Annotated in this window: 63 protein-coding genes and 1 riboswitch (2 of these 64 running past the window's edge); of the genes, 15 read left to right on the top strand and 48 right to left on the bottom strand. The window is 41.8% G+C overall.

Annotation, left to right across the window (positions count from 1 at the left end):
• Positions 1-185: the 3' portion of a hypothetical protein gene (locus IGJ12_RS05460; protein ID WP_144330465.1), read on the top strand. 133 nt of this gene lie to the left of the window's left edge; only the last 185 of its 318 coding nucleotides appear in the window; its start codon lies off the left edge, out of view; its stop codon occupies positions 183-185.
• A 297-nt stretch (positions 186-482) separates the two neighbouring features.
• On the opposite strand, the gene IGJ12_RS05455 is transcribed toward IGJ12_RS05460, so the two are convergent.
• The 15 genes from IGJ12_RS05455 to IGJ12_RS05385 form a co-directional block, all read right to left on the bottom strand.
• Positions 483-674 (bottom strand): hypothetical protein, encoded by a 192-nt coding sequence (locus tag IGJ12_RS05455; RefSeq protein ID WP_101699408.1) that lies wholly within the window; start codon positions 672-674, stop codon positions 483-485.
• A gap of 141 nt (positions 675-815) precedes the next feature.
• A complete protein-coding gene (locus tag IGJ12_RS05450; RefSeq protein ID WP_201689754.1) occupies positions 816-1,010 on the bottom strand; it encodes a hypothetical protein in 195 nt (64 codons plus the stop codon).
• Positions 997-1,593, bottom strand: coding sequence for a hypothetical protein (locus IGJ12_RS05445; RefSeq protein ID WP_201689756.1), 597 nt, complete (start codon positions 1,591-1,593; stop codon positions 997-999). The genes IGJ12_RS05450 and IGJ12_RS05445 overlap by 14 nt, the downstream gene beginning before the upstream one ends.
• On the bottom strand, positions 1,586-1,861 hold the full coding sequence (locus IGJ12_RS05440) for a hypothetical protein (protein WP_428219252.1): 276 nt from the start codon (positions 1,859-1,861) through the stop codon (positions 1,586-1,588). The genes IGJ12_RS05445 and IGJ12_RS05440 overlap by 8 nt, the downstream gene beginning before the upstream one ends.
• Positions 1,862-1,884: 23 nt before the next feature.
• Positions 1,885-2,094, bottom strand: coding sequence for a hypothetical protein (locus tag IGJ12_RS05435; protein WP_430619441.1), 210 nt, complete (start codon positions 2,092-2,094; stop codon positions 1,885-1,887).
• Positions 2,091-2,552, bottom strand: a complete 462-nt coding sequence (locus IGJ12_RS05430; RefSeq protein WP_430619440.1) for a DUF1064 domain-containing protein — start codon at positions 2,550-2,552, stop codon at positions 2,091-2,093. The genes IGJ12_RS05435 and IGJ12_RS05430 overlap by 4 nt, the downstream gene beginning before the upstream one ends.
• Before the next feature lie 3 nt (positions 2,553-2,555).
• Positions 2,556-3,395, bottom strand: coding sequence for an ATP-binding protein (locus IGJ12_RS05425; protein ID WP_430619439.1), 840 nt, complete (start codon positions 3,393-3,395; stop codon positions 2,556-2,558).
• Between the two features lie 13 nt (positions 3,396-3,408).
• Positions 3,409-4,095, bottom strand: a complete 687-nt coding sequence (locus tag IGJ12_RS05420; RefSeq protein ID WP_430619438.1) for a hypothetical protein — start codon at positions 4,093-4,095, stop codon at positions 3,409-3,411.
• Between the two features lie 119 nt (positions 4,096-4,214).
• Positions 4,215-5,045 carry a PD-(D/E)XK nuclease-like domain-containing protein gene (locus IGJ12_RS05415; protein ID WP_430619584.1) on the bottom strand — a complete coding sequence of 277 codons (831 nt, stop codon included), beginning with the start codon at positions 5,043-5,045 and terminating at the stop codon, positions 4,215-4,217.
• Positions 5,008-6,024 (bottom strand): recombinase RecT, encoded by a 1,017-nt coding sequence (locus IGJ12_RS05410; protein WP_218212723.1) that lies wholly within the window; start codon positions 6,022-6,024, stop codon positions 5,008-5,010. The genes IGJ12_RS05415 and IGJ12_RS05410 overlap by 38 nt, the downstream gene beginning before the upstream one ends.
• A 2-nt stretch (positions 6,025-6,026) precedes the next feature.
• Positions 6,027-6,221 carry a hypothetical protein gene (locus tag IGJ12_RS05405; RefSeq protein WP_218212724.1) on the bottom strand — a complete coding sequence of 65 codons (195 nt, stop codon included), beginning with the start codon at positions 6,219-6,221 and terminating at the stop codon, positions 6,027-6,029.
• The gene (locus IGJ12_RS05400) at positions 6,214-6,570 is read right to left on the bottom strand and encodes a hypothetical protein (protein WP_010749249.1); all 357 of its coding nucleotides are present in this window, start codon (positions 6,568-6,570) and stop codon (positions 6,214-6,216) included. The genes IGJ12_RS05405 and IGJ12_RS05400 overlap by 8 nt, the downstream gene beginning before the upstream one ends.
• 11 nt (positions 6,571-6,581) lie before the next feature.
• Positions 6,582-6,806 carry a hypothetical protein gene (locus IGJ12_RS05395; protein ID WP_060792329.1) on the bottom strand — a complete coding sequence of 75 codons (225 nt, stop codon included), beginning with the start codon at positions 6,804-6,806 and terminating at the stop codon, positions 6,582-6,584.
• Between the two features lie 614 nt (positions 6,807-7,420).
• Entirely contained in the window at positions 7,421-7,723 is a 303-nt protein-coding gene (locus tag IGJ12_RS05390; RefSeq protein WP_218212726.1) for a hypothetical protein, read from the bottom strand.
• Between the two features lie 11 nt (positions 7,724-7,734).
• Positions 7,735-7,926 (bottom strand): hypothetical protein, encoded by a 192-nt coding sequence (locus IGJ12_RS05385; protein ID WP_218212727.1) that lies wholly within the window; start codon positions 7,924-7,926, stop codon positions 7,735-7,737.
• 292 nt (positions 7,927-8,218) lie between these two features.
• Between IGJ12_RS05385 and IGJ12_RS05380 the strand changes: the two genes are divergently transcribed.
• The 4 genes from IGJ12_RS05380 (at position 8,219) to IGJ12_RS05365 (ending at position 10,888) form a co-directional block, all read left to right on the top strand.
• Entirely contained in the window at positions 8,219-8,530 is a 312-nt protein-coding gene (locus IGJ12_RS05380) for a helix-turn-helix domain-containing protein (RefSeq protein WP_218212728.1), read from the top strand.
• Positions 8,531-8,568: 38 nt separating this feature from the next.
• Entirely contained in the window at positions 8,569-8,952 is a 384-nt protein-coding gene (locus IGJ12_RS05375) for an ImmA/IrrE family metallo-endopeptidase (RefSeq protein WP_255321219.1), read from the top strand.
• 92 nt (positions 8,953-9,044) lie between these two features.
• Positions 9,045-9,641 (top strand): DUF4352 domain-containing protein, encoded by a 597-nt coding sequence (locus tag IGJ12_RS05370; protein WP_194188125.1) that lies wholly within the window; start codon positions 9,045-9,047, stop codon positions 9,639-9,641.
• Positions 9,642-9,742: 101 nt separating this feature from the next.
• Positions 9,743-10,888 (top strand): tyrosine-type recombinase/integrase, encoded by a 1,146-nt coding sequence (locus IGJ12_RS05365; protein WP_010749238.1) that lies wholly within the window; start codon positions 9,743-9,745, stop codon positions 10,886-10,888.
• Between the two features lie 94 nt (positions 10,889-10,982).
• Here IGJ12_RS05365 and IGJ12_RS05360 read toward each other — a convergent pair whose 3' ends face one another.
• The 7 genes from IGJ12_RS05360 to IGJ12_RS05330 form a co-directional block, all read right to left on the bottom strand.
• A complete protein-coding gene (locus tag IGJ12_RS05360) occupies positions 10,983-11,258 on the bottom strand; it encodes an HU family DNA-binding protein (protein ID WP_003126821.1) in 276 nt (91 codons plus the stop codon).
• Between the two features lie 234 nt (positions 11,259-11,492).
• Positions 11,493-12,803, bottom strand: coding sequence for a ribosome biogenesis GTPase Der (der, locus tag IGJ12_RS05355; RefSeq protein ID WP_005237082.1), 1,311 nt, complete (start codon positions 12,801-12,803; stop codon positions 11,493-11,495).
• Between the two features lie 163 nt (positions 12,804-12,966).
• The gene (gene rpsA, locus IGJ12_RS05350; protein WP_005229333.1) at positions 12,967-14,181 is read right to left on the bottom strand and encodes a 30S ribosomal protein S1; all 1,215 of its coding nucleotides are present in this window, start codon (positions 14,179-14,181) and stop codon (positions 12,967-12,969) included.
• A gap of 212 nt (positions 14,182-14,393) precedes the next feature.
• Entirely contained in the window at positions 14,394-15,065 is a 672-nt protein-coding gene (gene cmk, locus IGJ12_RS05345) for a (d)CMP kinase (protein ID WP_005237085.1), read from the bottom strand.
• A gap of 105 nt (positions 15,066-15,170) precedes the next feature.
• Complete coding sequence (locus IGJ12_RS05340; protein WP_005237087.1) at positions 15,171-15,797, bottom strand: SAG1386/EF1546 family surface-associated protein; 627 nt, start codon at positions 15,795-15,797, stop codon at positions 15,171-15,173.
• A 72-nt stretch (positions 15,798-15,869) separates the two neighbouring features.
• Positions 15,870-17,252: a RecQ family ATP-dependent DNA helicase gene (locus tag IGJ12_RS05335; protein WP_430619437.1), complete on the bottom strand. Its 1,383-nt coding sequence runs from the start codon at positions 17,250-17,252 to the stop codon at positions 15,870-15,872.
• A complete protein-coding gene (locus IGJ12_RS05330; RefSeq protein ID WP_005237094.1) occupies positions 17,246-18,241 on the bottom strand; it encodes a helix-turn-helix domain-containing protein in 996 nt (331 codons plus the stop codon). Before IGJ12_RS05330 ends, IGJ12_RS05335 begins: the two co-directional genes overlap by 7 nt.
• 26 nt (positions 18,242-18,267) lie before the next feature.
• Here IGJ12_RS05330 and IGJ12_RS05325 point away from each other — a divergent pair, with 26 nt between their 5' ends.
• Positions 18,268-18,483 (top strand): ferredoxin, encoded by a 216-nt coding sequence (locus tag IGJ12_RS05325; RefSeq protein ID WP_005237096.1) that lies wholly within the window; start codon positions 18,268-18,270, stop codon positions 18,481-18,483.
• 57 nt (positions 18,484-18,540) lie between these two features.
• On the opposite strand, the gene IGJ12_RS05320 is transcribed toward IGJ12_RS05325, so the two are convergent.
• The 14 genes from IGJ12_RS05320 to tuf all read right to left on the bottom strand — a co-directional run bounded on the left by IGJ12_RS05320 (position 18,541) and on the right by tuf (position 32,618).
• Positions 18,541-19,134: an ECF transporter S component gene (locus IGJ12_RS05320; protein WP_008381035.1), complete on the bottom strand. Its 594-nt coding sequence runs from the start codon at positions 19,132-19,134 to the stop codon at positions 18,541-18,543.
• A 150-nt stretch (positions 19,135-19,284) separates the two neighbouring features.
• Positions 19,285-19,409, bottom strand: a riboswitch (FMN riboswitch).
• Between the two features lie 79 nt (positions 19,410-19,488).
• Positions 19,489-20,205: a pseudouridine synthase gene (locus IGJ12_RS05315; RefSeq protein WP_008381033.1), complete on the bottom strand. Its 717-nt coding sequence runs from the start codon at positions 20,203-20,205 to the stop codon at positions 19,489-19,491.
• A gap of 2 nt (positions 20,206-20,207) precedes the next feature.
• Positions 20,208-20,792 (bottom strand): SMC-Scp complex subunit ScpB, encoded by a 585-nt coding sequence (gene scpB / locus IGJ12_RS05310; RefSeq protein WP_005229316.1) that lies wholly within the window; start codon positions 20,790-20,792, stop codon positions 20,208-20,210.
• Positions 20,785-21,534: a segregation/condensation protein A gene (locus IGJ12_RS05305; RefSeq protein ID WP_008381030.1), complete on the bottom strand. Its 750-nt coding sequence runs from the start codon at positions 21,532-21,534 to the stop codon at positions 20,785-20,787. The genes scpB and IGJ12_RS05305 overlap by 8 nt, the downstream gene beginning before the upstream one ends.
• Positions 21,535-21,548: 14 nt before the next feature.
• On the bottom strand, positions 21,549-22,439 hold the full coding sequence (xerD, locus tag IGJ12_RS05300) for a site-specific tyrosine recombinase XerD (RefSeq protein ID WP_005237104.1): 891 nt from the start codon (positions 22,437-22,439) through the stop codon (positions 21,549-21,551).
• Between the two features lie 231 nt (positions 22,440-22,670).
• Complete coding sequence (locus IGJ12_RS05295) at positions 22,671-23,123, bottom strand: Fur family transcriptional regulator (protein WP_005237105.1); 453 nt, start codon at positions 23,121-23,123, stop codon at positions 22,671-22,673.
• 109 nt (positions 23,124-23,232) lie between these two features.
• A complete protein-coding gene (locus IGJ12_RS05290) occupies positions 23,233-24,096 on the bottom strand; it encodes a CvfB family protein (RefSeq protein WP_005237107.1) in 864 nt (287 codons plus the stop codon).
• Between the two features lie 34 nt (positions 24,097-24,130).
• Positions 24,131-24,448: an AzlD domain-containing protein gene (locus IGJ12_RS05285; RefSeq protein WP_086316985.1), complete on the bottom strand. Its 318-nt coding sequence runs from the start codon at positions 24,446-24,448 to the stop codon at positions 24,131-24,133.
• On the bottom strand, positions 24,441-25,148 hold the full coding sequence (locus tag IGJ12_RS05280; RefSeq protein WP_005237112.1) for an AzlC family ABC transporter permease: 708 nt from the start codon (positions 25,146-25,148) through the stop codon (positions 24,441-24,443). Before IGJ12_RS05280 ends, IGJ12_RS05285 begins: the two co-directional genes overlap by 8 nt.
• 118 nt (positions 25,149-25,266) lie before the next feature.
• The gene (locus tag IGJ12_RS05275; protein WP_430619436.1) at positions 25,267-27,156 is read right to left on the bottom strand and encodes a cell division site-positioning protein MapZ family protein; all 1,890 of its coding nucleotides are present in this window, start codon (positions 27,154-27,156) and stop codon (positions 25,267-25,269) included.
• A gap of 306 nt (positions 27,157-27,462) precedes the next feature.
• Positions 27,463-28,569: an RNA polymerase sigma factor RpoD gene (rpoD, locus tag IGJ12_RS05270; protein ID WP_005229298.1), complete on the bottom strand. Its 1,107-nt coding sequence runs from the start codon at positions 28,567-28,569 to the stop codon at positions 27,463-27,465.
• A gap of 23 nt (positions 28,570-28,592) precedes the next feature.
• Positions 28,593-30,428 (bottom strand): DNA primase, encoded by a 1,836-nt coding sequence (gene dnaG / locus IGJ12_RS05265; RefSeq protein ID WP_430619435.1) that lies wholly within the window; start codon positions 30,426-30,428, stop codon positions 28,593-28,595.
• A gap of 157 nt (positions 30,429-30,585) precedes the next feature.
• A complete protein-coding gene (locus IGJ12_RS05260) occupies positions 30,586-31,215 on the bottom strand; it encodes a lysozyme family protein (protein ID WP_016621009.1) in 630 nt (209 codons plus the stop codon).
• Positions 31,216-31,430: 215 nt separating this feature from the next.
• The gene (gene tuf, locus IGJ12_RS05255) at positions 31,431-32,618 is read right to left on the bottom strand and encodes an elongation factor Tu (RefSeq protein WP_005237121.1); all 1,188 of its coding nucleotides are present in this window, start codon (positions 32,616-32,618) and stop codon (positions 31,431-31,433) included.
• A 244-nt stretch (positions 32,619-32,862) separates the two neighbouring features.
• On the opposite strand from tuf, the gene IGJ12_RS05250 reads away from it, so the two are divergent.
• The gene (locus IGJ12_RS05250; protein WP_005237124.1) at positions 32,863-33,222 is read left to right on the top strand and encodes a YxeA family protein; all 360 of its coding nucleotides are present in this window, start codon (positions 32,863-32,865) and stop codon (positions 33,220-33,222) included.
• 128 nt (positions 33,223-33,350) lie between these two features.
• Here IGJ12_RS05250 and IGJ12_RS05245 read toward each other — a convergent pair whose 3' ends face one another.
• The gene (locus tag IGJ12_RS05245; protein ID WP_005237126.1) at positions 33,351-34,355 is read right to left on the bottom strand and encodes a nucleoid-associated protein; all 1,005 of its coding nucleotides are present in this window, start codon (positions 34,353-34,355) and stop codon (positions 33,351-33,353) included.
• 162 nt (positions 34,356-34,517) lie between these two features.
• Between IGJ12_RS05245 and IGJ12_RS05240 the strand changes: the two genes are divergently transcribed.
• The 3 genes from IGJ12_RS05240 (at position 34,518) to IGJ12_RS05230 (ending at position 36,489) form a co-directional block, all read left to right on the top strand.
• Entirely contained in the window at positions 34,518-35,363 is an 846-nt protein-coding gene (locus tag IGJ12_RS05240) for an aldo/keto reductase (protein ID WP_005237128.1), read from the top strand.
• 25 nt (positions 35,364-35,388) lie between these two features.
• Complete coding sequence (locus IGJ12_RS05235; RefSeq protein ID WP_005237130.1) at positions 35,389-35,670, top strand: hypothetical protein; 282 nt, start codon at positions 35,389-35,391, stop codon at positions 35,668-35,670.
• A 114-nt stretch (positions 35,671-35,784) separates the two neighbouring features.
• A complete protein-coding gene (locus IGJ12_RS05230) occupies positions 35,785-36,489 on the top strand; it encodes a hypothetical protein (protein WP_005237132.1) in 705 nt (234 codons plus the stop codon).
• A 38-nt stretch (positions 36,490-36,527) separates the two neighbouring features.
• On the opposite strand, the gene IGJ12_RS05225 is transcribed toward IGJ12_RS05230, so the two are convergent.
• Positions 36,528-39,002 carry a hydroxymethylglutaryl-CoA reductase, degradative gene (locus IGJ12_RS05225; RefSeq protein WP_430619434.1) on the bottom strand — a complete coding sequence of 825 codons (2,475 nt, stop codon included), beginning with the start codon at positions 39,000-39,002 and terminating at the stop codon, positions 36,528-36,530.
• A gap of 192 nt (positions 39,003-39,194) precedes the next feature.
• On the opposite strand from IGJ12_RS05225, the gene IGJ12_RS05220 reads away from it, so the two are divergent.
• From IGJ12_RS05220 to IGJ12_RS05205, 4 genes are all read left to right on the top strand, one after another.
• The gene (locus IGJ12_RS05220; RefSeq protein ID WP_061053902.1) at positions 39,195-40,355 is read left to right on the top strand and encodes a hydroxymethylglutaryl-CoA synthase; all 1,161 of its coding nucleotides are present in this window, start codon (positions 39,195-39,197) and stop codon (positions 40,353-40,355) included.
• 500 nt (positions 40,356-40,855) lie between these two features.
• On the top strand, positions 40,856-41,833 hold the full coding sequence (locus tag IGJ12_RS05215; protein WP_005237146.1) for an ABC transporter substrate-binding protein: 978 nt from the start codon (positions 40,856-40,858) through the stop codon (positions 41,831-41,833).
• Between the two features lie 29 nt (positions 41,834-41,862).
• Positions 41,863-42,783 (top strand): ABC transporter permease, encoded by a 921-nt coding sequence (locus tag IGJ12_RS05210; protein ID WP_005237148.1) that lies wholly within the window; start codon positions 41,863-41,865, stop codon positions 42,781-42,783.
• Complete coding sequence (locus tag IGJ12_RS05205) at positions 42,783-43,589, top strand: ABC transporter ATP-binding protein (protein WP_005237149.1); 807 nt, start codon at positions 42,783-42,785, stop codon at positions 43,587-43,589. Before IGJ12_RS05210 ends, IGJ12_RS05205 begins: the two co-directional genes overlap by 1 nt.
• A gap of 75 nt (positions 43,590-43,664) precedes the next feature.
• Here IGJ12_RS05205 and IGJ12_RS05200 read toward each other — a convergent pair whose 3' ends face one another.
• The 10 genes from IGJ12_RS05200 to arcA all read right to left on the bottom strand — a co-directional run bounded on the left by IGJ12_RS05200 (position 43,665) and on the right by arcA (position 53,796).
• Entirely contained in the window at positions 43,665-44,309 is a 645-nt protein-coding gene (locus IGJ12_RS05200; RefSeq protein WP_016613064.1) for a V-type ATP synthase subunit D, read from the bottom strand.
• On the bottom strand, positions 44,309-45,697 hold the full coding sequence (locus IGJ12_RS05195) for a V-type ATP synthase subunit B (RefSeq protein ID WP_005237151.1): 1,389 nt from the start codon (positions 45,695-45,697) through the stop codon (positions 44,309-44,311). The genes IGJ12_RS05200 and IGJ12_RS05195 overlap by 1 nt, the downstream gene beginning before the upstream one ends.
• Positions 45,697-47,472 (bottom strand): V-type ATP synthase subunit A, encoded by a 1,776-nt coding sequence (locus IGJ12_RS05190; protein WP_087664363.1) that lies wholly within the window; start codon positions 47,470-47,472, stop codon positions 45,697-45,699. Before IGJ12_RS05190 ends, IGJ12_RS05195 begins: the two co-directional genes overlap by 1 nt.
• Before the next feature lie 31 nt (positions 47,473-47,503).
• The gene (locus IGJ12_RS05185) at positions 47,504-47,818 is read right to left on the bottom strand and encodes a V-type ATP synthase subunit F (RefSeq protein WP_005237155.1); all 315 of its coding nucleotides are present in this window, start codon (positions 47,816-47,818) and stop codon (positions 47,504-47,506) included.
• Positions 47,811-48,812, bottom strand: coding sequence for a V-type ATP synthase subunit C (locus IGJ12_RS05180; RefSeq protein ID WP_005237156.1), 1,002 nt, complete (start codon positions 48,810-48,812; stop codon positions 47,811-47,813). Before IGJ12_RS05180 ends, IGJ12_RS05185 begins: the two co-directional genes overlap by 8 nt.
• Before the next feature lie 14 nt (positions 48,813-48,826).
• Complete coding sequence (locus IGJ12_RS05175) at positions 48,827-49,417, bottom strand: V-type ATP synthase subunit E (RefSeq protein ID WP_061053898.1); 591 nt, start codon at positions 49,415-49,417, stop codon at positions 48,827-48,829.
• 16 nt (positions 49,418-49,433) lie between these two features.
• Positions 49,434-49,907, bottom strand: a complete 474-nt coding sequence (locus tag IGJ12_RS05170; protein WP_005237160.1) for a V-type ATP synthase subunit K — start codon at positions 49,905-49,907, stop codon at positions 49,434-49,436.
• A complete protein-coding gene (locus tag IGJ12_RS05165; RefSeq protein WP_008380982.1) occupies positions 49,891-51,882 on the bottom strand; it encodes a V-type ATP synthase subunit I in 1,992 nt (663 codons plus the stop codon). The genes IGJ12_RS05170 and IGJ12_RS05165 overlap by 17 nt, the downstream gene beginning before the upstream one ends.
• Positions 51,883-52,194 (bottom strand): hypothetical protein, encoded by a 312-nt coding sequence (locus tag IGJ12_RS05160; protein ID WP_008380980.1) that lies wholly within the window; start codon positions 52,192-52,194, stop codon positions 51,883-51,885.
• A gap of 363 nt (positions 52,195-52,557) precedes the next feature.
• Positions 52,558-53,796, bottom strand: coding sequence for an arginine deiminase (gene arcA, locus IGJ12_RS05155; RefSeq protein WP_430619433.1), 1,239 nt, complete (start codon positions 53,794-53,796; stop codon positions 52,558-52,560).
• Between the two features lie 432 nt (positions 53,797-54,228).
• On the opposite strand from arcA, the gene IGJ12_RS05150 reads away from it, so the two are divergent.
• Positions 54,229-56,170, top strand: partial view of a beta-galactosidase gene (locus IGJ12_RS05150; protein WP_430619432.1) — the 5' portion only. 59 nt of this gene lie beyond the right edge of the window; only the first 1,942 of its 2,001 coding nucleotides appear in the window; it begins with the start codon at positions 54,229-54,231; its stop codon lies beyond the right edge, outside the window.

Below are 56,170 nucleotides of genomic sequence, written 5' to 3'. Positions count from 1 at the left end.
CATTTGACAAACATCCAATTGTAACCGTTTCTACAGACAAAGGTCCTGTCGCCTATACCATCCCACAAGAATTAACAGGTTGGGTGATTCAGTTAATCAACTTTGCCCAAAGTGATACTGCAGTTCTACCAGAAATAGTTGAATTTGGTCGGAATAATGGTAATGTATATGCAGAGATAAAATGATTTTTTATAAAGTTTATTTTTCAATTGTCCCCTACTTAAGCTGATCTATTTTTATCAGCTTAAGTTTTTTCTATTTCGTCGGATAACTGACTTGGTAAAATATGTTACAATACCTAAAAGGAGGTATTGCTTTGGGAACTTTTTTAGCTTTTATTTGGTATATTTTTATAGGATTTATGCTTTATGGAATCATCAGATTGGCAGTTAAACACGGAATTTCCGATTCCAAAAAAAATAATTTATGATTCTGTTGCTACTCTTTTAGGGTAGTTTTTTTATTTCCACAATTTTGGTGGATTACTGACTCTCAATCTTTTCAAAAAGTATCGAATAATCATCGATCTTTAAAGATTTTGCAATATCCTCAACAGTCCGCAATTGAATTCCGGCTCTTTTCTTTCTCGCTTCTTCGTGAGTTTTTCTCAAAGCTACTTTCTTAGCTTTTAAGTGCCAGTCAACGTTTGTCCAAAATACTTCGAGAATGTCCATTTCCCCACTCCTTCATTTCTTTGCGAACAGCACCACCATCTTTATTACAGACCGGACAGTTGATTGCTACTGCCCGGCCAAACATATCTTTTCCCCAAATAATCCTTTCGCCTTTACATCGATTGCATTTCATGGGATCACCTACTTAATCTGGTTACTTTCCAATAAGTGAAGGTACAATAATCCAACATCGATCAATTTCTCATTCATGATTTGAGCAACTTCGCTTGGCTTAAACCCTTTAACAAAGAGATCTTTTGCTTGGTTAATCACGCCGACGCTCCAATAGAATTTTGCATCTTCAAGAATAATTATTTTGCCGTCATTCTTCCCCATCCGAATCACCTGATAATTCTTTGAAGATCACTTCATCTTTTTTCTTGCTCCAAGTATCAGCGAATGGTGCGAAGTACTGACGAGAGATTTCAATCTGATCAATCAATGCATCTTCAGACATTTCATAAACAGCAGCTACTTCGGAAATTTTCTCGCCCTCCTCGATTTGAATTAATACATCACGAGGATTGATTGTGATGCTGTCCGGTAATGGCAATGAGGTAGCATTTTTAATGAATTCATCAATGGTTTCTTTGGAAACTTGAATCTCAACCATTTCAATTTCTTCAACGCCATCACCGACATCTAAAGAAGTTTGTTCTTCTTTCAAGACTTCAATTGTTCCATCGCTATTTACTGCATAATTGACGTTCGGACGTTTAGTCTGTTTATTGATAGGAAGCGTGTAGCCGACTGTTTCAGGTTGGATCGTAACTGATACCGTCTTGCCTAAAAAGTCGCTCAAGTCGTCATAGCGGCCTTTCAGTGATCCGTTGTTTACCACTAGTAGCACTTCTACATTTCCGTTAGATTTTGATGTAGCCTTTTTTACCTCTGGTCGAAAGTTTACTTGTTTAGTCATTTTTGTTTTCCTCCAATTTTAATTCGATTTGAAAAGCTTCTTGTACTTCTGTTAAAGCCGTCCGATAATCTTCAATAGTTTTAATTTCTGTTCCGCCACCGAGCGTGTAGTGTTTCTGAACACCTCTCATTGCCATTTCCAAAGTTGGGTAATGTCCAACTAATGTAGATACTTCATTACCATTTTTCTCGCTAATCCTAGCTTTACTTACCGAGACAGAGTTTTCATCGCTTGTTATTTGGTAATCTAAAACCCTCATGTTTAGCACATTTATTCCTCCAAACTACATTTTTACAAAAGATTTTTTCTTGATCGAATTGCAACTAGCTTTGATTGTTTCTTACTGCTGCGTTCGTTTGCCGGTCGTGTTCGCCACATCTGTTCTAGCTTCCGAGCAAGTGTTATTGCTTTCGATTCTGTACAGGTTTGGCTGATTTGATATTTCACATCGCCGTTTACGTCCAAAAATTGAACATTCCATTCTTTAGACCTCTCCATCATTTGGTTCCCTCCAATTTTCTCTTGCGGCGATCGCTTGCTCTTTTGCGCTGCTGACGAGCTGATTCAAAGCAACTCATTTCCTCGAATCTATTGGTTTTAGAATTGAACTTTGCGAATGTCACTGGGAACCCGTATCGGTTAGCAAACATCTTCATTTTCAACATCGAGATTGCATCTTGATACCCTTTGACATCAACTACTTTAACCAGCTTGCCTTCTTCATAAATGACGAAATCAGCTCGATAATGTATTGGAGCTACCTTCAAACCATCACTATAAAATCCCTCTTGCAAGATCATATTTTTTTGCATTTCGCAAAAATTATCAGATATTGGCAGAAAGCTCATCCCTTTTTGTTTCAAAATTTTGTAGTATCTGGCTTCGGCTTTTGAATCAAAGAGAATGCCGTCTACTTCATGTTTAGTATTTCCGTACTTACTTCTATTTTTTGTAACCAATAGCTACACCGCCCTTAATCGTTTATCTGCTGTAGTTACGAACTTAAATGCGAATCCTTTTGAATTTTTAAATAATCGAGATACTATTCTTTCTCCATATGCGTTCTTCATTTCTTTTCCAGTCAAATTTGTAGTTAAAATGATCGCCTGATTTTGACGAGCTTCTAAAATCGAGTTCAATGTGTCATTATTGAAATTCGTGCTACTGCTATAAGTAGTTCCTCCTAGCTCTGACCCCAAATCATCGATCACTACAAGATCAGCTGTCTTGATATCTTTCATTAGTGAACCTTGAATTTCCTTTCTCAATTGCTCGTCATTGAATGAATACTTGATTTGCTCCAACAATTCACGATAGCTAATAAACAGACATTTTTTGTCATAATCTGACTGTTTAATAATTTCCCAAGTGGCAGCCATGGCTAGATGACTTTTACCGCTACCTGACTTTCCATTCAAAGCAAGATGTTTGGGTTCACCACTCAGTACAGCTTCCACAAAACTTTTTGTGATATTAACAGCAGTCTCTGTTTCCACATCAATAATTTTGTAATTATCAAAAGAACAGTCAAACAAAGATTTGTCGGTAATCACTGACCCAAATTTAAAGAAATTGAGTGTTTTGTTTTTTAGGCTTTCGTTGTAGATGCGTTCCGTTTGAATATCTTCTTTGCGTTTAAGATCATAAAATCCGCATTTCATACACGTAGGCGCACACCGTTCCGAACCATCTTTATTTTTTGCACGATAGCCATACAAGTTACCGCCGCACTCTGGACATTCGCCCCTTACAATGAGTACTTTTTCTATCAGAATCTGCATACCTTTGGCTATGCTTTCCATTTTTCACCTCAATCTATATAGGCAGATCATCATACTCATCTGAACCTGTATTTTGTAGTTTGTTATTTCCGCTTGTTGTTCTAGGCTTGTCTTTTTGAGCATTCATCTTGTCAAAATGCTTTCGTAGACTTGAAGGTGACAAAACAACCGTGCTCCAAAATTCATGTTGAGAAGCCCACACAATCATTTCTTGAACTTCTTTACCTGATCGTTTATCTGATTCGATTGTTAGGCGAATTGTATTCGCCCAATCATCCAAGTTCGGTTCTTTGATGTCTTGATTCTTTTTGATTAGTTTGAAAAGAGTTTTTGCAAGAATTTTATTAGGGTCGTCGTCTGCGTAAACGCGCTTTTTGCGTTTCCCTGACGTAATACCTTTATTGTTATCATTGTTAATCATTGTTTTATCATTGTTGTTTGTGCTTTTCTGTGGCTTTTCAGTGTCACTTGAGTGGCTTTTTTTATTATCTTGATTCTGATAAATGTCATAATTAACAATGGTTATAACCGTCTTTTTACTGTCACTTTTTCTAACTAACATTCCATCTTTTTCCAACAAGGTTAAAAAGTCAGTAACTTTTGTTCTAGACCATCGCCATCTTTCAGATAGTTGACGTATTGAAGTGATTTTCTGGCCACGTTCAACTTCAACTAATTTGCCATCAAACACAAACTTGTTTTGTTTATGATTGGCATCCATGACTAGGTCTAACCACGCTTTAGTATTTAGAAAATACTCGTTTCTCTTGATAAAGCCAGTGATCTCTTATACTGCGGTGGATAGCAACCCAACCTTTGTCTGCCATTTAAATCACCACCTTACAAGTCGTTCATACTTGTAAATCCGGTTATTCGTTGATTTGCCCGGCAATACTCACAAGTTCCACAAGCTTCTGGTTTTTCTTCACCCATTTTTATCCGTTGAATACGATCGATGTTGTCTCTTAAGTTGATTAACTCGAATGACATTTTGTCCTCGTCCAGCGTGATTAACTTCGCTTCGCTAGGTGTCTGTTTAGAAACTGCAGCGATTATAGGAACAAAATCTTTTCCGTATTGCTGTTTGAGTAATTCGCAGTAAACAGCCATCTGTAAGACGTAACCAAAATTCTCAATGAAGGTGCATCGTTGACCGTAAATCTCATTCCATTTTCTTTCATGAATATCTTTACTTGTTTTGATATCTACGAAATAGTCATCTTCGAAATTTAAGCAATCAATTTTTCCCTTCCACTCGACACCAAATAGTTCCCCAGTTACGATCACTTCTTTTTCGCCTTGGTATAAATTCAGGAACGCATCTTCGACAATCAATCGGTCGATCATCTGTTCAGCGATCTTGAAATCTTTCAAAAGTCCATAAGGTTTTCTAGAAGAAAACATCCTGTTTTTATTTTCTTCCTTGAATTTTTCATGAACCGTTAGGTCCTCAAAATAAGAATGGACGTAGTTTCCAACTAATAAAGCAATTGGATCAGATAATGGCTGCCAGTCACCTTTTAGTTTGGCTAAAGCAGCCGCAGGACATTTGAGAAAGTTTTTGTATTGAGATACCGACATGTATTGCCAGTCCACTTCATTGCCGTAGTAATTATCATCAGTGAGTTTGATTTTAGAACGGGTAATCTTCTTCTGGGAGGAATCCTTCATCATTGGCACCTTCCTCTCTGTCAAAGTTAGGAATGATACCAAGATCTCCTTGAACAGGTTCTGCTTCTTCGGCTATTTTTTCTAATGATTTAAGATCAACTGGTTGTTCTTCCGACTCCTGATCAACAGCTTCTTTCGGTTTCATCAAGTCTTCGATTGGTGCTGATTCTTCAATCGGCTCTGCTTGCTTAATGCCCATTTTCTGTTGTAATTTATTTTCGATTGCTTGAACCTTAACTGGTTCTGCAGGTTTAATTTGGCGATCATCAAATTCATTTTCAAGTGTATCTTTTGCAGCCTGAACGAATAAATCATTGTCATTGCTCGTGTTGATTAAAGCTTTAGCTGCTCGGTTGATCACCGTACGCTTTGCCATTTCTTCCGGAAATTCTTTTTGAGGTCCAGATCCCTTCATTTTTGACTTAGCCCAACTCTGATCAATTTGTTTCTTGGTCATGACTGTTGTAGTCTCTTTGCCATTAGCAAGTTTGATCACTACATAAGCAGCAACAATTTCATTATCCAGATTTTCAAAACTGGTATCGTGTTTAGTGACTACCATGTTTGGTCCATCCATACCCACTTGAAAATCATCGCCTTTTCGTACGACTACAGGAGTGATGTCAGCACCGCCTGTCACTCGATCAAGAACTGCCATGGTGCCAAAATATGAACGCATAAGCTGTACTTTGTTTCCATACTTGATGAAGTAGCATTGTTTCTTCGCAGGTGATAATCCTTGAATAACCATATCCAACAGGGCATTAGAAATCGATGTCTTCGTTTCTTGGTTGTTAGCAGCCGCTTGAAGCAAGTTGCCGGCTGTATTATTTGTAAGTTCAAAGAAAGCACTCTTCAGCGCATTCTGGGGGCTGTAATTTGGGGGCATTTCTAACCCTTGATCTTTTAACCGATCTAAATTGCCAATTACTTGCTCGTCTAATGAACGCTGCGTTGTTTGAGTTAAATCATTTGCCATTTTTAAATTCCTCCAATATTTATTTTTCTGTAATTTTCGTTTGCGTAGTCGATAATCTGATCTTCATGAACTAATCCCAAGTCAGTTGTGTAGACGATATCGCCTTTAAAAAGTGGTTCGCCTTTCCAATCAACAGCGATCGGTTTTGGTTCAATTTCAGGTTGTTGCCTAGCGCCTAATGAATCAAAATCATTCATGGCGATCACCAGCGTAAAAGATCATTTTTCGCAATTCTGATTTCAAATCCTCAATTCGCTTTTCACAGGATTCCGTAATCAAATCCCTGATTTGACCTTGAATATCTTTGATTCCTAAATCTTGTTCAATATAAACTCGATGGCATCTATACTTGGCATCTTCTTTAAAATAGCCACTGCCCATGAAGTGAGTAGAAATGCCTATTTCGATGTCATTCATTAACTCATTACTGACAGGATGCAACGCAGGTGTTTTTAGACTTACTAGCAAATCTTCCGCCTCGTTGATTTGATCAATAATGTGTTCCATTTTTCTTATTTGTTTTCTCGCTCCTTCTACCACTCCCACTGCAATCCCTCCTAGAATTCCCAAAACAATTTGTAACGTCCGTCTTGTTCTACCAGATTGTCCACACCTTCATTCTGAAGTTGAGACAAGAATCCTGGCGTTAATCCTTTACTAGCGATCGTAATGCTTGTGCGCCCTTGACTAGCGGCAGTCATGATGCTATCGATTACTCGCTCTTGAGCGTTCCCAAGCATTGCTGTATAGATGTCATCGTTAAGTCCAGTAATAGTAATCATTTGAAAATTTCTCCTCTCGTGCTACAATGTAGCCAGATATGTTTCGTATGCGACTCTATGCTTGCCGGCGGAGTCGCTATTTTTTTGCATATAATTTCTTAATCTCCTTGAGACGTCTGCCGCATTTCGTGCAGTAGGGACCTTTCCACGGCTCACATTTTTTCAATTCTGTAGCGTTGATGAGTTTCATCCTATTGCAGCTCTTGCATTGGAACTGATGAAGCTTTTCTTCTATCAGCATTTTGTACTCCCCTCCTTAACCGTCTTCTATAAGCAATCTCGTCATACTTGATCAACCACCACATGATCGACACTGGTAATGATACAACCGCCCAATCTGGCAACTGACGGTGATTTCCGAACCAAACGCCTAAGAAAAATATAGTGATGATGAATGCTGATCTTCGTAAACCTTTCATAAAATCACCTCAATTCTATTTGCCGATTAAGCCGATTCTGATAAATCAACTCTTGATAACTCCTCAATTCCCGAATCGACAAATCTCGTTGTGTTTCAGTCAGTGGTACTTTCCGATCATTAAGTTGATCGTGTAAGGTTCTCATCTTTTCTTTGATGAGACCATGGATCATAAGTTCTTGTTTTAAGGTGTAGTTCATGCTGTAACACCGCCAAGCACCTCGTGTGGAGATAATTTATTGGTTAGATACTTGTTAGTATCTTTCCACTTTAAGAACCATAAAAATGTTTGGTAATGAATGAATGTGGTCGATGGCCCCGGGCGAAGCAAGCCTTCTGCGAATTCAGGTATTTCGTCCATCTCCTTGCAGTATTGCAACAAAGTCGATTTTGACATCCCATGAAATCTTTCTAGGATAAGTCCTTGCCGATACCAATCATCTGGATTTACTTCTTTTTCAGCAGATATAATCAATTCTTTTAATGTCGGCTTTTTCAATTTAATCGCTCCTATCTGATTCGATAATCGGCAATGATTCTGAGAATCAATTGGTTGCCTTTAACATTTTCTAGTTTTCCGGTCAAATAAGAATGCATATCTTGCCTTTTTACTCCATATGCGACAGCTAGATCGGACATAGAAATATTATTTTCTTCAATGTATTCCAACACTTTTTGCCTTCCCGTTGCTATACTCGGCATATAATTACCTCCCTTTCTTACACGTTTAGTAAGATAATCGGCAAGAAATTTACAATAACCTATTGACATTTCTATAGAAAACTATAAAATGAAAACATAGTTAAATAAGCTTACAAAAACCCTTTTATTTCGATTACGTCGCCAAACGTTGGAATTATTAGGTTAGATTTCTGTATCTTTTTTTCTTGCCATTTATCTTACGAGGTCTATATTATAGCAAACTATAAATAATGTCAACACTTTTCTATAGTTAACTATAATTTTATTCCTCAAACAAAGGAGACCCATTGATATGACTGTGTTTGATAGAATTAAATATCTTGCTGATAAAAGAGGTGTTAGTGTTTCTAAGGTCGCTACTGATCTTGGTTTTAGCGAAAATCTTTTTTACCAATGGAAAACTGCTAGCCCTAAATCAGATAGATTAGAAGCAGTAGCAGATTACTTCAATGTTAGCGTTGACTATCTTTTAGGACGCGAGGAGCAAACCTCTCTTGCTGAAAAATATGGAGTCTTCGCATTCGACGGAGAACCAGTAACAGATGAAGAAGTAGAGTTCTTGAAATCAGTTCTAGCTGCAAAAAGAGCTGCAGAGAAAAAGTAAAGCGATGTGATGTGTATATGTGCGAGGTTAATCATCATTTGCTAAAAATAGTAAATGATATGGGTTTGGATCTGATCTTTACGGATATGGATCGAAGCGGTATTTATTTTGCGGATGAAAAAGTGATTTTTTTAAGTGATAAATTACTTGAGAATAATTCAGATTTTGAAATATCCCACGAACTAGGTCATTGCATTAAAAAGCATGAAGAACTTTCTGCTTATTACAACGCAACAGATTACAGCAGGCGTAAATTAGAATTTGAAGCAAATCGGATTGCTATAGAAATACTTTTATTTATTTGGTCAAATGATTACGACTTTGACAAAGAGCAATTGAATGCGGTTAAATTTATGGAGTATTACAACATACCATGGAACCTTGAAAGTTGCGTTCGAGAAAGCATGCTAAACTATGGATAAAAAAATACCCCTACCGAAGTTACAGCTTCGATAAGGGAAACTCATTTCTGAGTGATTACAAAATTATTATATCAAAGAAATGAGGAAAAGAAATGAAAAAAGTAGTTTACGGGTTGCTGTTTAGTGTGTTATTTCTTTCTGGGTGCAGTGGTCAAGGTGGTGACGCAGGAGGATCCAACGATTCAGATTTACAGGATACAGTGAATAGTTTAACAACCGAGAATTCAAAACTGAAATCAGAAAACAGTGAGCTATCTGAACGAATAGCAAATTTTGAGAATTTATTCGAAGGCACATCTGCTACCCAAGAAGATGGCAGCTCATCATCATCGACGAGTTCATTTAAATATGGAGAACCTGCTGACTTTACAACTAATGAAAGGATTACTGTTACGGAAGTAAAAGCAGACGATTCAGTATCTTTAAACGATCCTAAAGAAGGTGAGCATCCTGTTGTTGTAACAGCTATAGTAGAAAATACTTCGAACGAACCAATAGACTTTAATGCGCAAACATTCGATCTTTACGATGGAAACTCAGAATTAGCGACTTTCGATGCTTCGACATATTCAAATAATATTCCTAATTCTATTGCAGGTGGTAAAAAAGCAACAGTGGTTATGCATTTTTCTTCCAAAGGGAATGCACCATATTCCGTTACTTACGGTCCTGCTACATGGGATGAATAAATAAAAAAACACGCTCTTCAATCTTGGCGGACAGAGAGCGTGATAACAGAAAATAACCAATAGGTTACGCCTATTGTATCAGAAAATAGGAGTTGTTAAAAGTGTGGATTGAGAAACTAGCGGATGGAAAATTCAAGTATGTAGAAAGATATAAGGATCCGTACTCTGAGAAGACCAAAAAGAAAAGTGTTATACTCACAAGCGATTCTGCTCAAGCCTCTAACAAGGCACGTAAGCTATTAGAAATAAAGATTAACGAAGCGATTAATGAGAAGAAAAAAGAGCGGATCATGTTTCATGATGCGATTGATCAATGGTACGAAGGGCATAAAAAGCCGCTTAGAAATAGTTCCAAAATGGCGTATAACGCAACAATAAAATCAGTTAAGGGTATGATTAGTGCCGATGTTTGGGCAGACAATATTGACGCTCCACTTCTTCAGACTGCATTCAACAAACTTGATTACTCGGATGAGTACCTAAGTACAATAAAATCTATATTCAACATGGTATTTGAATACGCTCGTAGAATGGGCTACGTGGATTTTAATCCAATGGCTGACGTTATTATCAAGAAAAGACCAAAAACCCGTGAGGACTTCAAGAAACTCGAAAACAAGTACTTAGAACGTGAAGAAGCTGAGAAATTAATTGAGGAACTTTATCGCAGGCCATCAACTTATCGTTTGGCTAGACTGGCAGAATTTATGTTCTTAACTGGTATGCGTGTTGGTGAGGCTACAGCAATGCAGCCAAATGATTTTGACTTAGTTAATCGTCAAGCTCATGTAAATGGATCAATAGACCGAACTGAAGGCTATCGCAAAGGTATTAAAGGACCCGTTAAAACAAACGCATCTTATAGAACGATTGATATTACAAAAAGGACAATTGATCTCGTTCAACGAACCATTGATGAGGTGAATTTGGATGCTATTGAGAATCCTAAATTTGAAAAATTGAACTATCTGTTTGTAACCAAAAATGGCGTTCCTGTTCAAATTAATTCTTTCAACCTCGGCCTGAAAAAAGCTGGAGCAAGAGTTGGACTTGAACATAAGAATTTATCATCCCACATTTTTCGTCACACCCATATTTCTTGGCTTGCCGAAAAAGGATATCCGTTAAAAGCGATTATGGATCGAGTTGGTCATGAGGATTCCAAGATTACAAATCAAATTTACACACACGTCACTAAAAACATGCGTGCCAATATCCTAGAAGATTTGGAAAAGGACGGACTTTAAACCACAAATTATTGCCCCTTTACTGCCCCTTCAAGCTATATGTATAAGACGAAACCCGTTAGAGCCTTAGAGCCCCAACGGGTTTTTAATGAAGTTATTTCACTGCGTCTTTAAGAGCTTTACCTGGTTTGAATGCAGGTACTTTGCTAGCAGGGATCTTGATTTCTTCACCAGTTTGTGGGTTGCGTCCTTTGCGTTCTGCACGAGAACGAACTTCAAAGTTACCAAAGCCGATCAATTGAACTTTTTCACCGTTAGCTAAAGCGTCTTGAATTGTTGAGAATACAGCGTCTACTGCTGCAGTTGCGTCTTTCTTAGTTAAGTCAGTAGCTGCTGCAACTTTTTCGATTAATTCTGCTTTATTTGCCATGGATGGTTTCACCTCCTGATATTTTTTTTGATGTCATGCATCAACAAAAATCTTGAGTGGTCCAAGGTTTTTGTCAAATATTGATTACCATCAATATTCTGATATAACGTTATCATAAGAACCTTGTAATATCAAGGATTTTAACGTTTTTAGGGGGTTTTTTTTTGGTTTTTTCCCATTTTTCTAGAAAAGGACAGATTTCTTTGTAAAAAGAAACAAAGTATGATAAAATCTCTATTTTCTTCTGCGTGGAATGATCCGAATCGGCGTTCCTTCAAAAGTGAATGCCTTGCGGATTTGATTTTCTAAGAAACGCGCATAAGAGAAATGCATCAGTTCTTCTTCGTTGACAAAAATAACAAAAGTTGGCGGTTTGACAGCCACTTGCGTCGCATAAAAAATCTTCAAACGTTTGCCTTTGTCTGTTGGTGTTGGGTTGATCGCCACCGCATCCATAATGACGTCATTCAACAACGCAGATGGAATACGCATGTTTTGATTCATGCTGACTTCTTCGATCAACTGCGGCAACTTATTCAAGCGCTGTTTCGTCACTGCGGAAACGAAAATGATTGGTGCATAATCCAAATATTGGAATTCATCTCTGATTTCTTCTTCAAAATCACGCATCGTATTCGTTTCTTTTTTCAATGTATCCCATTTATTGACAACGATAATGATTCCACGGCCTGCTTCATGGGCATAGCCAGCGATCCGTTTGTCTTGCTCGCGAATTCCTTCTTCGGCGTTCAAGACCATCAAGACGACGTCTGAACGTTCAATGGCCCGCATTGCTCGCATGACACTGTATTTTTCAGTAGATTCGTAGACCTTCCCTTTTTTACGCATGCCGGCGGTATCGATCATGGTAAATTCTTGACCGCTTTCGCTAGTAAAATGGGTATCGATCGCATCACGAGTCGTTCCTTCGATATCTGAAACAATTACTCGCTCTTCTCCAAGAATCGCATTGATCAAGGAGGATTTCCCGACGTTTGGTCGACCGATCAAACTAAACTTGATAATGGAATCGTCTTCTTCTTCCGCTTCATTGGTAAAGTGTTTGACTGCTTCATCTAGGACATCACCGATCCCTAATCCATGACTTCCTGAGATTGGGTATGGATCGCCCAGACCTAAACCATAAAATTCATAGATATCGTTGCGCATCTCGGGATTATCAACTTTGTTGACCGCTAAAATCACGGGTTTGTTGCTTTTGTATAACAAACGAGCCACAAGCTCGTCAGCATCTGTTACTCCTTCACGAGCACTCGTAATAAAAACAATGACATCTGCTTCATCGATGGCGATTTCTGCTTGATGCTTGATTTGATCCATAAACGGCTCATCACTTAAATCGATCCCACCAGTATCGATTACGCTAAACTCACGGCCTAGCCATTCACCAGTGGCATAAATACGATCTCTGGTCACTCCTGGAGTATCCTCAACGATCGAAATTCGTTCTCCAGCTATCCGGTTGAAAATGGTCGATTTCCCCACATTCGGACGTCCAACGATCGCTATTGTTGGATTTGACATTTTTTACCCTCCATTTAAAAAAGCAGTCCTTGTACGCTGCTTCTTGTATTCAATCTTACTTAGTTTACCTAAAGCCATGGAAAGTTGCAAGCTTTCTCGGCAAACAAAAAATCAGCTTATAACAAATTCAAACATCGAATCGTTATAAGCTGATGGCATACAATTACTCTTCGTCGCTGTCTTTTAAGGCATCGCCTAAGATATCACCCATGGTAAACCCAGTTGATTCTTCTGGCAATTGATAATCATCCTCTGAAACTTCTTGTGTTTCATTGGTATTTTCTGCTTTTTCTAATGCTTTGATACTTAATGCGATTCGGTGTTCTGAAGGGTTCACTTCGAGCACTTTCACTTGCACTTCATCGCCTTCTTGTAAGACTTCATGTGGTGTCGCAATGTGTTTATGGGAGATTTGTGAAATATGGATCAGCCCTTCAACACCTGGGAAGACTTCCACAAACGCACCGAAGCTTGTCAAACGTTTAACAGTCCCAGTTAAGACACTGCCAACAGCCGCTTGCTCTTCAATATTGGTCCAAGGTCCAGGCAATGTGTCTTTGATTGAAAGAGACACACGTTCTTTGTCTGCATCAACAGATAAGATACGGACGTTGACGGTATCTCCCACAGACAAAACGTCACTCGGTTTGCCAACATGCCCATGTGAAATTTCAGAGACATGGACAAGTCCATCGATGCCGCCTAGGTCCACGAAGGCACCAAAGTCAGTCAAACGAGCTACTTTTCCTTCTACTTCTTGTCCTTCATATAAATCAGCTAGTAAAGCTTCTTTTTGTTTTGCTTTTTCTGCTTCAACAACAGCTTTATGAGAAAGGATCAAGCGGTTTTCAGAAGGCTCGATCTCAACGATTTTAAAGGTCAATGTTTTCCCTTTGTAATCTTCAAAATCCGCAACAAAATGATCTTCGACCATTGATGCTGGAACAAACCCACGAACCCCTACGTCAACCACTAATCCGCCTTTAACGACGTTGGTGACTGGTGCTTCGATGATTTTTCCTTCTTGGAAATCTTTTTCGATATCTTCCCAAACTTTTTTCGCATCTAAGCGACGTTTAGAAAGGAGATAGCTGCCATTTTCTTTGTCTTTCCCAATTGCTGAAATCACAACTAATTCTAAGACATCCCCTACTTTGACTGCTTCGTTGATGTCTTCAACAGGTAAAGTCGATAATTCTTTTGCAGGAACAACGCCTTCGACACCGGCGCCTTCGATCCCTACGATCGCTTGTTTATCCTCAATGGCCAATACCTCGCCTTTAACGATATCTCCAACTTTTACTTCTTGGAAATTGTCTAAAGCGGCTTCCATTGATTCATTTCCACTCTCAACCTGATTATTTTCAAATTCTGTCATCTCTCATGTCCTCCTAACCAACAATTCTGCAATAATTGCACTACATCTTTTAGTTTAAAATAGAATGAAAAAAAAATAAAGCGATTTCTCTTATTTTCCTAAAAAACTACGGTTTTTTCGTTGAAAAAGTCTTTTCACGTCTGTTTTCTTGCTTGCTTTCATCTTTTTCGTAGGAAAAATAAAAAAACAATGGGGAACACCCATTGTTTTCGCTAGTCGATCTTTTCTTGGATCGTTTTTTTGATCGCTTCTACGACTTGCTCGATTGTTAAACCGGAGGTGTCAATTCGAACGGCATCTGTTGCTTGTTTCAAAGGGGAGACTTCCCGATGAGAATCCAAGTAATCTCTTTGCTGAATCTCTTCTTTTAAAGTTTCATAATCGGTACCGATCCCTTTTTGCTGATTTTCTTTGAAACGGCGCTGCGCCCGTTCTTCCACACTTGCTACCAGAAAAATCTTGACTTCTGCTTGTGGTAAAACCGCCGTACCAATATCGCGGCCATCCATCACGACACCGCCATCTTTAGCGATCATCTGCTGTTGTTGGACTAGTTTTTCGCGGATCGCAGGGTATGCCGATACCTTCGAAACTGCGTTGGTTACTTCTGGCTGACGGATCGCTTCTGTGACTTGCTCTCCTCCTGCAAAGACCTCTTGACCGTGTTCAGTCGGTTCAAAAGTGATGGGGTATTGATCGATCAAAGCAGCGATCGCCGCTTCATCCTCTAATGAACAGCCGCTTTTTAAGGCCAAATACGTGATGCTGCGGTACATGGCCCCGGTATCTGTATAAATAAACCCTAAATCATTGGCGATGATTTTTGCCACGGTACTTTTCCCAGATGACGCCGGACCATCAATAGCGATGTTGATTTTTTTCATTTTTCTTACTCCTCGTTTCCCAACGATGTGTATTCCTTCATCGTTTCTGCTTATCGTTCACCTTGGCTTCTTCCTACCAAGAAAAAAAACCGCCAAAGCGGTTTTTTATTTAATTCGTAATGTGTCGCCAGGGTATAGCATGTAGTTGTTTGGATCAATCCCATTTAATTGATATAGGGTTTCAACTGAGATGCCTGTACGGGCTGCCACTTGTTCAGGACCTTCACCTGCTTGCACCGTCGTGTATTCCTCGGTACCAGTCGCTCCTTGCCCTTGATTATTTTGCGTAGTGTCTTGCCCTGCATTGTTTTCCTGTTGAGCCGGCTCACTACTACTTGATGGCGTTGTTGAAGCTGGTGCAGAACTGCTACTGCTTGATGAAGAACTTGATTCACTTGTTGACGAACTCGTTTCACTTGTCGATTCAGCAGTTGATGATTCCGTTGTTGATGACTCAGTTGTCGAAGATTCTGTCGTACTTTCTACTGTACTGCTCGAACTTGCTGCGGTCGGGGCATCACTGTTATGATTCAACACCCAAATACCGGCACCAACCGGAATTGCCACGATCAAGAAAAGCAAAACTAAAACGATCGTCAAAAAGAGTGAATTCCCACGCTTTTGTTTTCTTTGTTGGGATCTTGATGCAGAATCATCGTATTCTGTATCATAGATTGGTTGTTCCCACGGTTCTTGATTTTCTGAATTGTAGTCATTGTCTTTCTTGCTCACTCGTATTCCCTCCTAGTTTCCTTCCGATGTATTATACCATAGGTAAATAAAAACTGTCCTGCAAAATACGATTCAATTTATATCTTTAAAAATTTTTATTAAACGTTCTTGCCAATGAAGGATGACTTTTTTTTCTAAAAGCTCTTCTTCCGCTGCCAATTCGATCCCGTCATTGTCGCAACAATAAGGATTTGCTGGTGCTTCTTCCCCAAAGTGCGCCAATAAAAACTGGCGACGACAGCCGGTAAAATGAATATAAGCCAACATTTTTTGTAATTGTTCTTGCTTTTGCTGTTCGTTTTGTTTTAGCGTTTCCAGCCAAAACGCAGCCCCCAACTCCTTCATCTTCAGCTGCCATTTTTCTTGCAGCGGTGTCAAAGGTCCTTTCATCTTTTCCTGATCCATTCGTTCTAAAGCACGGCGTTCTTCTTTGTTTTCTCGCTGAAAGAAGTAGTGAATCTGCTCATCGTGTTCCTGATAAAGCAAGATCGCACTGCTTTGTTTGCCATCGCGGCCTGCTCGACCGATTTCCTGACTGTAGTTTTCCAGCGAATCAGGCAAGTCATAATGGATCACAAAACGAATATCTTCTTTATTGATCCCCATCCCAAACGCATTGGTTGCGACGAGCAATTTTAGTTTATTCTGAGAAAACTGCTGCTGCAACGTTTTTCTTTGATCGCTCGCTAGACCACCATGATAATAGCCTACCGAATAGCGCTGACGCAGTTTGTTATAGACTTCTTCGACTTTGCTTCTTGTGGAACAATAGATGATCCCAGTCCCGCCTAAGCGGCTGAGATAGTCTGCCAATGCCGCATCTTTGTCTGACGTTTTCTCTACGAACAAGCCGATATTGCTGCGGTTCATCGAATAACGGTAGACATTGGCGTTCTTTGCTAACAACACTTGCCGAATATCTGCTTCGACTTGCGCCGTGGCAGTAGCCGTCAATGCTAATGTGACGGGTGCCTTCAACCGTTTTTTTACTTCACCAAGCTGCAAGTACTCTGGTCGAAAATCAATGCCCCATTGGGAAACACAATGAGCTTCATCCACCACGAGCATAGCGATCTTAGCTCGTTCGAGTTGTTGCAAAATGGCTTCTTGCACGATCATTTCTGGACTTAAAAACAAAAATTTGTACTGCGATAAATGCTGCATCACATAGTGACGATCGGCAAGGTCCAGTTGACTATTAAACGCAATCGCGCGTTTTTCCCCTTGCTTTTGTAGGCCATAGACTTGATCTTCCATTAAAGAAACAAGCGGTGAGATAATGATTACGATGCCATCTATGAGGTACCCTGGCAGCTGATAACAGAGACTTTTGCCATTCCCGGTAGGCAAAATCGCTAACGTATCTTGCTGCGCTAAAACACTTTCGATGACTTCTTTTTGTCCTTGACGAAATGTTTTGAAGCCAAAGTACTGATTCAGTGCGTTTTCTAACATCGAATCCCCCGTTTCTGAGCAATCTGTAACAAACGGATCGTCAAAAAATCAGTCGTAAGAAGCTCCTGTAATTCTTGATAGCTGTTTTTCCAAGAAGTTTCTGGCAGCTTATTCAGCAATGATGTATCAAAGCGCTGATACGGAAATGTCGGATCAAGCAGTGCCCACTCAATCAAATGATCATTAACGGTTCCTCGTTTGATCCTTCTTTTTTCCATGATCTGCTCAACAGAAGCTCCTTGCAAGAACAATGCACGACTTTCCAGCATACTTTGATTCAGATTCCTATTTAGAAAAGGCGACAATCCTTGAAACAGAACCATCTGAGACTCTTTTTCAACCAGGGCTAAAAATTGATGGATCGCAGCTCCTACATAAAGATTGTCCCAAGGCTTACCTTGTACAGATTCTGGCAAAAGTTGGAAAAACGCCTGCCCCAGAAGATCAGGACCAGATAAGGTACCCGCTAAAAAATCTGCGACTTCTGCGGGAAGTTGGGCAAAAACTGCCGAAAGTTCTCGATGAGTGATCTTTTTGATTTCAGGGTATTGATGGATCAGTCGACGCACAGGTTCTGTATATAAAGGCGTGTTCTCAACAGGAATATACTGATTCGTCACCTCTTGATATGCAGCTGCTTGAACCAGCAGTCGGACAAAACGCCACGCCTCCTCCGTCGTTCGTCCATACCGAAAATAATCCGTATGATGCAACAACATTTCTCTTGACTGTTCATAATTTGCAGCGGTCCTTTTGAGCAGCAGACCATCTGAATCTCGACTTAGCATCCCTTGTTGGATCAAGTCAGCGATCGTCTGTTGATACTCCCTCTCATTCAACTGTGGCAACGCTTGAAAAAGACCTAATCGATCATAAAAAAAGGCATAACTCAAGACAGAGCTAGTGCGCTTACCAATGAGAATTTGATAAAGTGTCGATGGACGCAACTTGTCAGTATCAGAAAACAGCGCTAAAATAAAAGAATCCATATCTTCCTCCCAGAAAGGACTAAAAAATGTCACAACGCTGTAAAATTGTTCCTGAGCGCTGCATTGCTTGTGGACTATGTGCGATCTATGCTCCCGAGATCTTCGATTATGATGAAGATGGGATCGTTTTATTTGCCCAAGAACCGAGTGCACGGCAACAGTTTATCATAGAAGAACAACAAGAAAAAGTCAAAACTGCTTATCGCAAATGCCCCACCAGAGCGATCCTTATAGAAAAATAAAAAAGTCGACCTGCCATTAACAGACCTTTCGTCTGCCACAGCAAGTCGGCTCATTTTTTATTTTCCTATAGCAGAATGATGGGGCTGCTTACGAGCCAACCATGGGAGCAGTTTGGCATGTAGTGCTAAAAAGACGGCACTGACGATCGCTCCTTTAACCAAATTGAAGGGTAAAATCCCGATCGCCACATATTGCGGCAAAGACATCCCTAAAAATTGATCGGCTGTGACCCCGAAAAAGCGTAGATAAAGCGGTGTGATCACAAATAGGTTCGCCACACTCATAAAAATCGTTACCGACAAGATACCGCTGATGACACCAACCATTTTGTTTTTGGTGTGGACACCTTTGCGGAAAAAGTAGTACATTGGCAAAGTAAAGGCACATGATGCTAAAAAGCTTGCCGTATCTCCCACCATATCAGCAGGTGAAAAACCAGATAAGAACAAATGCAGGACCGAACGAATGAAGGCAGTCACTACCCCACTCCAAGGACCAAATAAAAACATCATGATCATCACGGGAATATCACTAAAATCGATCTTTAAAAAGCTGAATGCCGGAAAAATTGGAAAAGCGATAAATTGCAAAATTGTTCCCATAGCAGCACACATGGCGATCGTCACCATTTTTCTTGTTTTGTTGTTCATCAGTATAAATCCTCCTAAGTTCAGGATTCCTCTTCAAACGAACCTATTAAATTTCCTCGGCTTTCTTGTCGGCGCCAGACAAAAAATGCCCTCTTTTTTCCACAGGGAAAAAAGAGGGCATTCGAAATAGCCATAAGCAAATCAAATACGCTCTATCTTCTTTATCCAGACTGTACTGTCGGTATCGGAATTTCACCGATTCAGCTATTTCCGAAGAAATAGGTCGTGGACTATAACCACCGGTCGGGAATTGCACCCTGCCCCTGAAGACGAACCTTTATTCTATTTATTACATGTTCTATTATACACAAAATCTAAAAATTAACAATAGTTACGTTTTCAGATACTTTTCAACTATTTTGCACTGTTTTTCAGCTGGCTGACTTCTTTCTTCGACAACTCTCGGTATTCCCCTGGACGAAGACCTTTTAAATCTAACGGACCATAGTTTTCCCGTTTTAGTTTTTGCACAGGCAAACCAACTGCTTTTAGCATGTTTTTGACTTGATGATTGCGACCTTCGTGGATCGTCAATTGCACAATACTAGATTGTGCCGTTTGGTCTGTCGATAAGATTTCAAAGCGAGCAGGCGCGGTCTTACGCCCTTCGATCCGAATTCCTTTTGTCAATGGGAACAGTTGCTTTTTATCCGCAATGCCTTTGACCTTGGCAACATACACTTTTTCGACTTCGTGTTTTGGATGCATCAGTGTCTGTGATAATTCCCCATCATTTGTCAGTAGCAGCAAACCGGAGGTATCATAGTCCAACCGGCCGACTGGATACACCCGTTCAGGGACTTCAGCAAAATAATCCAAAACGACTTTGCGTTTTTTATCATCTGTTACAGCTGAGATCACGCCACGAGGTTTATAGAACAGATAATAGACATGTTGTTCTTGTTCGATCGGAACGCCGTCCACTTCAACGACGTCTTTTGAACCGACTTGGACCCCTAATTCTTTGATTACTTGTCCATTGACTCGCACACGGCCTTCGGTTATCAATCCTTCAGCTTTTCTTCTTGAGGTGATGCCGGCATGGGCAATCACTTTTTGCAAACGTTCCATCTTCATTCTCCTTCTGTTTCTGCTTGTTTGTAGCGGTCGTAAAAAAGATCAAACGGTGCATCTTCTTCAAGTTCATCTTCCATTGATTGGATGTCAGGCAATTCAGCCAAACTTTTTAAGCCAAAATAATCCATAAAGTATTCCGTCGTACCGTATAGGATCGCTCGTCCTGGTCCGTCCACGCGTCCCTTTTCTTCAATCAGCCGCTTTGCCACCAGTTTTTGGACCGAACCGCTGGATTGAACGCCGCGAATCTCTTCTACTTCCATCCGAGTGATCGGTTGCTTATAAGCAATGATCGACAAAGTTTCCAAAGCGGCTTGCGACAATGAACTCCCCATCGGGGATTCGGCGTATTTCTTCAATAAAGGGGCAAATTGCTTTTTAGTGGTTAAAATAAAATGATTGCCAACTTCTAGAATATGCAACGCGGTATGTTCATTTTCTTCATATTGCTGATTTAGTTCCTGCAAATGCTGATAGACACTGGCAGTATTACTTTTGACTAAATAACTCAGTTCTTCAAGTCCGATCCCCTCATCACCGACGACGAATAAGATCGCTTCTAATTCACTATATTTACTCATCTTCTTTACCTGTTGGATAGAGCAGAATCGACGCATAATTGTCTGATTGCTCTACTCGAATCGTTCCTTTTTTCATTAATTCTAACAGTGCCATAAAGGTTACCACAACTTCTGTTTTATTGTAAGAAGTAAAAAACGAATCAAAGCTGCGGCCTTTTTTAGCACTCACATGTTGCATCTCCAACTGAATCGCCGCCATCTTTTCATCGATGGTGCTTTCATCAGGAGAAATCTTGGTTTCTAGTACTTGGCGATTTTTCTTTTTCTCGATCATTTTTTGAAAAGCCAAAAAGAGATCGATCGTGTTGAATTGATTGGCTCTTAATTGATCTTCTTCCTCTTTGTATTCATCGACATCCATCGGATCTTTCGTGTAATACAAACTGCGCTCTTCCGCTTTTTCTGAAAGCTGTTCGGCTGCGTACTTAAATTTTCGGTATTCTAGCAGTTGTGCCACCAGCATATCCCGCGGATCTTCTTCGTACTCTTCGACTTCAGCAATCAACTCTTGTTTAGGCAACAGCATCTGGCTTTTGATCGCCATCAAAGTCGCCGCCATGACTAAATACTCTCCAGCGACTTCTAATTCTAAAATTTTCATGGCATGGATGTACTGCATGTATTGTTCGGTGATGGTAGCAACTGGAATATCATAAACATCGATCTCCAGTTTTTTGATCAAATGAAGCAGCAAATCCAACGGTCCTTCAAAGACAGCTAATTTTATTTTGATTTCTTCCATTCCATCCTCGATTTCTAGGCGCGCGGAAAGTGCTGCTTGTACACTTCCGTCATCCGTTTCTTCGTTATATGCGTGTAAATCTGAGTGGTCGAGATATCTGCGTGCCCTAGCAACTCTTGAACCGTTCGTAGATCTGCCCCGTTTTCTAATAGATGGGTCGCAAAACTATGGCGCAGCGTATGGGGAGTCACATTCTTGGTGATCCCAGCTTGTCGAACCAAGGCTTTTAAATTTTTCCAGATCCCTTGACGAGATAGTTGCGTACCATGGTTGTTTACAAACAGATGGCTTTCATCCGGCGTTTTTCTCGTCAAATACGGACGCGCATCGCTGAGATAGGTTTCGATCCATTGAATCGCTAAGTCCCCTAATGGAACGATCCGTTCTTTGTCGCCTTTTCCGGTTGTTTGCAACAATCCCATACTTAAATGCAGATCGTTTAATTTTAACCCGATCAACTCACTGACGCGCAAGCCCGTCGCATACATCACTTCCAAAATCGCTCGGTCACGGATGCCCAAAACTGCTCGCGTATCCGGTGTTTCGATCAACCGCTCCACTTCTTGTAAACTCAAGGTATCAGGCAGCTTCTGCTGTTTTTTTGGTGAATCAATATGCTGCATTGGATCATGATCGGTAAACCGTTCTTGACGCAAAAATTGGTGGAACCTTCGCAAACTGGAAACCATCCGAATCACGGTTGCCGAGGATTTTCCCGCTTCTTGCAGACTTTGCAAAAAAGACAAAACGATCACTCGGTCGATCTGCTGCCACTGAGTGACTTGTTTTTTTTGTAAAAACGCAAGATACTGTTGCAGATCTCGCTGGTAGCTGGCACGGGTATTTTGGGATAGCCCGCGCTCAATGGTCAAATAATGAAGATAATCAATGATTTGTTCGTTCATGGGCTTCCTCTACTTTCAGCTTTTTTATCATATCAAATTCTGGCTCGTTAAGATAGTAGCTTGCCAATAAAAAAGAGGCATCTACCCGTATCTTTTGCCCAAGGAAACACCCGAATCATAGCAGATTTTTCGGTTTCTTTCAAATCGGAAAAAGAGCACTCTTCCTATTGGAAACCATCTGACTATCATTCGGGTGATAACAAACGTTTATTTAAGATCGCCAAAGTACAATCACTCGGCTTTGCTTTGGCACTTTTGACAGACACCATGAAAGGTCAACCGATGATCCTTTACTAAAAAATGGTACTTTTGTTCAACGATCTCTTCGACACTGCCCAGCAGATCCTCTTCGACTTCTTCAATATTGCCGCATTCCAAACACAACAAGTGATGATGAAAGTGTTTGGCACCTTCTTTACGTAGATCATAGCGAGCGACACCGTCATTAAAGCTGACTTTATCGACAATTTTCAGATCCGTTAAGATCTCCAATGTTCGATAGACGGTTGCCAAGCCAATCTCAGAATTTTTTTTTCGCACAAAAAAGAAAATCTCTTCTGCGGATAAATGGTCTTTCTCATTTTCTAATAAGACCAACAACGTCGCTTCTCGCTGAGGAGTTAATTTAAACCCCGACTCGTGCAATTGTTTCTTGGTCTTTTTTAACGCTGCTGTTGTGTTCATAGTTGCCTCCGTATGCCGTTAATTTATAACGATTCTAATCTGAGTGAAAATCACTCAAGACAAACATTGTAATCATTATAAATTAGAACGATAAAAGAAACAAGTATTCTCAATTAGGTTTTTTGATAAGAATCGTAAAGCCGTCTTTTTGCTCAATCAAACGCTGTTTCATCAAGGTTCCTAATGCCCGTTTAAATTGGCCTTTACTAATACCAAATGTTTGCAAAATCTCTTCTGGGGCTGATTTGTCCGTGAAAGGAATTTTGTTCTCAGGTGCTCGTTCTAAAAAGGTTAGAACCATGGCGGCATCATTTGAGATCGCCTCGTGGGCTCTTGGTTTCAATGAAAGGTTCAAGACACCATCTGGACGAATCCCAATCACTCGCCCTTTGACCACTTCCCCAAGGCGCGGCTCTTGATACCGTTCTGATGGATGGACGAAGCCAATATAAAAATCATCCGTCAGCAAGTAAGTACCCGCTAACTTCAAACGGTACACGCTACCTGTAACATCTAGATTCTTCATTTGCTCCGTACCATTTTTGCTCAATGCCTTAAAAATTTTCTCATCTGCTAATGAAGCCCAAATACGCTCTTTGTCATCGACCCGCAAGCTGACCATCAAACGGTCGCCTTTTTTGGGCCAAAGTTCCCGCATTGTTGGCAATTCATCTAATGAAACCACCATATCTTTGTCTTTCAAACCGATATCAACGAAAACGCCTAAGTCGCGACGGCTTCCTGTGACTGTACCAAAGGCATAATGCCCTTTGCGGCTTTTCGGAATATTCGTAGTGAGCACATTTTCTTGCTTTTGATTTTGATAGCCAAACCCTTCGACGGCTTCACCTAAATGATGTTCGCCTTCTTCCTTGGCTAGTCGGAAGGTAACCCCGCCTTTTTGAACAAAATAATTCTGTTCGTTTTCATCAATGATCAATCCGCTGAATACGGATGCTAATAAGTCTTTCATCTATTCTCTCCTTTTTCTTTAAAACTGCTCGTTCCTATAAAAAGAAACGCAACAGCGCCATAGCAATAACGCCTGTGATAACGATTTTCATCAAATCTTTGGTATAATACCCCACCAATAATGCCGGGATACAGGCAATGGTTTCTTTAACTTTCAAAATGGGGAATTGACCTTCACGAAAGGTCAGTAAATTTTGCACCAACAATGCCGCCAAAATACACAACGGTAAATAACTCAAAAAAACGGTGAAAGGTTCCGGGAAGACGAGCTTCTTAGAAAATAAAAAAGGAACGATCCGCGGAAGCCAAGTAACCAATCCACATACTAGCATCAGTATAACAAAATTAGTCATGGTGTGTCACCGTCCCAACCAAACATCCTGCCAGTGTCGCCGCAATTACCGCAATCTCTGCGGTCGAAAAACGCATAAATAAAATCAAGGTCACCACAACTGTCCCTAGTATCAAGAGCGTTTGCTGGGTTTTCTTCTTAAGCGGTCGCTCTACTTGAAATAAAAAAAGACCAACAAACATAGCTACTAAGGCAAAATCTAAGCCTAACGCTTCTGGATCTGGAATAAAGGAACCCAATAAACCACCCAAAAACGTCGCAAAAATCCAACTCAAATAAGCCATTACGTTCAACCCGTGGGTCCATTTCGCTGTGACTGGTTTGTCTTGTTGCAGTGCCGTCGTCAAAACGCCATAGGATTCATCAGTCAAAAGTGTCCCGATACCAATGGCAGAAAGCAACGGTGTCTTTTTAAAATAGGAAGCTACTGACAAACTCATTAAAAAGTGTCGTAAATTCACTAAAAAAACTGTTGCGACGATTGTCATGAAAGGTGCTTGAATCGCTAGTAAGGCGCAAATGATAAATTGAGCACTGCCAGCATAGACAATAATAGACATTAAAATAATTTCTAGAATAGACAACCCAACGCCTTTTCCCACAACCCCCATTGCAAAACCAATGCCCAGGTACCCAAGAATCGTTGGTACACAAGCAATGACCCCGTCTTCAAACCGATCATATCTCTCAATTTTCTGCACAAAAACCCCTCCTTGTTTGAACGATTATCTCTCATCATATCGAAAACAAGGAGGGGAAACAAGTATTTTTCACATGTGCATGTAATAACTCTGAAAATTTTCTAGTGACTCAGGGGACTTAGCGAACGGTGTGATCGTTCCCATTGCCTCTGAAATAGCCAGTTTTGGCGTTTACCGTAAATAAGTATAGCGGGAACGCTGAATCATCCGTTCCTTTAAGCAAGCTGCCTTGGGCATTTGTCGCATAAAAATTGTAATAGCCTTCACCATTGACGATTCGTACACGTTCAAAAGTATAGCCGCCTTCTACCACATAACCGCGAGCAATCGCTGTGGCGATGATTTTTTTTTGGACACCATCTGCCCAAACCCAGGCGCTATTGTTTACATCATTCAAATCACTTTGGCGGGCTGGAATAATTGGCTGATTGTTTGTATTTGTTGGTGTATTCGGCGAAAGCACATACTCTTCTTCAGAAGTACTTTGCGCGGGCGTCGCAGCGCTTGTAGATCCGCTGCTCGAAGCGGAAGCGTTGTTCTCGGAAGCCGCCGCTTGTGCTGCTTCTTGGGCAGCTTGTTGTTGCGCCGCTGCTTGTTGGGTAGCTGTTTCACGCTTCGTCAAGGCAGTATCGACTTTACGTAGTTCCGTCGTAAGACTTTCAACCAGTGAATCGATTGGCAAAGCTTGGATTTTTTTCATCAAGGCATTGTAGTTCTCACGAGAGACACTCGCCGGTGCTTCACCGTCACCACTTAAAGCCACCATGCTCTTCACTGCATTTTGAACTTCCTCGATCGCGCTGAACTCTTTTTGTCCCATGTCGATGGCTTGATTGATCAACTCATCAAAGGCATCCCCGTTCTCACGCTTCGCCATTGTGACAGCAGTCGCTTCTTTCAACGAGACTTCTTCCAACTGATCCTCCACAACTGCAGGACTGCTGAAATAGCTATTGATCTCTGTCAAAGCTGCTAATTTGTCAGCAATTGTCTCTGCTTCTTGTGACAAGATATCGTATCGTTCGTGGTCTTGAAAATCTGCCAACTGATTCGTCACAGCCGTCAGCTGTTCTGCTGTTTTGTCGCTTTTAATGAACACTCGCTCATCATTTGTATAAAAATCATTCAACTTATTTTCGATCTGATCTAACGTACGGTTCTCTTGCGCCTGTTGCGTTTGTCGGGCAGTTTCTTGTTGCTGCTGTTGATAGTAATAAGCCCAACCACCACCCGCTGCCACTAACAAACAAGCCGCTGTAATATAGAGTGCTTTGCGAGGGCTCTTCTTGCTTTCACTGGAAGAAGACGTTTCTTCTTCAGCAGTCGCCTTTTGTGGCGTTTCATCCGCTGCGGTGATTGGTTCAGGAATTGGATCGATGACTGGTTCTGGCTGCTTCTCAGCTTCTTCAATAACTGGCTCCGTCACCACTTCCTCCTCGCTTGACGGCAGAGGTTCCTCGCTGGCTTGCATCTGACTTTCCTCTTCAGCAGAGGAAAGATCAATGGCGGTTTCTTCTGCTTCTAGAGCAGCTGCTGCCTTTGCTTCTTCATCAAGTTTGTGCTGTCGGATATAAGCGGCCAAAATCTCAGAGTCATGCTGTTCATCCGTACTCAGTGCATCGGTCTCATTAACTTCTTCACTGGCTGAAATTGTGTGTTCTTCTGTAGACTCAGAGTTTTCCACTGTTTTTGGTTCTTGTTTAGACTCTGATTCAAGTGGTGTTTTTTGCTCATCAGAAAAAGCCTCTTGCTGTGCAAGGTCGATCGTTTCTTCATTCGAGGATGGCCGATCGCCTAAGTGCTCCTCCATTTTTCCAATCGGAACATTTTTAAAGTCAGACCAGCGAATATCATCGTTTTTGTTTTGTAGCTCTTCTGGCGTAACGGAAGAGTCAGATGATGGTTCCTGTTCATTCTCCTTTGCTTGGTTCCATTGAAACCCGCAATTGGGACAAACGGGTGTTTCTTCTATTGCTTGAAATCCACATTCAGGACATGTCTTCTTCATTGATTCAAACTGACTCCTTTTTTTTTTGCATTTCCTTCTATGAAGCAGTACCCTACCAGATCAAACGCTTGACGCGCCCACTGCTTCCTATTTCAAAGACCGACAAATAATGGGTCTTTTTTCGCATTTTTTTTATTACTCAATTGTGCAGATGCACAAAATTAAATTTATCACATTCTAGGCAATTAGCCAACACTTGCTTGGTTACGTTTTTATTAAGTTCTTTACTTATCCTATGGAGAGATGACAAAACCTGAACAAAAAAGACTTTCCAAAGGGGACCTTTGGAAAGTCAATAAACCTTAATTATTCTAAGAAATCTTTCAATTGTTTTGAACGAGATGGGTGGCGTAGTTTCCGTAACGCTTTTGCTTCAATCTGACGAATCCGTTCTCTGGTTACCCCAAAGACTTTGCCGACTTCTTCTAAGGTCCGAGTACGGCCATCATCGATTCCGAAACGCAAGCGTAGCACATTTTCTTCACGGTCAGTTAACGTATCCAATACATCTTCTAATTGCTCTTTCAAAAGCTCATAAGCCGCATGCTCTGCCGGACTTGTAGCATCTTGGTCCTCAATAAAATCACCTAGATGAGAATCATCTTCTTCACCGATTGGTGTTTCTAATGAAACGGGCTCTTGAGCGATCTTCAAGATTTCACGAACTTTTTCCGTTGGCAAATCCATTTCTGCGCCGATTTCTTCTGGTGTCGGTTCGCGTCCTAAGTCTTGCAATAATTGCCGTTGGATACGAATCAATTTGTTGATGGTTTCCACCATATGCACTGGGATCCGAATGGTTCGAGCTTGGTCAGCGATGGCACGAGTGATCGCTTGACGGATCCACCAGGTCGCATAGGTCGAGAATTTAAACCCTTTGCGATAATCAAATTTCTCAACGGCTTTCATCAAGCCCATGTTTCCTTCTTGGATCAAATCAAGAAATTGCATTCCCCGACCCACATAACGTTTGGCGATGCTGACTACCAAACGTAAGTTGGCTTCTGCCAAACGCTGTTTCGCTTCTTGGTCGCCTTCTTCGATTTTCAGAGCGAGAGCCACTTCTTCTTCTGCGGTCAAAAGCGGTACCCGACCGATCTCTTTCAAGTACATCCGCACAGGGTCATTGATTTTCACACCAGTCGGTGCAGACAAATCTTCTTGAGGTTGGGTTTCTTGTCGTTTTTCATTACTCTTTAAACTATGGACTGAAGGCTCTCCATTTTCATCCACGACACTGATGCCGGAATCCTCCAGTTTTTGAATTAGTTTGTCCATTGCATCAGCATCCAAAGTATAAGGCGTTGCTAAACGATTGGTAATGTCATCGTAAACAACTTGCCCCTTTGTTTTGTTTTCTCGGATGTATTCGGCAACTGCTTTGTCATACGTTTTTTTTGTTTCTTCTGCCATGAAAGAAAGCCCCTTTCAGTTCGCTATTTAGCTTGTTTCAACCGTTTGGTCAAATCAATGATTTCGATTGCAAGTTCAAGTTCTAATTGCTGGTTTCCTATTTGTCTTGCTTCTTGCTGCTGGATTCGTTTTTGATTGATTTCTTCAGCAATGCCCGACTTTTGAAAGACCTGCAGAATGTCCTGAAATTCTTGTTCAGTCCCTTCCTCAGAAGCTTTAAGATCTGCAATATCGATCACCATTTTTTTCATTGAATCTTCTTTTAAAAAATCTAAGAACTTTGCTAAAACAAAGTGTTCTTCTGTTTCCATATACGCATCAAACAGCAGATACAGTTGTTGATAACGATCATGGATAAAGGATATACCACTCGCTCGAAAGCGATGGTTTAACGTACTGTCATGAAACAAACGGTACAATAATAATTCTTGCGCTTTTTCCACCTGTGTTTTGGGCTGCTGCCGTGTAGGCGGCGTAAAGACCACAGGGGTGTCTGTTGGCGGCGGTGGCGCTACATCTTGCATCGTCCGTTGCTCTTGCCGGTTTTGCTTGAGCTGCTGCTGCAAGGTCTCACGACTCAAAGTGAACTCTGTAGACAACTGAGTCAAATAGCGGTCTTGCTCCAACAAAGAATCCACACGCTGCAATTCATTTAAAACAACTTGGACATAATCCAGTTGCTCCTTCTCATTGGCTAAATTGCGATTCATCCGATGATAATCCATCTTGAAGGCAAAAACGGTTTCTTTGCCGTGGACAGCTAGTTTATAAAAAGCTTCTGTCCCATATTTGCGCAAATACTCATCTGGGTCCATCCGTTCCGGCACTCGCACCACAGATAATTTCAAACGACTATTGTTTTGCAGAAGCTCGATCCCGCGGTTTGTCGCTTCAACCCCTGCACTATCTCCATCGTAACAAAGAATCACTTCTTGTGCCACTCGCTCGATATGGGCGATCTGCTGATTGGTCAAGCTGGTCCCCATTGAGGCGATCCCATTTTCGATTCCTGCCTGCCAAGCGGCGATCACGTCCATAAATCCTTCAAATAAATACACTTGGCCATCTTTGCGCATCGCACGGCGTGCTTTGTCAAAGTTGAACAGAACCTCGCGCTTGTTGAAAAGGATCGTTTCTGGACTATTTAAATATTTCGGCTGGTCTTGATCACCAACTTTTTCGCTTGCTAGCCAACGACCAGAAAAACCAATTGTTTTTCCTTGAGGATTACGGATCGGAAACATGATTCGTTGGTAAAAGCGGTCTGCCAATGAGCCATCGTTTCGTTGAACAAAGAGCCCTGTATCAGGAAAAAATTCAGCTTTGGCTTGTTCATTCAAAAAGACTTTCTCCAAAAACGAGCGTTCATTCGGCGCAAAACCAATATTGAATTCTTCGATCAATGCCATCGTCAATCCGCGATCCAATAAATAATCAAGCGCTTCTTGGCCAGCAGCCGTATTCACCAACATGTGATGATAGACCTCGGCGGCTTTTTCATGCAGCGCAATCAATTGACTCGTTTGTGAGGTCGCTTCATTGATGCCTTCTGATTGCTGGTATTGCGGATCAAGAGGAATATCGTTCATTTCTGCTACTTTGACGACTGCTTCAGGAAAACTGATGCCTTCAAGCTCTTGCAAAAAACCGTAAACATTGCCCCCACGACCGCAACCAAAACAATGAAAAATTTGTTTGTCTTCTGCAACGGAAAAAGAAGGTGATTTCTCATTATGGAAGGGACACAAACCAAAATAATTCTTTCCAGATTTCTTTAACTGGACATACTGTCCCACGATATCAACAATATTGCTACGTTCGCGAATGTCGTCAATGATCGTTTGAGGAATTCGTGCCATCCACTCACCTCCATTTGGTAAGTATTCATCGTTTACTAGGTAAAAAAACGCACTAATAGGTATCAGTGCGAAGAATAATTAGACGGAATCACTCATAATGATTTTACCATATTCTATTTGTATTTCAAGCTTTTTTACTTCAGTTATTTTGTGACGATCAGGAAAAGAACCCTGCCGTAACATCGATTTTCCATCGGTTCAATTTTATTAGATCCGCATAGAACATGTTGCCGCCATTGTGATACAAATGACCGCCATTATAAAAGACCGATTGGATGCCCCAATAACGATAGGTCTGTTCTGTATCATTGCCTAATAACGGGGATAAAACCTCTCTGGAATATGTTTCTGCTAATTCTAAGGTGTTCACGCCACCCCGTTCAGCGACATAATCAATATAATCTGTACCAAAATTATAAGCCTGGACTGCGGTCCAAAGATCACAGTTCATTTGCTCTGCTTTTTCGATCAACTCGGCTAAATAAGAAACCCCTTGTTCGATGCTTTGTTCTGGCGTATCAAATTGGTTTTGTTTTCCATATACACTTTCAGAACTTTGCATCGGATCATTGCCTTGTCCTTTTGACTCCGTCAGCATGATACTCATTGCTAAAGACTGATATTCAGAGATGTCGTGGGCTTGTGTCTGCTGTGCGATTTCCGCTTCATACGCATAGACAGCTTTCAATGCCGTGTAGTTTCGATAGCCCCAAACCCCTGCTCCAATCAGCAGCAGCAAGAGCGCAAACTTCAGTACAAATCCTAGGAAACGTCGAATTTTTCTCATCAAATACATCCCATCTTTTCTAAGTCAGAATCTATCGTACTATGAAATGAACAGGCTGACTAGAATTTTTTCTCTCCTAAAAAATCCTTAATAAAATCACAAGATTATTTAGAAAAAAACAAGCAATCCTAAGCTGATGGAGGGATTGTTGCTGGTTTGACATGAAAAAGGAAACAGTGCTCCTTCAGATAATGGAAGCACTGTTTCACTGATTTTTATTTTTCGATCGTGGTCACGATACCAGAACCAACTGTTCGTCCACCTTCACGAATGGAGAAAGTCGTTCCATTTTCCACAGCGATTGGATGGATCAATTCCACATCGATCGTTACGTTGTCACCAGGCATAACCATTTCCGTTCCTTCTGGTAAAACGATATTCCCAGTTACGTCCGTTGTACGGAAGTAAAATTGTGGGCGATAGTTATTAAAGAATGGGGTATGGCGACCGCCTTCTTCCTTTGTCAACACATAGACTTCTGCTTGGAATTTCGTATGTGGTGTGATGGAACCTGGTTTTGCTAACACTTGGCCCCGTTCAATTTCATCCCGGGTGATTCCCCGTAATAATACCCCTACGTTATCACCAGCTTCCCCAAAGTCCATCGTCTTACGGAACATTTCTACTCCTGTCACGACTGCTTTTTGTGTTTCAGGTTTGATTCCGACGATTTCTACTTCATCACCGACTTTTACTGTTCCGCGATCGATCCGACCGGAAGCAACGGTTCCCCGTCCAGTAATTGAAAAGACATCTTCGATCGGCAATAATAATGGTTTATCAGTGTCTCGTTCAGGTGTTGGGATATATTCATCTACCGTATCCATCAGCGTTAAGATCGCTGCTTCAGCCTCTGGGTCACCTTCCAAGGCTTTTAAGGCAGAGCCTTTGATCACAGGAATGTCATCACCTGGAAAATCATATTCAGTCAGCAATTCTCTGACTTCCATTTCAACTAAATCGATCAACTCATCATCATCGACAAGGTCTGTTTTATTTAAAAAGACGATCAAATGTTTCACACCCACTTGACGAGAAAGCAAAATATGTTCACGGGTTTGCGGCATTGGGCCATCTGTCGCTGATACGACCAAGATTGCGCCGTCCATTTGGGCAGCCCCTGTAATCATATTTTTCACGTAATCCGCGTGTCCTGGTGCATCGATATGGGCATAGTGCCGTTTTTCTGTTTCGTATTCTACATGGGCAGTATTGATGGTGATACCACGTTCGCGTTCCTCAGGAGCCGCGTCGATACTTGCGTAATCTTGCGGATTGGCAAGTCCTTTTTTCCCAAGAACTGTGGTAATAGCAGCAGTCAAGGTTGTTTTCCCATGGTCGACGTGTCCTATCGTTCCGATATTAACATGGGGTTTGCTACGATCATAATGTTGTTTTGCCATATTGTTTCCCTCCTAGAGAAAGTTGAGTCGTTCTTTGACTCGAATCATATTTTGCGATTTACGCTTCCAAATTCATAAGTATCAACTTATTTTTTGTAAGTTTAAATCTACTCTTATTATAGGTCAAAATTAGTCAAAGTCAAGTGAGATGTCTCGTCTGCTAATCCCTAAGAATTTCTTTGCTTTTTTCGATCTATTGGACGTAGGACAATTTTTATGAATAATAGAAGATGAGGTGAGAAATGTGAAAAAAATCATTGCAGCGCTGGTTTTTGCAGCAATTTTCCTTGGTGGCTGTTTTGCTACTTATCATTATTACTATGGTGGAAGTGACTACTATACAGTCATCAGGGATGCCGGCGAGCACGACACGGAAATTAGTGATAACGGAGTTGCCGAAGATGTCTACCGTTACACACAAGACGCTTACAGTTCCTCTGGAGAAGTCAAAACGGTCAAAATGAATGAGCACCGTTCCGCGCCTTTAAGAGAAGGTGCCTATTTGAAATTATTGGTCAATCCTAATAAAGGTGTTCTGAGCTGGGAAGAAGTTTCTGAAGAAGACGTTCCCAAAGCCGCCCTTGAGAAACTGACCGATCAATAATTGCTGATATTGATCAAAGATATCCAGAAAAAAAGCAGAGACTCCTCATTACTTAAAGAGGAATCTCTGCTTTTTTGTGCTCGTTCTATGTTGTTAGCTCCGCATCATCCACACATAAGACCTTTGTCCTACATCCGATTAATTACTTCTTCTACATTTTTGATCGTTACAGAAATCGTTCCGTCTGGATTATTGATAAATTCGATCAAATTTGGATCTCGGTAAACATCCAAAGGAACGATCAATTCGATCCCGTTAGATAATTTTAGTTTTTGTTTCCCGAATTTTTTCTCTGAGATCTCACGGACATCCCGCATCATTGGTGCCTGATTGACAAATCCTTTTTCAGCCACTTCTTCTTGAAAAGAAAGCTGAGCGGTAATATTGTCTTTAAAGACTTTTTGCGCCACTTCACTGACATCAATGTGTCCTGACTCTTCGATCGTGTCGTAAACCGCTTCTTTTAAATCGGCAACAACGTTATAGGTAGGTGTTTCAAATTTCTGACCAATTTTTTCCGCTACTTTTTTGATGACTTTGACGTTTTCTTCTAACGAGGGAATCGGTTCGGCATCAATGACTTTCGTTGAAAAGTAGGCATATTTTTCACCTGAAAAGCTATATTTCTTTTCAATCAGTTCAAAGTCTAAGCTCTCCACATCAATTGTGATCCCTTCATCGGCCTTTTGAGTTTTACCTGCTAGTAAGGCACGATGCAAAATTAAATTGTTTTCGATCCCAGCTTCCCCATTATCAATAAAGTGCGTATAGCCGTCTTGATAGTTGACCTTCAAAAACGCCAACTGCATTCTTGTATCAAATTCATACAAGACCACAAAGGCATCCGCACTTGGTGCATCTTCACTTTCCTTGTACGCTTCATACCACCGTTGGACGATCGCTTCACTGGCTGCGACAAAGTCTTCGGGTGCTTGTTTGACCAGTTGAGCGATCATTGATGTTTCGAGTAAACGCCCTGTTTTGGTTTGCGGTGTTGCAAGTTTCTGTATTTTTTTCGTCAAATAATCGCGGATGTATTCCGTGGTCAAATCGAGTTCAACTTGAGAAAAAACCGGATCACCAGTTTGACGGTCAATAATGTGTAATATCGCATGTTTCAAATAAATATCCATTAGTTACGCTCCTTATCCATTTGTCTAGTGTACAAAAAAAATAGGCGAACTGACAAGAGCCAAACGTCATTTTTCTTATTGGCCACTTCCTTTTTGAAAGATGCATTCATTGGAAAATCCGTCCTCGTCTGCTAAACTAAAGGTATCACAGAAAACGGAGGAATGAACATGAACAGCTATACGTTATCAAACAATGTAACCATCCCTGAGTTAGGTTTTGGCACATGGCAAACACCAGACGGCGACGTTGCCGTAGCATCAGTCAAAAAAGCACTGGAAGTAGGTTACCGCCATATTGATACAGCCCAAGGCTATAAAAATGAAGCCAGTGTTGGTCAAGCGATCAAAGAAAGCGGCATTCCCCGCGAAGAACTCTTTTTGACTACAAAATTGTGGAATGCGAACCATTCCTATGATCTTGTGATGTCTTCTTTTGAAGAGTCCTTAGAGAAACTACAAACAGACTATATCGATCTTTTCTTAATCCATTGGCCAAACCCAGTAGCCTTTCGCGACACCTGGCAAACAGCGAATGCAGAAACATGGCGCGCTTTTGAAGAATTGTATCAAGCAGGCAAAATCAAAGCGATCGGGGTCAGCAACTTCTTGCCTCATCATTTTGAAGAATTGAAAAAAACAGCGACCATCTTCCCAATGGTCAATCAGATTTTCCTTGCACCTGGCGAGTTACAAGAAGAAGTGGTGACTTATTGCCAAGAACACGATGTATTGCTTGAAGCATACAGCCCATTAGGTACCGGGAAGATATTTGATGTACCAGAAATGAAAGCATTAGCTGAAAAGCATCAAAAATCAATCGCTCAAGTTGCATTACGCTGGTCTTTACAACATGGTTTCTTGCCATTACCAAAATCAGTCACACCAAGTCGGATCGAAGAAAACATCCATGTCTTTGATTTTGAGCTATCTGAAGAAGACATGAATACGATCGATCAATTAGATGGCGTCGTTGGGAAAGCGACCAATCCAGATACGACAGGGTTTTAATTTTACTCTCTATAAGGAGAAGCCTATGAAGACAACTGATTTGATTCACCTCTCCCCTGCTGTTCAAAAAGCCTTACATGCTGATTTTGTTTTTCTTGTATGGCCAGGCAAAGTCCAACATTTTCCGGCGCGTCAATGGTCGTCTAGCGACTATCAGCAGATGCTGGCTGAGAAACTCACTGGGGAAGTACGCTTTTTTCTTTGGGAAAACTACTTAGTCGCCACTGGAGACAAGGAGCTTTTGATCCTAATGCCTAAGTACCATCAAATCAATGATCTAGTAGAAACGCCAACGCCGCTTCTTTAGCAGCGCTGGCGTTTTTTCAGGAAATATATAATTTTTTTTGTATTTTTTCATGAGAATGACTGTTCTTTTCTGCAAATTTTCCTTATAATCGATAGTGATCGAGAGGAGAAGATTATGAAAAAGAAACAATTAGCAAAATTGAAACAACAATTCCGCCCGTCTTATGAAACAGCTCGACAACAGTTGTTTACAGCGATCGAGCGCAAAACAGCAGATAAGTTCGACCTTCCGACAACTGTTTATATCAATCCTAAAAATCAAGAGGAATTATTGATTGAATTGTTGAAGGAAACACCCAAAGAACAAAAAATCGCTGTTCCTTTAGATGAGAACTTCAAAATCGTCGTGAAACGAATTCAACGCTTAGAAGCTGGCTTACTTGATCGTTTCAGCGATAACTTAGTCGATGAGATCGCTGCTTACTGGTTACCGACCAATCCGCAAGAAAGTGCGGCACCTACCTCCGCTCCTGCGAAAGAACCAGCAGAAGTGAAGGAAGAAACGGCACCAACTATACCTGCATCAACTAAAACTAAAGAAGTGGAAAAATCAACGGCTGATGATTCTGACGAATCCATGACTTTTTCAGCATTTGCCGAAAAAATCGCAGCATTCCCTAAATTTTCTGCAAAACAATCTTCAGGAGAAACGACCGTGATCGAAGCTTCCCCGAAAGAAGATCGTGTTCTAGCAACAATTTCTGAAACAGAAAGTGATACTTTTACCATCGAAACCGCTCTAGAACGCAAATACAAAGTAAAACTAGAAGTCATTCCATTGATCGAGGCGTATGCCCATACGGCGATTTCTAAACGATAAACAAAAGGTTCTCTAGGAATTTCCCTAGAGAACCTTTTTTAGTTGCGTATTTCTGTTAAAAATTTACGGGCTTGCTCTTGGTTCATTTGACTCGCCGCTCGCAGCTTAGCTGCCAGCTGATCGATCTCAGTTCCTTTTGCCCCAACTGAAATAGCTAATGAACGGGCTTGCATGCTCATATGGCCTTGCTGAATTCCTTCTGAAACCAATGCCCGCAAAGCTGCCAGATTCTGAGCCAACCCGACACTTGCCGCCAGCGAAGCTAACTCACTCGCCGTTTCAACACCGGTCAAAGCCAACGCCGCTTGGGCTTTTGGCAATACTTTTGTGGCACCCCCGACTGTGGCGATCGCCAACGGAAGTGTGATAATACCAATCAAACGGGCTTCTACTATTTTCCAAGAAGTCAGCCCTTGCATGCGACCATTACGGGCAGCATAGCCATGACAAGCTGCCGAAACGGCGCGAGTGTCATTTCCGGTAGCCAAAATCAGCGCTTCAACGCCATTCATGATCCCTTTGTTATGGGTGGCGGCACGATATGGATCAATCTTGGCAAAATCAGCTGCATGAACGATTTTTTCGGCAACTTGTCTACCCTTTCCGATCTTGCTCAGTTTGTCAAAAGGCACGGAGCAAGTGGCAGTTACTAACGATTCCGTGGCAAGATTACTTAAAATACTAAAGAGAATTTCTTCTTCTGGGAACCACTTCCGAAAGAGGTCGGCCACTCCTTCTAAAATCGAATTGATGATGTTGGCGCCCATGGCATCTTTGACATCAACCAACAAATCGATTGAGACATAGGCTGTTGCTAATTCAGATTCTGCTGGCACAAAGTTCCGACCGATCACTCTTCGCAATCCACCGCCGCGTTTCACGATAGAAGGATACGTCTCATTCGCCACTTCAAAGATCGCTGCTTGCTCGGATTCAACTTTTGCCAAAATCGCTTCCGAATCCTGAACATCCATAAAGACGATCTGGCCTCGAAGCAAACGTTCTTGACTGGTCGTTGTAATGGGCCCAGCCATTTTTGCTCCATTGCTCATCGCTGCAATCACAGAAGGTTCTTCTGTGGCTAACGGGACATTGTATCTCTTGCCATTCACTTGCAGATTCAACCCCACACCTAAGGGAATCTCCACTTCACTGATCTGGTTTTCGATCAAGTGATTGGCGGTTTCCTTGTCTAATGCCATTTCTTGAAAAACCAAGGATTCGGCTGCTGTGATCGCCCCTTGTGCTTCAAGAAAGGCTAGTCGTTCGTTAGGCGTAAGGGCGTAAAACTTTTTTTTTTCTGTTTTTTCTGATGCCGACTCTTCATGAAAATCGGCTTGACTTGCTGCCGCCGAAGGGTTTTCTAACAGCATCGCTAGCCCTAACCCGCCACCGACACATAAAGAGGCGATCCCATAACGTTCTTGTGTGTCTTTTAGCTGATAAGCGACGGTCGTTGCGATCCGAGCACCGGTTGCTCCAATCGCATGGCCAAGGGAAATGCCCCCACCGTAACGGTTGACTTTCTTGGGATCCAAACCAAGTTCACGTTCTACTACGATCGAGGAAGCTGCAAAGGCTTCATTGATTTCAAAAATACCGATATCTTCAATCGACAGTGCTTGCTTTTTCAGCAAAGTATCGATTGCTTTGATTGGTGAGATTCCCATGATCTCTGGGGCAAAGCCAACTTCAACGATCTCTTTGATCACTGCCAGATAAGGAATCTGATGCTCCTCACAATAGCTTTTTGAGGCGATCAAGACCATGGCAGCCCCATCATTGATGGTTGAGGCATTCCCAGCAGTCACCGTACCGTCCTTTTTGAAAACCGTTTTTAGTTCAGCTAATTTTTCGACTGTCGTAGCGGCGCGAATGCCTTCATCCTGGGAAACGGTAGCAGACTTTTCGGTCACGGGTACGATCTCTTGCTCAAATTTCTTTTCCGCTTGTGCTTTGGCAGCCTTCATTTGGGAGTGGTAGGCAAATTCATCTTGTTCTTGTCGAGTGATGCCATATCTTTCTGCAACAGTTTCAGCCGTTAAGCCCATCGGTTTGCTGCTAAAAGCGTCTGTTAAGCCATCATGCATCATTGTTGATACTGGATTTGAATACTGATCATCCGCCTTGTTATAATAACTGAATAGCGGCGCATTCGTCATACTTTCGATCCCACCAGTCAAGACGACTGATGCCTTGTTTAACTGAATTTGCTCCATGCCCATTAGAATCGCTTTCATTCCCGAACCGCAAACTTCGTTGATCGTTGAGGCTGGAATATCTGAAGAAAGCCCACTTTGCAGGGAAACTTGGCGACTTGGATTTTGCCCACTGCCTGCTTGCAGGACATTTCCGATAATCACTTGTGCGATATGTTCTTTTGCTTGTTGGTTTCTTGCCAACAAGGCTTTCGCAGCAATTGTTCCTAATTCTACTGCTGAATATTCTTTTAATGACCCATGGTATTTGCCAATTGGCGTTCTTAGTGCGTCGATAATGACAACTTCTTCCACGTACGTCACCTCCTCTTGAAATATATCATTAAATCCTCCAAAAAAGAATACCCCACATCAGCTTGCTGTGCCCTTTTCTACTTTCTTTAATAAAGTTTAAATTCTAATCAATTCTTTTTCATTTTTTTCAAAAAATATGATACCTTATAACGTGTAGCCTACTAAGTACGTAGAACATAAAGGAGCGACGGAATGAACGTTGGTATTGATAAAATAAATTTTTATGTCCCCCCCTATTTTATAGATATGGTTGATCTAGCTCACGCCCGAGAGGTCGACCCAAATAAATTTACGATCGGGATCGGTCAAGATCAAATGGCGGTCAATAAAAAAACGCAAGATATCGTCACATTTGCCATGCATGCGGCAAAAGATATCCTCACAAAAGAAGATTTACAAGCAATTGATATGGTGATCGTCGGCACAGAATCCGGCATCGATGAATCAAAGGCTTCGGCAGTGGTTTTGCATCGCCTATTGGGTATTCAACCATTTGCCCGCTCCTTTGAAATCAAAGAAGCGTGTTATGGCGCAACAGCAGGCTTACAGTTTGCTAAAGCCCACGTACAAGCCAATCCAAAAAGCAAAGTTTTGGTGGTGGCTTCAGACATCGCCCGGTATGGCTTAGCTTCCGGTGGAGAGCCCACTCAAGGCGTAGGTGCAGTTGCTATGCTGATCTCTGCAGATCCAGCGATTTTGCAGTTGGATAACGATAATTTGATGTTGACGCAAGACATTTATGATTTTTGGCGTCCCGTTGGTCATCAATATCCAATGGTAGATGGCCACTTGTCAAATGCCGTCTATATCGATTCCTTTAAACAAGTTTGGCAAGCCCATTGCGAAAAAACGCAACGCACAGCAAAAGATTACGCTGCATTGAGTTTCCATATTCCTTATACAAAAATGGGAAAAAAAGCCTTATTGGCTGTTTTTGCCGAAGCAGAAGAAACGCAACAAGAACGCCTGATGGCTCGCTATGAAGAATCGATCGTTTACAGTCGTCGTACCGGCAACTTGTATACGGGTTCATTGTACCTAGGCTTGATCTCTTTATTGGAAAATTCCTCCAGCTTGCAAGCCAATGATCGGATAGGACTGTTTAGTTACGGCTCAGGAGCGGTTGCTGAATTTTTCAGCGGCGTATTGGTACCCGGTTATGAAAAACAGTTAGCACAAGCTGCTCACCAAACGTTACTTGATGCCCGTCAAAAACTAACGATCGCTGAATACGAAGCAATGTTCAATGAGACCATCGATATTGATCAAGATCAATCCTTTGAAGATGATCTGCTTTACAGTATTCGTGAAATAAAAAATACCATTCGTTATTATAAAGAAGAAAACGAGTGATGTTAAGAAAAACTTTGTTTATTTTCAAGCAAGAAAGCTTGATGAAACAAAGTTTTTTTCTTTCTTTTTAATTTGTTGAAACAAAGCATCTTTTTCAGACTTTTTCTGATTGTTATTCAAAAATTTTCAGATAATTCAGGAAAAACATTTGACAGTCCGCTTTTTTTTGTCTATACTAAAAACAATTCAAGTATGGAGGAACTTTTTTATGTTAAAAACGACCGTGTCCCCACAACTGAATATCTTTTACTTTAGCTACTTTAGATAGTTTGTATTCATAACACATTATGGATGCAAACCGCAAAACGAGTTTTGTTTGTATCTATGATGGCTAAAGCATTTTAACTTGAACTTGCAGCCATGTAGAAAATCTTCTAAATGGTTGCCAATATACGTTTACGCTTGGTATAGGATCGAATCCATTTAGACGATTGTCTGAATGGATTTTTTTGTTCAGGTAAACCCCAATTAAAAAAGAAACGTTTATAGGAGGAGTTACAATGAAAATGAAAAAATGGATCACAACTGGATTATTAACGGCTTCACTACTGGCACTGGCAGCTTGTGGGGAATCAAACAATGCTTCTGAGGGAAACGACGGATCAAAAACAGTCGGTGTCTTGCAACTCGTGGAACATGGCTCCTTGAATGCCGCCTACGAAGGATTTAAAGAAGGCTTAGCAGAAGCGGGCTACACAGAAGGTGAAAACCTGACGATCGAATACCAAAATGCGCAAAACAGTCAAGACAACTTAAAAAGTATGAGCGAACGCCTAGTGAATGCCAACCCTGATCTTTTATTGGGCATCGCTACCCCTGCTGCTGTTTCGTTAGCAAATGAAACCACTGATACCCCAATCGTGGTTACCGCAGTTACTGACTTAGTTGGGGCAAAATTAGCCGACTCAAATGAAGAACCCGGTCGCAACATCACCGGTACGTCAGACATGGTACCCATTGAGCAGCAGATCAATTTGCTGTTAAGCATCGTCCCTGACGCCAAGACGATCGGCATTATGTATAATGCAGGTGAAGCTAACTCGAAAATTCAAGCAGACTTGGCAGAAGAAGCCTTAAAAGCTGCTGGAGTCGACGTTAAAGTATTGACCGCCAATACCACCAATGATGTGCAGCAAGTGACCACTAGCCTGGCAAAAGATGTCGATGGCATTTATATTCCAACAGATAATACCTTTGCCTCTGCTGCTGCAATCGTCGGTGAAGTGGCGAAAGAAACCAAAACACCGATCGTCGCAGGTTCCGTGGAACAAGTCGATGATGGAGCTCTAGCAACTTATGGTATTGACTATAAATCACTAGGCATTCAAACAGGAAAACTAGCAGCAAAAATTTTGGATGGCGATGCAGAACCAGCTACCACACCCGTTGAAACAGCGGAGAATTTAGAGTTAGTCGTCAATGAAGAAATGGCTGCAGCTTTAGGGATTGATCCTGCCAGCATCACTGCCCCAGAATAACCATACTATTTTAGATTTGAGGAAATCATATGAATTTAGTCGACACGTTCTTACTATTACTACAATCTGCCACCTCTCAAGGGATCCTTTGGGCATTGCTGGCAATCGGGGTATTTTTGACCTTCCGTATTCTGGATATCGCTGATTTAACTGCAGAAGGAAGTTTTCCATTAGGTGCAGGGATCGCTGCAATCAGTATTACGAATGGCGTTTCCCCCATACTAGCCAGTTTGATGGGCTTTGGCGGTGGCATGTTAGCCGGCTTGGTATCCGGACTACTGCATACAAAACTAAAGATCCCAGCCTTGTTGGCCGGGATCATCACGATGACTGGGCTTTATTCCATCACAAATCGTGTGATGGGTGCTCCCAACATTGCCTTGTTAGGACAAGACACGGTCTTCACCCAATTTCAAGCAATGGGTCTGACCAAAAACAATGCCGTGATTCTTGCGGGCTTTCTCTTCGCAGCTATCGTCATTTTGTGCTTGTTCCTCTTTTTCCGTACAGAGATCGGCTTAGCATTGCGCGCAACAGGCGATAATTTAGCTATGAGTGAAGCCAACGGCATCAACACCGATAATATGAAGATCATCGGTTACATGATCTCTAACGGCTGTATCGCCCTTTCAGGTGCTCTTTTAGCCCAAAACAACGGTTTTGCTGACCTAAACTCCGGAATCGGTACGATCGTGATTGGCTTAGCATCGATCATTATTGCAGAAGTTTTATTTGCCAATAAATCTTTGCTTTTGCGGTTGATCACCATCGTGATTGGAGCGATCGTTTATCGCTTTATCCTGGCCGTCGTTTTCGAGTTCAATGTCGAAGCCAATGATATCAAACTGGCATCCGCAATCGTCTTAGTCATCTGCCTCTCGTTACCGCAGCTTCGTTCAAAACTAGGACTTAAAAAGATGCTGCCAAAAACCAAAGGAGGCCAATCCTAATGACTTCAGTCTTAACAATCGAAAATCTACACCAAACCTTTGAAAAAGGGACGATCAATGAGAACCATGTCTTGCGAGGCATTGACCTGACGATGAATGCCGGAGATTTTATCACGATCATCGGTGGCAATGGTGCCGGAAAATCGACCCTTTTAAACAGTATTGCAGGAACGATCCCAACAGAACAAGGAAAAATCACCTTAGATGGGAAAGACATCACCCGTTTATCCGTTACGAAACGCTCAAAGGATATTAGCCGAGTCTTTCAAGATCCACGTATGGGGACAGCGGTTCGTTTGACTGTTGAAGAAAACTTAGCACTTGCTTACAAACGGGGCCAAGTCCGAGGGTTTGCGACAGGCGTCAAAGCAAAAAATCGCGCGTTTTTCCAAGAAAAATTAGCCAGTCTAAACTTAGGCTTAGAAAATCGTCTTTCTGCCGAGATCGGTTTGTTATCAGGCGGACAGCGTCAAGCGATTACCCTCTTGATGGCAACGTTGCAACAACCTAAATTGATTTTATTAGATGAACATACCGCTGCCCTAGATCCAAAAACCTCGTTGACTGTCATGGCATTGACCGATCAATTGATTCGTTCACAGCAGTTGACGGCCTTCATGGTTACTCATGATATGGAAGATGCCATTCGCTATGGCAATCGCCTGATCATGCTTCATCAAGGCAAGATCGTCGTGGATATTGCCGGTGAGCAAAAGCAACATTTAACCGTCCCTGAATTGATGGAAATGTTCCATCAAAATAGCGGTGCTGAATTAAAAGATGACCAACTGCTCTTACGCTCTTAACAAGCAAAAAGACACGTAGAAAGGAACCCCCTTCTACGTGCCTTTTTTGATTCTTCCAAATGATTGGCAAAATCCTTACTTTGCTTCATTTTCCGCAATGATATCTGTGACCTTCATCAAGCGGGTCAATGTTGCTCGTTCGTCTTCTGCCAGATTGCTTTCGATGTATTGAATGGTTTCCGTCAGCTTGGGAATCGTCATATACTCTAACGCATTGACTCTTCGCCTCGTCCGCTCGATCTCATTGGCCATCAGTTGACAGGTTTTCTCGATTTCGGCCAACTGAAGCATCACTGGCAGCATCTGATCAAGATGAGACAACGAGAGATCCAGCTCACTGGTGGTACTTACAAAACCGTAGGAAAAGTCATCATCGGAGCTCTCTTCTTCGTAAACAGGATTTAACACTGGCACATCCATATTCATGATGGTCCGACTTTGTACATCTAGGGTCACTTTATTTAAAGGGATCATAAATGCTTCTTGCAAAACGACATCGGGAATACTACTAGAAGCCAGCACATACTCTTCCATCCCTGCTTGCAGCGCAGTTTCCATTTTTTTACGAAGCTTCTGGTTTTTCTTTACTAGCTGAATGAATTGGCGCACCAGCTCATCTTGCTTGTCTTTCAATAATTTGTGACCACGGGTTGCCGTCGTCAGCCGTTTTTTCAAACGACTTAGTTCCATCCGAGTTGGATTGACATTTAAGATCGCCATTAAGAACTCACATCCTCGTCCGTTGGGTAATAGGCGTCGATAAATTCTTCTTTGATACGGCTCAACTCTTGTTTTGGCAAGGTAGCTAATAGCTTCCAGCCTAAATCTAACGTTTCTTCAATCGTCCGGTTGGTTTCAAATCCCTGGTTGACATACTCTTTTTCGAAAAGATCTGCAAAACGCGCGTACTTTTTATCAAGATCAGACAAGGCAGACTCTCCTAAAACGATCGATAACTCTTTGGCAGCTTTCCCATCGGAATAGGCGGCATAAATTTGATTCATCGTTGCCGCATGATCTGCACGGGTCTTACCTTCTCCCGTTCCTTTGTCCTTCAACCGAGAAAGACTTGGCAAAATATCCACTGGCGGATTGATATTGCGTTTGTAAAGGTCCCGCGACAAAATGATTTGTCCTTCTGTGATATAGCCAGTCAAATCAGGAATCGGGTGGGTTTTATCGCCATCTGGCATCGTTAAGATCGGAATCTGTGTGACCGATCCTTCTTTGCCCATCAAACGTCCTGCCCGTTCATACAGTGTAGCTAAGTTGGTGTATAGATACCCTGGGTAGCCGCGACGTCCCGGAACTTCTCGGCGGGCAGCGGAGATTTCTCGCAATGCTTCGCAGTAGTTCGTCATATCGGTCATGATCACTAAGACGTGCATGCCTTTTTCAAAAGCCAAATACTCTGCTGCAGTCAATGCCATTTTAGGAGTAGCGATCCGTTCGATTGCTGGATCGTTGGCAAGGTTCATAAACAAAACAGATCGATCTAATGCACCGGTTTTGCGGAATTCATCCACGAAAAATTCAGCTTCTTCAAACGGAATCCCAATTGCTGCGAAGACGATCGCAAAATTGCCTTCTTGGCTGGGTACTGTTGCTTGTCGTGCGATTTGAGCAGCGATCTCTTTATGAGGCAAACCAGAAGCAGAAAAGATTGGTAATTTTTGTCCACGAACTAATGTATTTAAATGATCGATCGTTGAAATCCCAGTTTGGATAAATTCATCCGGGAAGTCCCGTGCCATCGGATTGATGGCTTCACCATTTACATCGATGCGTTTTTCGGGCAAGATTCTCGGGCCATTATCTTTTGGTTTTCCTAAACCGTCAAAAACCCGACCCATCATATCTAAAGAAACCCCTAAAGTTAAACCAGTTCCTAGAAACCTTGCTTTGCTTTCTTCAGCACTCAAATTACTGGTACCCTCAAATACTTGGACAACAGCATTGTCATCACTGACTTCCAGTACTTGTCCTTGACGGATCTCGCCTGTGTCCATGCGGACCTCAACGAGTTCGTCGAATTTAACGCCTCGAACATTTTCGACCACCATTAAAGGGCCGGCAATTTCGGAAACTGTACGATATTCTTTTAACATCAATGAACACCTCCAGTTTCAATGATTCGTTGTAACTTTTCTTTGATGTCATGCTTGATCGTATCCAAGCGGGTCAATTCTTCTTCAGGAATGTATTTGCTGCGGGCGATGCGCTCACGCAGATCAACCGTTCCTTTTGTGATCTCATCTAAGTAAGCACCTAGCTGCAGTGCACGTTGGGCTTGTTCATTAAAGTAAAGAATATTCTCCAACATTTTGAACTGCTTATTGCGAGATGTATACGTGTCAACGTCATCAAAGGCGTTTTGCTGCAAGTAATCTTGTCTCAAAGAACGGGCTGTCATCATTGTCAAACGGTCTCTTTGAGAAAGAGAATCCATCCCTACCAATTGAACGATTTCTTCTAAACGGCTTTCTTCTTGGAGAATCTCCATTGATTCATTGACTAGCTCCGACCAGCGATCGCCTAATAATTGATCTAAATAAGAATTGATTTGATCTTCGTAAAGGGAATAGGAATTCATCCAGTTGATGGAAGGAAAATGCCGTTTTTGCGCCAGCATACTATCCAATGCCCAGAAGACTTTCACGATTCGTAAGGTATTTTGGGTGACCGGTTCTGAGATGTCTCCACCAGCAGGTGAAACCGCACCAATTGCGGTAATGCTTCCTTCCCGAGGTTGTGTGCCTAATGAATGGAAACGCCCTGCTCGCTCATAGTATTCCGCAATTCGACTTCCAAGGTACGCCGGATAGCCTTCATCTCCTGGGATCTCTTGCAATCGTCCACTCATTTCCCGCAGCGCTTCTGCCCAACGTGATGTTGAGTCTGCCATGATAGCAACACTATAGCCCATGTCACGGTAATATTCTGCAATCGTGATTCCTGTATAGATTGAGGCTTCCCGAGCAGCAACTGGCATATTCGACGTATTGGCGATCAAGACCGTTCGTTCCATGATGGACTTGCCGGTATTTGGGTCGATCAGTTCAGGAAATTCATTCATAACATCCCGCATTTCATTGCCTCGCTCGCCACAGCCGACATAGACAACGATATCCACATCCGACCATTTAGCAATTTGGTGCTGAACAACCGTTTTTCCGGCACCAAATGGTCCGGGAACGGCAGCTGAGCCGCCTTTTGCCACTGGAAAATAGGTGTCGATGACGCGCTGACCAGTGACCAGCGGTTCGCCTGGATTTAATTTAGCAGTAACGGGACGTGGTTGACGAACCGGCCATTTCTGAACCATCGTCAAGTTTTTTTCACCCTCAATGGTTTCTAAGACACAGATCACTTCAGTAATAGCAAAATTCCCTACCATGATTTCTTTGACGGTTCCTTCATAGTTTGGTGGCACCATGATCTTATGCTCGATCACCGATGTTTCTTGTACTGAACCTAAAATGTCGCCACCTTGTACGGTATCACCGACTTGTACTTGAGGGACAAAGGTCCATTTCTTTTGGCGATTCAGTGGATCGATGGTAACCCCTCGTTCCAAAAAATCACTTTCTGTTTGTGACATAAACGTATCTAATGGTCGTTGGATCCCATCAAACATCTGAGTCAACAAACCTGGTGCTAGTTCGACAGACAATGGTGCGCCTGTCGTTTCCACGGGCTCGCCTGGTCCGATTCCCGCTGTTTCTTCGTATACTTGGATCGAAACCAGCCCTTTTTTGATCTCAATGATCTCACCGATAAGGCCCTTGTCACTGACTTTGCAGATTTCGTGGATTTTTGCGCCACTTAATCCTGAGGCGGTGACCAGTGGTCCCGATACTTTTTCAATTGTGCCAAATGCCACATTTATTCCTCCTAGCTGGCTGACTTGTCTGTTATGAATCTAATATATTCATTCCTACCGCTTTTTCCACATTTTGCTGAATTCGTGCCATGCCGATCCCTAAACTACCCGTACTACTTGGAATCGGAATGATCGCTGGTGTCGGTGCTTCTTCATAGCGGCGAACGATCGGTTCTAATTGTTCGATCAGTCGCTCAGTCAAAAAGATTACCCCATAGGCTTCAGCCATTTCTTCTAGTTGTTGGGCGGCTTCATCCAAATCGCTGACTGGAAAGATGTCGATCCCTAGCCCTTTGAAAGGCAAGATCGAGTTCTTACCACCCATCATTGCTATTTTTTTATGCATAACTATCACGCACCCGACTTCTTAAAATCTCTTCCGGCACCTTATTGATTTTCCCAATCAGGAGAATACGCAAGTTCTTGCTTTCAATTTCCTTGGCGTACAAGTACCCTGCCAATGCTGAAGGGCCAAAAGGAACAATTTTATGTTCTTTGAGCTTCGCCATTAGAAAATTGTCTTTGCGTATATCAAAGGTATTCAAGGTCTTCTTCTCTACCAACTCTTCATAGCTGTGATTGATCAGTTCTTTATAAGGAGTCCCTTGCAAATATGCCACAAATGCCTCAAGGGAAGTCGTGATCTCAGCTAACAATTCTTTTGCAGGTAGGTTTCCATGATCGGCTAAAACTGCGCTGATAAAGCCGCGCTTGCGTTTCATCGCGTAACTGCGCAACGTTGTTGAAATGTTGAAAATATCGATTTGTCGACGAATCAAGCTTTGCAGCAGATCGTCGTCGTATTCTTTGCCAATCGTCCACAATTGTTCCCAATAGTGGTTATCAAAGATGATGTCGATCGATTGGACCTCATGGTAGTTCTCAATATAAGAGAAGACTTCTTCCACACAATCAACCATCTCTTTGGCAACAAGATTGCTTTTTCTGGTCTTGACCAGATCCTTAAGGACGGAAAGCGGCTGGGTACCAATTGGGACAAGATATTCAGAAAAATCTTCTTGCATGTACGCCGCTTTTACCAAGACTTTCAGATTTTGATAGTCATATTTCAAAGCAAAGAAATCAACGATCGCTTTTTCCGGTGTCAGCTGATACATCGTGTCGTATACCCGTTTCAACTCCGCCATCAACACATGTTCAAAGTCGTGTACACGATCATCCTCGTTGATGAAGTCACCATAAACCGTTTCTTGCAACATACCGTAGATTTCTTCTGCGCTAGCAGCCGAGAGCATCCGCTCATAGCGGCTGCGATCGAATAATTGCGATTCATACGTCCGAATTCTCGTATTTAAGGTATTGTATTTGATGTCATTCATCTGTTTGCACCTGCTTACTGTTCAAAAATCAATTGCAGTAACGTATTGCTTAACTCTTCTTTGTTGGCTTCTAGTAGCGCATCAAAAGTAAAATTCAACTCGATCGCTTCTTGTCGCAACAAAAAGCCACCCTTACGAGGGATCGTTTTATTTACCAGTTTCAGCTGAACATCTGGGGCAGATGCCTGCAATTTAGCGAGGAGCTCCTCATCCACTAAATGGCGGGTCTTCTCACCTAAAAGCAACTCAACCTCACCAGTTAACCTTGCATTCGCCAAGCCATTAGCGATAAACGCATAAAATGCTGCTTGATCCATCGTATTTAAACGGGTCAAAGCCTCAGTAAACAGCTCATCTAAGACCGACTGCTTTGCTGCCAAGACCTTGTTTCTTGATTGAATATGCACATCTGAGATTTCCAAATACATCGCCGCACGTTTTTCTTTTTCATAAAAAGCTAACCGCTCACTAAGCTCTTTTTCTAATTGCGTTCGCTTCAAGTTTTCTTGATTTTCACTTTCTTTTTTCGCTTCTTTGATTTGCAGCTGGTATTTCTTTTCCGCATCAGCGGTTATTTTGTCAGTTAAACGTGTAATATCAGACATTCACTTTTCCCTCCTCTTAATTCAAGACAAGCAAGAAGGAAATAACGAACCCTAAAATACAATACGTTTCCATCATCGCTACCAAGATAATTCCTTTGGTCACATGTTCTGGTTTTTTGGCTAAAATCTGCATCGCAGCACTTGCGGCACGTCCTTGCCATTTTCCGGCTACGATCGCTGTTAATGCGATTGGCAATGAAGCAATAAACAAGTACAATCCGCGATCGAATGAGAGCGAACCGCTGATTTGACCAAAGATCATAAAGGAAATTACGAACCCGTATAACCCCTGAGTACTAGACAGCAACTCTAAGATCAACGCTTGTCCGAATTTCTCTGGCTGCTCTGAGATCAAGCCTGACGCTGCTTCACTGGTCATCCCAACACCAATCGTTGATCCGATACCGCCGCAAATCGTTGCGGTCGCTACACCTAAAGCTGCAAAAACAATTCCACCATTTTCGTAAAAGAAACTAATCCAATTTTCCATTATTGTCCTCCTGTAACTTCTCTTCTGAGATGATCTCTACATAGTTTTCATTTGATTTGAAGGGGTCAAAGGCACGTCCGCCCCCCGTAAAGAATTTTCCAAAATACTCTAAATACTGCAAACGGATACCATGAACATACGCACTAAGGTAACTTAAGAAAATATTTAGGCCATGCAATGCCACAAATAATAAGATACCAACCGTAAACCGGGCTGCTGGCGGCAGGTAGCTGATGATCAAGTTGAAGGCTGAGGCGATACTTCCGCCGGCAACCCCTAACGCCATCAGACGGGTGTAACTGATCAAGTCACCAACATAATTGGTCACATCCATCAATCCGTACAATCCAGAACCGATTTTTCCTGCTAAGGTTTTACCTTCTAAACTGCCTCCGATGGCCACTGCTAATAGACTGGCAGCGATCATTACGATCCCAATCATTTGTAACGGTGTGTCAGGGAAAAGCAGCATTCCTGCGGCAACAAAAGCCACACTGATCAAAAAGACGATCCATGAACCGGCTTGGAACATCGCAGCCAGTTTCTGGTCTTTTTTCTTCCATAGAATATAGAATTTCAGCGCCAAACCAAACATGATCTGGATGTACCCAAAGATCACGGATAAGACTAAGATCTGGTTGACATCATCCTGGGCAGACAACAATTGGAATGAGAATTCAAATCCGAAGAAGTTGCCATAGATCAAGCCCCAAATAATCGTGGGGATCGAGCATAACTGAAAGAGGGTCAAGTTTTGTTCCAGCCCTTTGCTGAGGTGGAACAGCTTTTTACCAAGAAACGTCGCCAGAAACAAAAGCAAACCATAGCCAAAATCGGCAACCATCATCCCGAATGCCACCATATAAAAAGGCGCCATAAATGGTGTCGGATCTAACTCGTCATATTGCGGCAAGCTGTACATCCGAACAAGTCCTTCAAAAGGTTTGATCCAACGTGCGTTTTCTAATAAAATCGGCACATTACTAATCTCTTTTTCCGTCACTTCTTGGTATTCGAGGTAATAGTTATCCGTGGTTCCTTTTTTGATGCGTTTTTCTAATTCGGCCGTTCCATCAACAGGAACCCAGCCAGAAAGCGAGACCGCATGAGTAGAACGTAAAAGCATCTTATTGCTTTTTAAGCGGGTGATTGCTCCATCTAAATACTCGGCAACGATCCGCAAAGTTTCTTGCTCGTTTGTCATTGCACGAAGAGAGGCTTTGATCTCTTTTTCTTCATCAATTAAACGTTGGGATTTTTCTTTCATCGTTTGCAGATCTTCTTCTGGGATGCCCTCATAAGGGTAGATGTATTGCTCAAAGGCTACTTTTTTAAGAAGTGAAGTTACTTTTTCTTTTACATCTTTGTGGAAAAGGACCAGTAAATAAGTGGTTGTTTGTGATTGATAAACAGTTTCCACATAGACGAGCGGCAGCTTCTCACTGTTCGTCGTAAAGTCAGCCATTTCAGAAGTGGGAATCGAACCTAGCAAGCCACCTGATTTTTTTAATTCCTTTAAAACCGCTGGACGCTCTTTAAAATACTTCCAAATCGACAGCTCTGCTTCTTGTGCTAATACATCGCGTTTTTCTTGATCGATCAAGCGAAGACGTTTGTCTTGTTTACGAAGGGTCTGGCATAATTCTTGCCAGGGATAGGTGTGGGCTGTTTCAGCCAATTCTTGAAGGGTATATTTTTTGATTGGTTGCCGCAGTTGTGCCAGCATTCCTTTTTTGGGTACATATTCTTCTAAAAAATTTAAGCTCCAGTTGACTTGACCAAACTGGTTCTCCATTTCTTCTTCAGACTGTTCCTCGCGAACCGGTGTCAAAACACCCGTCGTTTCTTCAGAATCGTAGTATTTCTCCGAAGAAAGCAGTTCTACGCCCTGAAAGTCTTGCAGCTGCTCTAAAACAGCTTCTTTCTGATCGTAAAAGGTCAACAGACTGAACTTTTGCATTTTTGCAATTGCCATTTATGTCACAACCTTATTTATTATTATTGCCAATGCTTCTTCCTTTAACTCATTAGGGATCGTTCGTAGTGTTTCCACTTCTGCTTTCGTTTTAGCCATGAGCGGTTCTTTTGACTGTGTTAACTCAGCTGCGATTTTTTGATTGATTGCTTCTTTTTGTTGGGCTTCTTTTTCTGCCAACTCTTTTTTAAACGCCTTCAACCGTTCTTCGCGTTCTTGTGCCAATTGTTTTTTTTCTGCTTCCGCTTCTTGGTTTTTATTTTCAGCAAATTGCTCTGCTTCTTGTAATAATCGAATTGCATCTACTGCCATTTTCTCACCTGCTTTCCCTTTTTTTCCGCAAAAAAAACCACTACAAATCAAGCATATGGCATTCGCTGATCGTAGGGTGTCAAAAATCAATAAGTGGCAAATACCTTCACCTATTTCCGTTTTCTAATATAACCGTACCATAAATTTAGCGATAGAACAAGGTTCCTAGCGTTTTTTTATAGTCTTTACATATAAAAGTCACAAAAATTACACATTTTCACAAAAAGAAATCCTTTTCAATTTATAGGGGGTTAAATGATGACAAAAAAGAAAGATTAGAAACAGAATGCCGTTTCAAATCTTTCTTTTATTTTTCTCTCTTCTATTTCTTAACTTTCATAATTTCAAAGCAAAAATCCGTAATTAAAATAACAAAGATTCGTCATACTCACGAATAAATGGCATACTCATACAGCGTGGACCTCCACGTCCGCGAACCAATTCACTTCCTGAGATCTCATTCAACTTGACGCCTGCCTCTTTTAACAACCCGTTGGTGATGGTATTGCGGTCATAGACCACGACTTCCCCTGGGGCGATCGCCAATGTATTGGAACCATCATTCCATTGTTCTCTGGCTGCTGCCGCTAAGTCGTCACCACCACAGCGAATCAAGTGTACTTCAGGCAAATCTAAATAACGGCAAAGAATGTTTTCCAACGTATCTTTTTCCTCATATACTCGCACACCGTCCTTGTGTTTAGTGATTGAATACAGCGAAAGTTCTCCCTCGATTTCTGGATGGATCGTGAACTTATCATGATCCACCATCGTAAAGACCGTATCTAAGTGCATAAATTTTCGTTCTTCACCAATATTAAATGCCAAGATATGTTCAAAACTCGGTTCTGTAGCAAAAATCGTTTCGGCAATTTTTTCGATAGAAGCAACCTCGGTTCGTTGAGAGATACCGATCGCCACGATTTTATCAGATAAAATCAGCTGATCGCCGCCTTCCATCCGCGTCGTTTCGTCCCGATGATACAAAAAGTTCGTCTCATTGCGGGCAAACATCGGGTGGTGCGTAAAAATTTGTTTTCCGTAGAGGGTTTCTCGTCTTCTCGTTGCAGAATACATTCGATTCAAGGAAACGCTATGACCAATCGTAGCAAACGGATCTCTCGTGAAATACAAGTTTGGCATTGGATCGATCAAAAAAGGATATTCCGTTTCAACGATCGCCGTTAACTTGCTAGCTCTTGGAATTTCTACCTCACTTTTTATCAAGCCCGCCATCGTATGATCGATAAAGGAGCGATTATCTTTGATCGACAGGAAAAAATTGCGCACTTCGTTGCGAATCTCTTCATCAAGGATCGTTGTCTCATTTAAATAATCTTCTAAAAAAGCTTCTTTGGCACCGGTCGTCGACAATGTCTCTGCAGCAAGATCTTCCAAATAAAGGACTTCCACCCCTCTGTTTCTTAACGTCTCGGCAAAAAAATCATGCTCTTTTTGTGCTTGGTCTAGAAAAGGAATATCATCGAACAACAAGCGATCAAGATAATCCGGCATCAAGTTTTCCAATTCTGCTCCTGGACGATGCAACAGCACCCGCTTTAAGGGCGCAATCTCAGAAAAGATCTGTATTGGCTGGTTCATGGACGTGTCTCTCCTTTTTCGCATTTTTTGTGGAATAACTTATGTCATTCCTCGTTTATGACTCCTCGACACATAATTATTCATTTCTTTGACTCATAGTAATCTTCTGCTAATGTTTAATAGTTTTTTTGATCTGTTGGTTATAAACATGCATTTTTTTATAAAGAAACTATTAATAAAAAAACAACTACTTAGAGAGATAAATTTTAGATGTTTTAATTTACCGCCTTTTTCAATTGTATATTTTTGTTAAAAAAACAGCAAGGCAAAAGAACTGGCGGACTATAGCCCTAGTTGCGAAACCAGATTGAACTATCTTTGTTTTTTTGGATCATTTCATGATTTTCAAATGATACCGCTATCAAACAGATGAATATTTGATATGATTCAAGTATCTTGATACTAAAGAAACGTCTATAAAGGAGCGATTTTATGAAAACGCAACGTCAGCTTTACTATGGTGCCGACTACAATCCTGAACAATGGTCTAAAGAAGTCATTCTTGAAGATATGCGCTTAATGAAAGAAGCAGGTGTGAACTATGTAAGTATCAATATTTTTGGCTGGGTCAATCTGCAGCCAGATGAATCCACCTATGATTTTGACTTTCTGGACTGGTTGATGGATCTTTTATATGAAAACAATATCATGATCGATCTTGCAAATGGTACAGCATCTCCTCCCGCTTGGCTTGTTCAAAAACACCCTGAGATGCTGCCTGTGACCATTCATGGCAATCGACTGGTTCATGGTGCGCGCCAGCACTACTGTCCGACTTCCCCTATCTATCGTCAATATGCCGCCGATTTGTCTGAAGCAGTCGCAAACCGTTATGCTAATCATCCAGGGCTGGTCATGTGGCATATCAATAATGAATATACCTGTCACATCCACGAGTGTTATTGCGATCATTGTCGGAAAAGATTTCAGACATGGTTAGCAGAGAAATATCTGACCATCGCTGGATTGAATGATGCTTGGTCAACGAAGTTTTGGAGTCAATCCTATGGCAGCTGGGAGGAAATTTTCTTACCAGAGGCAATGCCAACCTTCAAAAATCCTGCACAGCAATTAGACTACCGTCGGTTTCTTTCCGACATGAATCTGGAACTTTATCGAATTGAAAAGGCGGCGATTGCAAAATATTCCCATGACATTCCTTATATGACCAATCTTATGGGCTTACACAAATACGTAGATGGATTTAAATGGGCACCTGAAATAGATGTGGTCAGCTGGAATTCGTACCCGAATCCCTTTGAAAAAATACCTTACCCGCAATTTCTTGCTAACGATTTAACCCGCAGTTTGAAGAAAAAGCCATTCTTGATCATGGAGCAAGCCACCAGCGCCGTTAATTGGCGACAAATCAACGGGGCCAAGACCCCCAACCAGCTGCGTCTTTGGAGTTATGAAGCGCTAGCTCATGGTGCTGATGGTATCATGTTCTTTCAATGGCGACAGTCTCGTGGCGGTGCAGAAAAATTTCATAGTGCGATGGTGCCTCACGGAGATCCTCAGTCAAGCCGTATCTTTCGTGAATGTGCACAATTAGGCAACGAATTTTCGCAACTATCCGAAATCGTTGGGACGCGCTTCTTGGCTGATGTCGCAGTTGTCTTCGACTGGGAAAATTGGTGGGCGCTGGAATTGGATGCCAAACCAAGAACCTTAAAATACATTCATCAGTTACGCAGCCTGTATGCCGCACTAAGGGCGTTAAATCTGAGCGTAGACTTTGTCCATCCTTCCGAATCCCTAGGCGGCTATCCTTTGGTGATCGCCCCAAATCTCTATTCAGCACCCGAAGCATTGGGTAAGAAGATCCATGATTACGTGCGACAAGGCGGCATCTTCTTGACCAATTTCTTTAGTGGGATCGTCAATGAATATGACCAAGTCTATCTTGGGGGCTATCCAGGACTGTTTAGGGACACCTTAGGGATCATTGTAGAAGAGTTTTACCCAATGAAAGCGGCTACCCATCACCAAATTGACTTCCTCCAAGGTCGTCGGTATGACAATTCTCTATGGGAGGAAGTCATCCATCTAGAAGGTGCGAAAGCTTTGGCAACCTTCCAATCCGGTTATTTGACCGATAAGCCCGCCATTACCATGAACCGGATCGACGATGGGTATGCGTATTACGTGGGAACAGAATTGTCTCTTGAAGGACTAACTACATTTTTAGCGACCATTCTGGAAAATCACAAATTAACGACTCATGCCCAGCACTTCTTGGCTGCTCCTACTGAAATCTCCGTTACCTGTCGCAAAGGTGCTGGCTATACACTCGTCTTTTTCTTAAACCATACCGAGCAGACAACAGAAGTGAAGCTGAAAGCCCCTGGAGAAGACCTTCTAACCAAAGAAA

The sequence above is a fragment of the Enterococcus sp. DIV0802b genome, assembly GCF_050543535.1.
Taxonomy (GTDB): Bacteria; Bacillota; Bacilli; order Lactobacillales; family Enterococcaceae; genus Enterococcus_D; species Enterococcus_D entomosocium.
Note: the sequence above shows the minus strand (reverse complement) of the source record. Positions and strands in the feature narration are given on the sequence as shown.

Coding starts and splice junctions, on each gene's coding strand:
- IGJ12_RS05455 (WP_101699408.1), bottom strand. CDS start 674: ATGGACATTCTCGAAGTATTTTGGACAAACGTTGACTGGCACTTAAAA.
- IGJ12_RS05450 (WP_201689754.1), bottom strand. CDS start 1,010: ATGGGGAAGAATGACGGCAAAATAATTATTCTTGAAGATGCAAAATTC.
- IGJ12_RS05445 (WP_201689756.1), bottom strand. CDS start 1,593: ATGACTAAACAAGTAAACTTTCGACCAGAGGTAAAAAAGGCTACATCA.
- IGJ12_RS05435 (WP_430619441.1), bottom strand. CDS start 2,094: ATGATGGAGAGGTCTAAAGAATGGAATGTTCAATTTTTGGACGTAAAC.
- IGJ12_RS05425 (WP_430619439.1), bottom strand. CDS start 3,395: ATGGAAAGCATAGCCAAAGGTATGCAGATTCTGATAGAAAAAGTACTC.
- IGJ12_RS05420 (WP_430619438.1), bottom strand. CDS start 4,095: ATGGATGCCAATCATAAACAAAACAAGTTTGTGTTTGATGGCAAATTA.
- IGJ12_RS05415 (WP_430619584.1), bottom strand. CDS start 5,045: ATGAAGGATTCCTCCCAGAAGAAGATTACCCGTTCTAAAATCAAACTC.
- IGJ12_RS05410 (WP_218212723.1), bottom strand. CDS start 6,024: ATGGCAAATGATTTAACTCAAACAACGCAGCGTTCATTAGACGAGCAA.
- IGJ12_RS05405 (WP_218212724.1), bottom strand. CDS start 6,221: ATGAATGATTTTGATTCATTAGGCGCTAGGCAACAACCTGAAATTGAA.
- IGJ12_RS05395 (WP_060792329.1), bottom strand. CDS start 6,806: ATGATTACTATTACTGGACTTAACGATGACATCTATACAGCAATGCTT.
- IGJ12_RS05385 (WP_218212727.1), bottom strand. CDS start 7,926: ATGCCGAGTATAGCAACGGGAAGGCAAAAAGTGTTGGAATACATTGAA.
- IGJ12_RS05380 (WP_218212728.1), top strand. CDS start 8,219: ATGACTGTGTTTGATAGAATTAAATATCTTGCTGATAAAAGAGGTGTT.
- IGJ12_RS05370 (WP_194188125.1), top strand. CDS start 9,045: ATGAAAAAAGTAGTTTACGGGTTGCTGTTTAGTGTGTTATTTCTTTCT.
- IGJ12_RS05360 (WP_003126821.1), bottom strand. CDS start 11,258: ATGGCAAATAAAGCAGAATTAATCGAAAAAGTTGCAGCAGCTACTGAC.
- der (WP_005237082.1), bottom strand. CDS start 12,803: ATGTCAAATCCAACAATAGCGATCGTTGGACGTCCGAATGTGGGGAAA.
- rpsA (WP_005229333.1), bottom strand. CDS start 14,181: ATGACAGAATTTGAAAATAATCAGGTTGAGAGTGGAAATGAATCAATG.
- cmk (WP_005237085.1), bottom strand. CDS start 15,065: ATGAAAAAAATCAACATCGCTATTGATGGTCCGGCGTCATCTGGGAAA.
- IGJ12_RS05335 (WP_430619437.1), bottom strand. CDS start 17,252: ATGTTAGAAAACGCACTGAATCAGTACTTTGGCTTCAAAACATTTCGT.
- IGJ12_RS05330 (WP_005237094.1), bottom strand. CDS start 18,241: ATGGATTCTTTTATTTTAGCGCTGTTTTCTGATACTGACAAGTTGCGT.
- IGJ12_RS05325 (WP_005237096.1), top strand. CDS start 18,268: ATGTCACAACGCTGTAAAATTGTTCCTGAGCGCTGCATTGCTTGTGGA.
- IGJ12_RS05320 (WP_008381035.1), bottom strand. CDS start 19,134: ATGAACAACAAAACAAGAAAAATGGTGACGATCGCCATGTGTGCTGCT.
- IGJ12_RS05315 (WP_008381033.1), bottom strand. CDS start 20,205: ATGGAACGTTTGCAAAAAGTGATTGCCCATGCCGGCATCACCTCAAGA.
- scpB (WP_005229316.1), bottom strand. CDS start 20,792: ATGAGTAAATATAGTGAATTAGAAGCGATCTTATTCGTCGTCGGTGAT.
- IGJ12_RS05305 (WP_008381030.1), bottom strand. CDS start 21,534: ATGGAAGAAATCAAAATAAAATTAGCTGTCTTTGAAGGACCGTTGGAT.
- xerD (WP_005237104.1), bottom strand. CDS start 22,439: ATGAACGAACAAATCATTGATTATCTTCATTATTTGACCATTGAGCGC.
- IGJ12_RS05295 (WP_005237105.1), bottom strand. CDS start 23,123: ATGAACACAACAGCAGCGTTAAAAAAGACCAAGAAACAATTGCACGAG.
- IGJ12_RS05290 (WP_005237107.1), bottom strand. CDS start 24,096: ATGAAAGACTTATTAGCATCCGTATTCAGCGGATTGATCATTGATGAA.
- IGJ12_RS05285 (WP_086316985.1), bottom strand. CDS start 24,448: ATGACTAATTTTGTTATACTGATGCTAGTATGTGGATTGGTTACTTGG.
- IGJ12_RS05275 (WP_430619436.1), bottom strand. CDS start 27,156: ATGAAGAAGACATGTCCTGAATGTGGATTTCAAGCAATAGAAGAAACA.
- rpoD (WP_005229298.1), bottom strand. CDS start 28,569: ATGGCAGAAGAAACAAAAAAAACGTATGACAAAGCAGTTGCCGAATAC.
- dnaG (WP_430619435.1), bottom strand. CDS start 30,428: ATGGCACGAATTCCTCAAACGATCATTGACGACATTCGCGAACGTAGC.
- IGJ12_RS05260 (WP_016621009.1), bottom strand. CDS start 31,215: ATGAGAAAAATTCGACGTTTCCTAGGATTTGTACTGAAGTTTGCGCTC.
- tuf (WP_005237121.1), bottom strand. CDS start 32,618: ATGGCAAAACAACATTATGATCGTAGCAAACCCCATGTTAATATCGGA.
- IGJ12_RS05245 (WP_005237126.1), bottom strand. CDS start 34,355: ATGGATATTTATTTGAAACATGCGATATTACACATTATTGACCGTCAA.
- IGJ12_RS05240 (WP_005237128.1), top strand. CDS start 34,518: ATGAACATGAACAGCTATACGTTATCAAACAATGTAACCATCCCTGAG.
- IGJ12_RS05235 (WP_005237130.1), top strand. CDS start 35,389: ATGAAGACAACTGATTTGATTCACCTCTCCCCTGCTGTTCAAAAAGCC.
- IGJ12_RS05230 (WP_005237132.1), top strand. CDS start 35,785: ATGAAAAAGAAACAATTAGCAAAATTGAAACAACAATTCCGCCCGTCT.
- IGJ12_RS05220 (WP_061053902.1), top strand. CDS start 39,195: ATGAACGTTGGTATTGATAAAATAAATTTTTATGTCCCCCCCTATTTT.
- IGJ12_RS05215 (WP_005237146.1), top strand. CDS start 40,856: ATGAAAATGAAAAAATGGATCACAACTGGATTATTAACGGCTTCACTA.
- IGJ12_RS05210 (WP_005237148.1), top strand. CDS start 41,863: ATGAATTTAGTCGACACGTTCTTACTATTACTACAATCTGCCACCTCT.
- IGJ12_RS05205 (WP_005237149.1), top strand. CDS start 42,783: ATGACTTCAGTCTTAACAATCGAAAATCTACACCAAACCTTTGAAAAA.
- IGJ12_RS05200 (WP_016613064.1), bottom strand. CDS start 44,309: ATGGCGATCTTAAATGTCAATCCAACTCGGATGGAACTAAGTCGTTTG.
- IGJ12_RS05195 (WP_005237151.1), bottom strand. CDS start 45,697: ATGTTAAAAGAATATCGTACAGTTTCCGAAATTGCCGGCCCTTTAATG.
- IGJ12_RS05185 (WP_005237155.1), bottom strand. CDS start 47,818: ATGCATAAAAAAATAGCAATGATGGGTGGTAAGAACTCGATCTTGCCT.
- IGJ12_RS05180 (WP_005237156.1), bottom strand. CDS start 48,812: ATGAATGACATCAAATACAATACCTTAAATACGAGAATTCGGACGTAT.
- IGJ12_RS05175 (WP_061053898.1), bottom strand. CDS start 49,417: ATGTCTGATATTACACGTTTAACTGACAAAATAACCGCTGATGCGGAA.
- IGJ12_RS05170 (WP_005237160.1), bottom strand. CDS start 49,907: ATGGAAAATTGGATTAGTTTCTTTTACGAAAATGGTGGAATTGTTTTT.
- IGJ12_RS05165 (WP_008380982.1), bottom strand. CDS start 51,882: ATGGCAATTGCAAAAATGCAAAAGTTCAGTCTGTTGACCTTTTACGAT.
- IGJ12_RS05160 (WP_008380980.1), bottom strand. CDS start 52,194: ATGGCAGTAGATGCAATTCGATTATTACAAGAAGCAGAGCAATTTGCT.
- arcA (WP_430619433.1), bottom strand. CDS start 53,796: ATGAACCAGCCAATACAGATCTTTTCTGAGATTGCGCCCTTAAAGCGG.